Source organism: Micromonospora sp. CNZ280, from assembly GCF_011759515.1.
The window spans coordinates 625,309-682,631 of sequence record NZ_JAAOYP010000002.1 but is presented as its reverse complement, the minus strand read 5'-3'; the positions used below and the strand labels follow the sequence as shown (position 1 = coordinate 682,631).

Here is a 57,323-nt window from a genome sequence, read left to right as displayed (position 1 = left end):
GACCAGGCCCACCCGCCCGGCGCCGTAGCTGGTGACGACGGCGGCGGCCGCGCCGGTGTCGTAGGTGGCGAGCACGCTGCCCGGCGCACCGGGACGCAGCTGGAACGTCGGCCCGTCCTGGAAGTACATGTGCCGGGCGCGTCCGCGCCAGCGCACCTCGACCACCGTGTCGTCGGTGCTGTCGACGCTCGCGCCGGCGGTGTCGATGTAGCGGCCCACCTTCCCGTCGAGCAGGCCGAAGCCGGGATCGGCGGCGGCCAGGTACGCACCCAGGCAGAAGCCGAGGTAGTGCCCACCGTCGCCGACGAAGCCGCGGATTTCCTGGGCGTAGTCGCGCATCCGCCGCCAGGCCGGGCCGACGTTCCCGCCGCCGGGTTGCGCGTACACCGCCGCCTCGGCCAGCGCGCTCCGCGACACCGGCCGCTTCTCGTCCGGGCCGCAGTACTCGGTGCGGAACCCGGCCGGTGCGCCCCGCAGCAGGGCCGCCACCGCCTCCGCGCAGCCGGAGCACGCGGCGGGACCCCGGTAGACCAGCGCCAGCGGCCCGTCTCCGGAGACCGCCGACACCCCGACCCAGCCGAGTGCCGCCAGGGTGCCGGCGGCACCGACACCGACCAGGAGACGCCGCCGACCGACCGTCCGCGCCCTGGCCCGCAGCGGCTCCCATCCGGGCTGCCTCATCTCGCCGTCCGCCCGCTCAGCCAGGGCGCCATCCCGTCGCCGGCGGCTCGACCCGGTAGGCCCGCGGCTCGGGCGCGTACCGTGACATTCCGGTGCCGGGTCGACGACCGTCGCGAACCGCCAGCCGGCGAGCGCCGCCGGAGATCGCCGTCACCAGGCCCTCCAGCGGGCCTCGGCCGGCCGTGGCCCACCAGGCGAAGGCGAACAACACGAACGCCACCACCTGCGCGAGGTATCCGGGCACGGGCGCGAAGGAGTCGAGGTCCGAGTTGATGAACATGACGTGCGCGGTGTAGAGCGTCAGGACCATGCCACCGGCCGCGGCCAGCGGCAGCAGCAGCACGGAGATCGCCCGCCGCGGCAGGCTCCGGGTCACCCGGCTGGCGAGCAGCATGACGGCGAGCAGGGCCAGCGCGCTCCCGGTGGTGGCGAGCAGGTCGAGCGGCGTGCCGGTGTGCGGCGCGTCGACCGCGAGCCACCACCACGTCGAGGTGGGCGTGCTGCCGTCCCCGCCGAACGCGAGCAACTCGGCGATCTGCGCCGCGTCCAGCCCGCTCGTCGGCTGGGTGACCGAGATCTGCTGCAAGCCCCCGTACCGGTGCTGCAGGACCCACGACGCCACCGGCGCCGCGACGGCGAGCGCGACTCCGGTGCCGAGCATCCCGAGGATGGCTCTCGTCCGGGTCAGCGCCAGCCGCCCGACGACCAGGCCGGCACACAGGTACGCCAGCCACGTCACGGCCGGGAACTCTCCGGTGACCGTCAGCTCGGTGAGCAGCGCGACCGGGTCGCCGACAAGGTGGGCGAAGCCCGGGTTGTCGTAGGTCGGCTCCGGCAACCGCGGCAGCAGGAGGTGCTGGAGGACGGGAGCGCCGGCGGCGACGAGCACGCCGGTGACCGCCACCAACCAGGTCGGCAGGAACACCAGCGGGACGGCCAGCAGGAACATCACGGCGTAGAAGGGCAGGATCACCGACGCCAGGGACGCGTCGGTGTAGCCCAGGGCCAGCCCGATCGCGCCGATGGCCAGGGCCCGCACGACCAGTGCCGCCACCGGACCGGAGCCGGCGGTCATCCGGACCCGCTGTCGAGCCGTCAGGAACGCGATACCGACCCCGGCCAGTACCGCGAACGCGGCCGCCGCGCGCCCGGCGAAGGCGGTGAACCACCAGGTGGGTTGCCCGGCGGCGTCGGATTCGGGCAACGAGTGTACGGCGATCATGGCGAGCAACGCGGCGCCCCGGGCGGCGTCCACGCCGAGCAGCCGGGATCGCCCGGCCGGCAGGTCGCTGGTCGAGGGTTGACCGTTGGTGCGCCGGGCGGCGGTGGCGAGCCGGTTCGCCTCGGCGGCCCGGTCGAGGTCCTCCCACGTGAGGTTCGCGGTCTGGGTCATGGCCTCATCACGGTGTCAATCAGGTCGTGGCCGAGGTCGGCGCCGAGCCGGTCGGCGGGCCGCAGCCCGGCGTCCAGGTACCAGTCGTCGGTGGCCTCGGGGTGCGGGCCGACGACGCCGACCCGGCCGGCGCCGTGTCGGGTGACCATCGCGGCGATCGTCCCGTTCGGATACGTCGCGAGGATGTCGGCTTCGGCACCGGGCCGTAGCCAGAAGTACGGGCCGTCCTGGAAGAACAGCCGCCGCCGCCGGCCGCGCCAGGAGACGTCCACGACGGTGTCCCGCGCCGATCTCACGGTCGCGGCGGCGGAGGCGATGTACTGGTCCGTGTCACCCGGCAGCAGGGCGAAGCCGGGGGTGGCCCCGGCGAGGTAGCCGCCGAGGCAGATCCCCAGGTACCTCCCGCCGGAGTGGACGAACTGCCGGATCTCGTCGCGGTGGTGCCTCAGTTGCCGGTAGCCGCGCTTGAGGGTGCCGCCGCCGGGCTGGGCGTAGAGCGCGGCCCCGGCCAGCGCCCGGTGGCTCAGCGGCAGGTCCGCGTCCGGGCCCACGTAGCGGACGTCGAACCCCCAGCGGCTGGACTTGAGCAGCGCCGCCGTCGCCTCGGGGCAGCCGGGCAGCGTGGCCGGACCCCGGTAGACCAGCGCCACCGGCGGTTCCGTCCGCCTGGGTAGGGGCGAGCGCACGGTCAACGCGCGGCCGGTGAGTGCCCGCTCGCCGGCGGCGAGCCAGCGACCGAAGGTGCCCGGCGCCATCACGGCCTGGCCGGCAGGGGGTTGTCGAGGGTCAGCGCCGTGCAGCGCACGCCACCGCCACCCTTGGCGAGTTCGGTGGTGTCGAGTTCGACGACCTCCAGGCCGCGGGCGCGCAGTTCGGCGGCGAGCCGCGGCGCTCCCTTGGTCATGGTCACGGTGGTGCCGTCGCTGATCAGGTTGAGCGCGAACCGGGTCGCCTCCTCGACGGCCACCTCGATCAGGTCCATGCCGAGTCCGCGCAGCCGGCGGCGGCTCTGCTCGTCGAGGGCCTCGGGGCAGTAGGCGAGGGTCCGCCCGGGCTCGACGACCGCCACCGCCAGGTCGAGGTCGTACCAGCGGGGACTCACCGTCCGCAGCGGCACCACCTCGTAGTCCAGCGCCCGAGCGAGGATGTCGTGCATCCGCCGGTCGGTACGCTGCCCGTAGCCGGCGAGCAGCAGGTCGCCGCAGGCCAGGGCGTCACCCTGGCCGCTGAACGGGTAGGGCGCCTCCACGATGTCGTAGTCGTGCTCGATCAGCCACTCCTGGAAGTACGGCAGCTCGGCCTTGCGCTCGGGTGGGGGTGCGCCGAGGACGGCCCGGTCGCCCCGTACCACCGCGGCGTTCGCGGTGAACACCATGTCCGGGCACTCCGGGGCCGACGCCACGTACTCGATGCGGCGGCCCGCCGCCCGGTGCGCGACGACGATGTTCAGGTGTTCGACGACCGCTGCCGCGTGGTCGGGCTGCACCTCGGTGTGCATGTACGGGTTGATCTCGTAGTCGATCCGGAAGTAGGCGGCGTCGGACACCAGGAGCACCCTGTTCATGGAGTGGTTCTTCCTCTCGTGGATGGAGAATGGACGGATCCGGTCGCGGCCGCGTGGTGGCGGCGGCAGCCGTACGGCGCGGCGTCAGGCCGCCCGTTGTTCGGCGGGTTCGCGGGTGAGCACGCCCTGGGCGGGGATCCCGCGCCATCGGGTGCCCGGCGTGAGGTGCTCGCCCTTCATCAGCAGGGAGAGCGAGTCCAGGCTGACGTCGGCGCCGACGACGGCGTCGTAGAGCACGATCGCCCGGGTGCCGATGGTCGCGCCGGCGCCGACGGTAACCACCGACATCTTCATCACCCGGTCCTCGAACAGGTGGGTCTGCAGCGACACCTCGGTGCCCACGGTCGCGTCGTCGCCGATCTGGACCAGGTCGAACTCGGTCAGGTAGGTGGTCCCGATCCAGGTGCGCCGGCCGACCCGGACCCCGAACCAGCGCAGCACCGGCGGCAGGAACGGCGTGCCGACCAGCAGCCCGACGCCGACCGGGACCGCCGCGGCCTCGAAGAGGCCGGTGACGAACTCGGTGCGCCGGACGAAGGGGCTCCAGAGCGGTTCCACCCGGGGCCGGTAGGTGCCGATGATGTTGCGTTTGGTCGCCGCGCAGAACAGGATCACCGCGACGCACGACGCCATCGCGACGAACGGCGACACCAGCGCGGGCACGAGCAGGTCCCGGCCGTTGGCCAGCCAGGAGAGCGCCAGCAGGTAGAGGTAGAAGCTGGCGCCGAGCACCGAGGCCGGCAGGGTGGCGCGGAAGAACTCGACGAACAGCCGATGCGCCACCACCCGGCGCGGCGGGCGGAAGGTCTGCTCCTCGGAGAAGGATCCGCTGCTCTGGCGTACCGGCAGGTGGATCGCCGGTGACCCCAACCAGGACGTGCCCTCCGGGACACTGTCGTGGGGCGGCAGCGTGCTGACGCCGAGCAGCGAGCCGTCACCCATGACCGTGCCGGCCGGCACGAACGCAGCGTTCCCGACGAACGCCCGGCTGCCGACCCGGGTGGGCAGGAACGCCACGCGGCCGTTGCCGAACGTCGCGGCGCCGAGGCTGGCCATGTCGGCGACGAAGCTCTCCGCGCCCAGGGTGAGCAGGTCGGGGTCCAGGTGGGCGGCGGTGGACACCTCGGCGCCCGGCCCCACCCGGGCACCGAGCAGGCGCAGCCAGGGGCCCGTGTAGAGGGTCGCGTAGAGCGAGTTGGTGAACGTCAGGCTGAACTCGAGCAGCTTGTCGACGATCCACTTGCGCACACCGAGCATCGAGTGCACCCGGTGGTGGAAGCCGACCGGCACCCGCGGCAGCACGAGCCGCTTGCCGACGGCGACCACCGCGCAGACGGTGAGGACGTAGACGACGCCGGCCGGAATGGTCGCGACGAGCCCGGCGAGCAGACCCTGGGACAGCAGCACCCACCAGACCAGCGCCACGCTGGGCAGCACCATCGCGATCGCACCGAGTTCCAGGCCGATCAGGCCGACCAGGGCGGCGGCGAGGTGGTGCGGGCGCCAGCCCTTGTCCAGGGGGTGGGAGCTGAGCAGGGCTTCGACGGTGGGTGCGAGCCGGCGGGTCGGGGCCGGTGGCGAACCCGCCCAGCGCGCTCCGGGCGGCACCGTCTCGCCGTGGACGAGGACGGTCTGCTCGCCGACGCCGGCGTGTTCCCCGACCGAGGCGCCCGGCTCGAGCACCGCGTTCGCGCCGACGAAGGCGTGCGCTCCGATGGTGATCGGCCCGACGACCACCCAGCCGTCCTCCGCCCGCCAGGGGCGCAGCGAGACGCCGTACCCGATGGAGGTGTTCCGCCCGACGGAGAGCAGGGTCGGCAGGCCGATCGCGCTGGTCGCGATCATGGTCCGGCGGCCGATCCGGGCGCCGAGCAGCCGCAGGTACGTCGCCATCAGCGGGGAGCCGCTGAGCACGGCGAGCGGCCCGATAGCCAGCAGCGTGTTCAACGCCCAGAGCCGCACGTAGGTGAATCCCCACAGGCGGTACCGGCCGGGCCGGACGCCGGCGGCCAGCGGGCGGGCCAGCAGCACCGGCAGCACCCACCGCACGCCGAGGTAGCTGAGCAGGATCGCGACCATCAGTTCCGCGAGGACGCGCATGGAGACGAAGCCGTCGTTGCGCGTGTAGACGTAGGAGACGGGCAGCGTGACGGCCAGCAGCAGCAGGTAGATCACCGCGCCCTGACCGAACCCGGCCAGCGCGATCCGGCGGCTGCTGTGCCGCAGCGGAGCGGGGCGGGCGGGTGCGCTCGGCCCGGCGACCCGCTCGGCGGCGCCGAGTTGGGCGGCCATGTCACGGACGGTCGGGTGGGCGTACAGGTCGCGGACCGCGGGGTTCACGCCGACGCTGCGGGCCCGCAGCAGCGACACCACCCGCGCCGCGAGCAGCGAGTGTCCACCGAGGTCGGTGAAGAAGTCCGCCTCGACCGAGAGCGCCGCCGGCTCGATGCCGAACGCCTCCGCCCACGCGGCGCGGATCTGTTCCTCCAGCTCGCTCGCGGCGGCCACCAGCGGGCCGGCGGTACGGGTGAGCCGACGGATCGGCGTGGGCAGCCGTTTCCGGTCCACCTTTCCGCTGGGCATGGTCGGCAGCGTGGTGACCACGTCCAGGAAGGAGGGCACCATGTAGGCCGGCAGCCGCGTCTGGAGGGTCTGGCAGAGCCGGGCGGTCAGCTCCGCCCACCCGTCCGCGGTGGCGGCACCGTGGGGGACCAGGTAGCCGGCCAGCTCGCGGGGGGCGTCCGGGCCGTCGGCGACCGGGACGAGCGCCACCACGGCCTCGGCCACCTCGTCGTCCTCCAGCAGCACGCTCTCGATTTCGCCGAGGTCCACCCGATGGCCACGGATCTTGACCTCGGAGTCCGCGCGGCCGAGATACTCGATCTCGCCGTCGGCGGTGAGTCGCCCGAGGTCACCGGTGCGGTACAGCCGGCTGCCGGGCGGCGCCAACGGGTGCTCGATGAACCGGTCGGCGGTGAGTTCGGGGCGTCCGACGTAGCCGCGCGCCACCCCGGGGCCGCCGATGCAGATCTCGCCGATCTCGCCGGCGGGGACCGGCTGGCGCTGCTCGTCGAGCAGCACCACCGAGTAGGTCGGCATCGGCCGTCCGATGGTGACCGGCCGCCCCGGGAGCAGTTCGCCCCAGGTCGCGGTGACGGTCGCCTCGGTCGGCCCGTAGGTGTTCAGGATCCGCCGGCCGGGCCGGCTCCACCGTTCCACGAGCTGGCCGGGGCACGCCTCGCCGCCGACGAGCAGGTTCCGGATCCGGGGCAGGTCGCGCGGGATCGTGGCCAGCAGGGTGGGCACGCAGTAGAAGACGGTGATGCGGGCCTCGTCGAGGAAGTCCGCCAGCTCCGCGCCGAGGCGACGGGAGTCGGTCGGGCCGGCCACCAAGGTCGCGCCGACCGCCCAGGTCGGCCAGATCTCCTCGATCGCGAAGTCGAACGCGATCGTCATGCCCTGGTAGACCCGGTCGGTCGGGCGTACGTCGTACACGCCGGGCACCACGTCGAGGAAGTTGCAGATGCTCGACTGGGCGACCTCGACCCCCTTGGGCCGGCCGCTGGACCCGGAGGTGTAGATCACGTAGGCGCTGGGGTCCGGGTCGGCGTCGAGCTCCGGCCGGTGGCTGGGGGCCGCGGCGAGGTCGGCGGCGCTGTCGTCGATGACGAGCGCGCGGTGGTCGCCCACCCGGTCGGCGAGGGCCGAGGAGGTCAACACCAGGTCGACGGCGGAGTCCTCGGCGATGTACGCGACCCGGTCGGCCGGGGACTCGGGGTCGATCGGCACGAACGCGGCCCCGGCCTTCCCGACGCCGAGCAGCGCCACGTACGTCTCGACCGAACGCTGCAGCAGGACGGCCACCCGGGCGCCGCCCGCGACGCCGAGGGCGCGCAGGTGATGGGCCAGCCGGTTGGCGCGTTCGTCCAGCTCACGGTAGGTCAGCCGGGCGTCGCCGCACTCCAGCGCGACGGCCGACGGGTCCCGGTCGCAGGCGGACTCGAACACGTGGTGCAGACGCCGGTGGACCGGAACGCGGCCGTCGCCGGGTGGCCCGTCCACCGGATCGGCGACCATCTGGCCGGCGACCGTCGCCTCCGGACGCCCCGCTGATGTGGACGCGCTGATGTACCGGACCTGCTCCACGGAAACGCGAACCTCCTGCGCGACACGCTCGAACCCCCGGCTGCCATGCGGCGACCACCCGTGCGGGCCCGGTCGGTCGCCGGGGGAGGGCGCCGACAGGTCCGGAAGGAGGTCGTGGCATATGTCGACAGAAGCTCACAAATAGGGCTAATACCGACGAGGCCTCACGAAGCTAGCAAAGGCCTGGGACCGGCATGACCCGAAACGCCAAGATGTGGGCCGAATCTGCTGATTGAGGCGGCAGTCAGACGACTGACCACCCAGCCAGCTGACTGACGCCGCAGTCAGACGACAACCCACGGGCCGCACCGTCGTTGTAGGGACGGCGGGCCGGGCCCGGCCCGCCCCTGATCTTGGGCAACCCTCCACTGTGGGATCATGGCGGCTCACGTGCGCGATCTTGGCGCCGGAGCTCTTGGAGGAAGTGTGCGCGGATTAGCGCGACGACTGGCCATCTCGATTCTCTCCGCGACCGTCGCCGCGGTGACGCTCGCGTCGCCGGCGCAGGCCGCGGCGAACCCGTTCACCGCGGCGCAGGCCTGCAACAACGACTTCGGTGGCTCGTGGGCGTACGCCAGTGACGGCCACCGGTCGATCTACGCCTCGGACGGCACCAGGGTGGGCGACGTCTACCTGATGTACAACAGCGCCAGCGGGTACAACTGTGTCGCCACCCTCAAGCGGGTCGCCGTCGGCTCGACGACCGGCGTGTCCGCGGGCATCCGGGTGGAGGGCGGCTCCTGGGTCCGTGACCCCGGAAACTACAAGTACTACGCCGCCATCCAGCGCTCCGCCCGGGACAAGTGCGTGATGTACGAGGGTGAGGTGCTCTACTTCACGAGCTGGCAGGGCGCCGGCCGGTACAGCTGGGGCAACTGCGGCTGAGCCACCCTCCGCCCGGGTCCACCGCGAAGGTCGGGAACCTGTCGGGCGTGCGATGCCCCCCGGCCGGCGAGGGACGGTCAGGTAGCCTCCGTCGACCGGTCGGGAGGGCAGTCGCCGGGGCCGACCGGCCCGTAACCCGGCGGGCGAGGACAGGAGCACCATGAGCCAGCTGAGCCGCCGGGCGCGCGACCTGGGGGTCGTCGTCGGACCGCTGTCCATCGGGCCGCACAACGCGATCACCGATGTCGCCGGAATCCTGGTCGGGCACACCACCATCGACGACGGCGCAGACCTGCACACCGGCGTCACCGCCGTCGTACCGAGTCAGCTCGGCCCGGGTCGGTGGACCCTGCCGGCCGCGGTGTACGCCGGCAACGGCCACGGGAAGCTCGTCGGCTCCACCCAGGTGGACGAGCTCGGCGTACTGGAGTCGCCGATCGTCCTGACCGGGACGCTGTCCGTGTTCCGCGCCGCGGACGCCCTGCTCGGCTACCTGATGGACCAGCGGCCGGACGGCCTGTCGTTCAACCCGCTGGTCGGCGAGACCAACGACGGGCACCTGTCGGACATCCGCCGCCGTCCGGTCGGTGCGGAACACGTGCTGGCCGCCATCACCTCGGCGTCCGCCGGGCCCCCCGCCGAGGGCTGCGTCGGGGCCGGCACCGGCACCACCGCGCTGGGCTTCAAGGCCGGCATCGGCACCTCGTCCAGGACGGTACGGGTGGGCGACCGCCCGGCGACCGTCGGCGCCCTCGTCCAGTCCAACTTCGGCGGAGTGCTGACCGTGCTCGGCGTCCCGCTGCCGGTCGAGGAGCTGGTCGCGGACGCCGACCGGACCGAAGCACCGGGCAACTCGTGCATGATCGTGGTGGCCACCGACGTGCCCCTGGACGCCCGGCAACTCGGCCGGGTCGCCCGGCGGGCGGTCTTCGCGATGGGCCGGGTCGGCGCGTCGTACAGCAACGGCAGCGGCGACTACGCGATCGCGGTCAGCACGGCCTCGCCCGAGCGGCCACCGATCCCGGACGGGGAGATCAACCCGGTCTTCGCCGCCGTCCTGGACTCGGTCGAGGAGGCGCTGCTCAACTCGCTGTTCACCGCCGTCACCACCACCGGTGTCGGCGGCCGTACCAGCCACGCCGTGCCCCATGCGGCGGTGATCCGCCGACTGTCGGCGGCCGGCCGGCTGGCCACGCCCGCCTGATCGGGCGGCGAACGCGGCGCCGCGTCGCGCGGCAGCGGATGGCGTTCACGGTCGTCAGGCGTCGCGCCAATCTGCGTCGGCGGTAGGGCGCCGTTTGCAATTGCCGATTTGGCCACCGCGGTCGGGCGCGACGGGTGCCCGGTCACCGCGGCGAATACCGCGAATGCGGCTCGGGGCGACGGTCGCCCGGCTTTGTCGCCGGTTCTCGGTGGATGTTCGCCGAGCCGGCTGCCGCCGATCGGCCGGACGCCGGCGCATTGCCGGCGTATTGCCGGCTCCGGCGGCGAGGCGGTCCGATCAGGGCCGGGATCCGCTGCTCCACGCCGCCGCGCAAGCCGTCCACGCAGGACGGACGCACCGGTCCGGCGGCAGGGTAAAAGCTAAGCTATTTATGTGTCATATCCGGTTATGTGCGCGCCACCACCCGCGCGCCGGATCCGGCCAGTCTCACTAGCTGGACCGCATTAGGAATTGTTGGACATCAACCCTACCATCGCGCGAGAATCGCCCCGAACCGGTGATCGACCGGGAGGGGGCGGGCGCTGGTGAGACGGGCCGACATCGACGTCATTGAACTTCCAGCACTCTCCGTGCCGCGGTTCGTCGGGCGTGACCGGGAGGTCGCCGTGCTCGGCGAGGCGCTCGGCCGAGCGCCGGCGGTGGTCCTGCTCGACGGGGAAGCCGGCATCGGCAAGACCCGGCTGCTGCGGGAGTTCCTGGCCTCCTCGGCCGAGCGGGGGCCGCGTGCCCTGGTCGGAGCCTGCCCGCCGCTGCGCGAGCCGTACACCCTCGGCGCGGTGGTGGACGCGGTGCGCGAGGGTGTCGGCAGCGTGTCCGACCTGCGGCTCAGCGGCCTGGCCGGTGCGCTGCGGCCACTGTTTCCCGAGTGGGCGGCCGACCTGCCGCCGGCGCCGGAGCCGCTGGAGGACGCGACCGCGGCCCGGCACCGGCTGTTCCGCGCCTTCGTCGAACTGCTCAGCCGGCTCGGCGTGGCGGTGCTGGCCCTCGAGGACGTGCACTGGGCGGACGAGGCGACCCTGGAGTTCCTGCTGTTCCTGGTCTCCCGCCGGCCCCAGCCGGTGAGCGTGGTGCTGACCTACCGGCCGGAGGAACTGCCCCCGGATTCGCTGCTGTTGCGGCTCTCCTCCCGGCTGCCGGCCGACGCGCACCTGGTCAGGCTGACCCTCAAGCCGCTGGGGGTCGACGAGACCGCCGCGATCGTCTCCTCGATGCTCGCCGACGAGCACGTCTCGGCCGAGTTCGCGGCCTTCCTGCACAGCCGGACGGAGGGCGTGCCGCTGGCGGTGGAGGAATCGGTGCGGCTGATGCACGACCGGGCCGACCTGATCCGCCAGGACGGCGCGTGGGCGCGCCGCCGACTGGACCACATCGAGGTGCCACCCACCATCCGCGATGCCGTGCTGGAACGCGTCGGGCGGCTCCGGCCCGACACGCGCACGGTCCTGCACGCCGCCGCGGTGCTCTCCGATCCGGCCGACTACCCGATCCTCAACGCGGTGACCGGGCTTGCCGAGGACCGGGCCGGTGCGCGGGTGGCCGAGGCACTGGGCTGCGGCCTGCTCCGGGAGGACGGGCGCGGGCAGTGGTCGTTCCGGCACTCACTGGCCTGCCGCGCCGTCTACGAGGCCATCCCCGTCCAGGAGCGCCGGGCCATGCACCTGCGCGCGGGCCGGGCGCTGGCGGAATCGGCGCTGCCGCCGGTGGCGCAACTGGCCCGGCACTTCCGGGAGGCCGGCGAGGTCGAGGCGGCGTGCCGGTACACCGAAGAGGCGGCCGACCTCTCCACACAGTCCGGCGACGTGGCCACCTCGGCCCTGCTGCTGCACAACCTGGTCACCACGGTGGCCCTGCCGGCGGAGCCACTGGTGCGGCTGGTGACGAAGATCCAGTTTCAGTCGCTGCCCGGCTCCGATCCGTACTCGAAGGTCGTCGAATCGCTGCGGACCGCTCTCCGGGCTCCGGCGTTGACGGCGGAACAGGAGGCCCTGGTCCGCTTCCAGCTCGGCCGGGTGCTCATGGTGGCCGGCGCCATGGAGGCGGGCCGACTCGAAATCGCGGAGGCGGTGCCGCGCCTCACGCCGGACTCGCTGGAGGCGGCGCGCGCGCGGATCTTCCTCGCCATCCCGCTCGGCGACGCGCGCCCGGCCGCCGAGCACCTGCGGTGGCTGTACGAGGCGCCCGCCGTGGCGCCGTCGATCGCACCGCACGAGCGGTTGCGGCTGTTCCTGGAACGCGCCTTCGCGCTGCTCATGCTCGGCGAGGAGGCCGGGTGGGCCGAGGCGCGGCAGATCCCGGACGACACCGCCAGCCCGCGGGAGGCGGCGCTGCTCGCGATCGGCCAGACGAACGTCGCCGAGGCGGCCATGCGGTGGGGCCGGTACGAGGAGGCCAGGACGAGACTGGCCAGGGCGCTCGCCCTCGCCGACAGCCACCAGTTCCTCGGTCACCTCGGCAGCATCGCCTCGACCCGGGCCCACCTGGACTGGTTCACCGGCGCCTGGGACGGGCTCGCGGACCGGGCGACGGCGCTGGTCGGCGATGACGACGGGGTACGGCTCAAGGACCGGTGCGAGGCGGCCCTCGTGGCGGGCCTGATGCAGCTCGCCGCCGGCGACCGGGCGGCGGCCGAGGAACGGCTGCGCTTCGCCGGCCGGGACGACCAGCAACGCATCGAGGCCGCGGCCGCGCTGGCGCAGTTGCACCTGCGCGACGGCGACGCCGACGAGGCACTCCGGATCACCGACGAGCCGGCCGAGATCACCGTCCGCAGCGGAGTCTGGCCCCGCGCCACCGAGCTCGCCCCGGTACGGGTCGCCGCGCTGGTGGCCGCCGGCCAACTCGACCGCGCCACCGACCTGGTGACCGCGTTCGCCCGGGACCTCGGTGACAAGGACGCGCCGGCGCCGCAGGCGTCCCTGGTGGGGTGCCGTGCGATCCTGGCCGAAGCCGAGGGGCAGCCGGCGCGCGCCGCGGCGCTGTTCGCCCAGGTGTCCGCCGCGTGGCAGGCGATGCCACGCCCGTACGACGCCCTGCTGGCCCGGGAGCACCAGGCCCGCTGCCTGCTCGCCGCCGGCCGGCACGAGTCGGGCCTGACGATGCTGTCCGAGGTCTCGCGGGCGTTGTCGAAGCTCGGCGCGCACAACGACGCCGACCGGGTGGCGCGGTTCCTGCACGGGCACGGATGGGGCGGTCCGGTGGCCCGGGGCCGCGGTCGGCCGAGCTACGGCAACCAGCTTTCCCCACGCGAGCTGGAGGTGGCTCGCCTGCTGGTCGGCGGCCGGACGAACCGGCAGATCGCCGACGCCCTGGTGGTGTCGACGCAGACGGTGGCCAGCCAGCTGAAGTCCGCCATGCGGAAGCTGCGCGTGACGTCACGGACGGCGCTCGCGATCCGGGTCGTGGAGCTGGGGCTGGTCGGCGAGCAGGGGCATCTGCCGGCGGGCGACGAATAAATTCGCGCGACCTCGGCGGCGACGAAGAAACAACCCCCGAGCCAGCGACGAGTTTAAATACCGCGTTTGACCAATCGAGCCGGCAGCGGGCTTGATCGCACACTTCTCACCATGCTGCCCACCGATCCGCCGACGCCCGAACCGGCCGGCGTCCCCGCCGAGCCGGCCCGTCGTGCGAAGGACGACCAGGCACCGGCAGGACCGCCGGAGAGCCCGGCAGACGCACCGACCGCCGAGGGCGCGGCCGGTGCCGACGTGGCTGGCGAGTACGAACCGCTCTAGCGAGGAGTCCCGATGACCAGACCCTGATCGCCCCCGACCGGCGTCGTCCCACCCCGGACCGCGCCCGACCCGACCCGGCTCGCACGGCCACAAGCCTTCGCGGGCATCGAGGCGCCGGACCACGTCCCGCGCCCACGCACACCCGCACATCTGTAACCGCAGAATGGCAGGAGCTGAGAGATGAGGCGAAGCCCGGCAACAAGGCGTCTCGGGCGACGCTTGGGCGCGGTGACCGCCGGTCTGGCCATCTTCGCGATGGTCGTGTCGACCACGGCGGCACACGCGTCCGAGCCGATCCGGCAGGCGCCGATACCCGAGGTCCCGCAGAAGCGGACCGTGACCGTGACCGCCAACGACGACCTGTTGCGGGTCGTCGCCGCGTCCGGCGCGACCCTCCCGCTGACGCTGGTCACCGGCGACAAGGTGTACGTCGGCGTCGACGCCGACGGCAAGCCGGTCGTCCGGGACATCGAGAGCGCCCCCCGGCCCGACGGATCCGACGTCGTGTTCCACACCCTCACCCGGACGGGCGCCGTGCACGTCGTGCCGAACGACGCCCTCTCGTTGCTCGGCAACGGGGTGCTCGACTGGGGGCTGTTCGACCTGACCAAGCTGGCGACGCTCGTCGCGTCGGGCCAGGTCGGCGAGGTACCGGTGCTGGTCACGTACACCGGGAAGGCCGCGGCCGACAAGGCGCCCAGGGTCGCCGGCGCGGCCGGCGGCAAGGCGCTCCCGAGCATCAACGGCCGCTCGATGGCCATCGCCGGGGACGGTCGGTGGTGGCAGGACGTGCGGGGCAAGACGACGCCCGGCGCCGCTGCCGCCCGTTCCGCCGGTTCGCTGGCCGGGGTCAAGAAGGTGTGGCTGAACGAACTGGCCCGGATCAGCCTGGACTCCTCCGTACCGCAGATCGGCGCGAACATCGCCTGGAGCCGCGGCTACGACGGCACCGGCGTGTCGGTGGCGGTGCTGGACAGCGGCATCGACCCCAACCACCCGGACGTGGCCGGCCGGATCGTCGAGCAGGTCGACTTCAGCGGCAACGCCCAGGGCCCCCGGGACGGGCACGGACACGGCACCCACGTGGCGGCCACCATCCTGGGCACCGGAGCCGCGTCCAACGGACTGCGCAAGGGCGTCGCGCCCGGCGCTCAGCTGCGGGTCGGCAAGATCTGCAACGACGGCGGTTCCTGCGCCCTCGACGCGATCATCGCCGGTATGGAGTGGGCCGCCCACTCCGGCGCCAAGGTCGTCAACATGAGCATCGGTGGCAGCGCCACCGACGGGACCGACCCGATGAGCGAGTCGCTCAACCAGCTCAGCCGCGACACCGGAACCCTGTTCGTGGTCGCGGCCGGCAACAGCGGCCCGCAGGGCGAGACGGTCAGCGCCCCGGGCGCCGCCGACGAGGCACTGACCGTGGCCGCGGTCGACAAGGAAGACGCCATGGCCGACTTCTCCAGCCGGGGACCCCGGGTCGGGGACGGCGCCGCCAAGCCGGACATCGCGGCTCCGGGCGTGGACATCGTCGCGGCCCGTGCCGCCGGCACGGCGATGGGCACGGTGGTGGACGAGCACTACACCACCGCCAGCGGCACCTCGATGGCCACCCCGCACGTGGCCGGCGCCGCGGCCATCATCGCCCAGCAGCACCCGGACCTGACCGGCCAGGAGATCAAGGCGCTGCTGATGGGCACCGCCACCGACCTCGGGCACGACGTGTACGCCCAGGGCGTCGGCCGGGTCAACGTCGGAACCGCGGTCGACCCGACGATCATCGCGAACGGGAACCTGAGCTTCGGCCGGCTGGCCTACCCGCACTCGCCGCAGGTTAAGAAGGTCACCTACACCAACCACACCGACCAGCCGATCACCCTGAAGCTCGCCACGTCGATCTCCTCCGGCGACCAGCCCGCTCCGGCCGGCCTGTTCACCGTCAGCAGCGACGAGGTGGTCGTGCCCGGCAACGGATCGGCCGAGGTGTCGGTGACCGTCGACGGCCGGGTGCTGGACACCGGTGGGGTCTTCGGGCGCTACACCGGTCTGCTGAACGCCCACGACCCGACGGGCACGCTGCGGGCCACCACCCGGGTCAGCACCTTCCTGGAGCCCGAGCGGTTCGCGCTGACCATGAACGTCGTCCCGCCGACCGGCGCCAGCACCGTCCGCTACGGCAACGCCGTCTTCCTGCCGGTCGACGACCAAGTGCTGCTGCACGACGGCCCGGTCGGCATGGACGGCGCGGACTCGATGACCGCGCCGCTCTTCGGCGGCGTCTACTCGGCCGCCGTCGCGGTGGAGTGGCAGGACGAGGCCGGCGAGTGGCACACCGCCGTCCCGGCGGTGGCGGAGGTGCGACTCACCAAGGCCACCACGGTCACCCTGGACCTGCGCAAGGCCAGGCCGGTGCGGGTGCAGACGCCCGTGCCGACCGAGACGTACGACGCGGTCAACTCCTTCGAGCGGGTCTCGGCGACCGGAGCGTGGGCGATGACTGCGGAGCTCAGGGCCGGATACGGCGCCGACGAGCCGAACTGGTGGGCACTGCCGACCGGCAGGGTGCGCACCGGCACCCTCACCCACGACACCCACACCGTGCTCGCCACGCCGACGGTCACCATGCGGGTGCTCGGCGCCGGCCACACCTTCGGGCTGCCCGCCCGGTACCACACCCCGGACGCCACGATCGCGGTCGGCGCGCAGCAGTGGCGCGAGGGCGAGACGACGATCAGCCGGGACATCACCGTCGCGGTTCCCCGGCTGCCGATCCGCGGAACGGTGCCCGTGGTCCACGCGGGCACCGGGTCCGCCGCCGACCTCGCCAAGGTCGACGCCCGGGGCAGGCTGGTGCTGCTGACGCCCGCCGACATCTGCGACACGACCTGCGACTTCCTGCGGCTGCGGGACGAGCGGGTGGCGGCGGCCGCCGCCGCGGGCGCCGTCGGTGTACTGGTCGCGGCACCGGGGCTCACCTCGCTGGGCGCCGTCCCCGCGCAGAGCACCGAATGCGCGGACGGGCCGCAGAGCTGCCCGGCGGTCCAGCCGTACGCCGCGCTGCCGATCGTGTCCGTGGCGTACGCCGAGGCGGACCGCCTGATCAGGCGGCTCACCGCCACGCGGAACGTCCAGGTCATGCTCGGCGGCAGCACCACTCCGACGGTCTACGGCGCCGCGTTCGGCACGGACGGCCAGATCCCGCGGGACCTGCCGTACCGGGCCAGGACGAAGGACTTCGACCGGGTCGACCACTACTTCCACGCTGACCGGCCCGGCGAGGTCACCGGCCTCACCTGGCAGCAGGAGTCGAAGTCCGGGCCGGTCGGGGTCTCCCTGAAGCTGCCGCGCACCACCACCCAGCAGACCCTGACCATGTTGGTCAAGCGGCAGGGTGAGGCCGTCAACCGGTACGGCACCACCTGGGCCGAGTACGCCGGACCTGCCGTCCTCGGCCGGGACGGCGGCGAGACGCAGGACGTGGTCCTCGGCGGCCGGCAGAAGCTGCACTGGAACACGGGACCGACCGTCCCGGGGGCGGTGCCGCAGGTGCGGACCAGGTCCGGCTTCACGGTCCCGACCGGGATGCTCTGCTCGGGCTGCCGGCAGGGCGACACCTTCTACCCGACCTTCTACCTGACCGGCAGCGGCGGGGCCCGCCAGGCGATGATCGGCATCGTCAACGACACCGGTATCGCCGAGGTCTACTTCGGATCCCCGGCCTGCGAGGCGCCCGCGTGTGACTTCACGCTGTTCAACCAGTCCGGCGAGGAGGTCGAACGTCGCCTGCAGCGGATCACGTTCGGCTTCGGCAGCGCCGGCGAAACGCCGGACTCCATCCTCGGGGGCCGGCGATGACGGTCGACACTGGTAAGGAGACCAACGCGATGAACACGAGTGTGCCGTCGTCGCGGCGCCGGAAGGGGACCGTCGCGGCGCTGGTGACCGCGGCCGTGTTCGCCCTCGGCTGCTCCGTCGGCGGGGATGTCGTCGGCTACGACCTGCCGGCGGAGTCGGCCCGGTACACGTTCGAGGCGGAGACCAACGGGGTCAGGACGGTGTGGGAGTACACCTCCGACAAGCCGACCGAGGGGGACGCCCCGGAGCTGCAGCCGTGCATGGGTGACGTGCTCGGCGACCAGGCCGCCTGCCGGCCGGAGCCGCTGATCTTCCTGCGGTACGACCTCGGGCTGGCCCTGGACAACACCGCCCGGGCCGGGCGCGCTCACCAGATCACGGTGGTCGGCTACTACCAGGAGCGGCTCACCGCCCCGCCGGCGGTGACCGTGCTCCGGGTCGAGGCCAGCTTCGACGGTGGCCGGACCTGGCACCCGGCGACCACCCGGACCGCCGGTAGGAACACCTTCACCGCGGAGATCAGGCACCCGAACCGGGAGCAGGCCGCCGAGGGGGTCGGGCTGCGGGTCAGCGCGACCGACAGCGGGGGCAACACGGTGAAGCAGACCCTTCCCACCGCGTACCGGCTGCGCTGACAGGGCCGCCGCACGGGTGATCCCGGGATCACCGGCTGGCCGTGGCGCCGGCAGCGGCCAGCGCCGGAGGGAGCGTCCCGATCACGGACGCTCCCTCCGGCACGTGCGCTCAGGGGTGCAGATCGGTTCTCGCCACGCCGCTGGCCGGGTCGTACGGGTAGGACAGGTGCTGGTGGACCATCAGCCAGTCGCCGTCGCGGCGGGCGAAGATCCGGGTTCCGCGTGACCAACTCTCGACCGGCGGGCCGTCGGCCGGCCGCAGCTGCACGTGGTTGAGGCCCCAGGCGACGGCGAGGTCACCGTCGACCATGATCGTCAGGTCGGGCACGTCCCACCGGACGGCACCGTCGCCGGCGGCGTCGAGGCCGGCCGCACAGATTTCGCGTACCGCCTGGCCGCCGACGTACCGCAGGGGCCGCTCGTGCTCGTACGAGACGACGTCGTCGGCGATGGCCGCCATCAGGTCGTCGAGGTCCTTCGCGGCGGTGCCGGCGAACCACCGCTCATGGAGCTGACGCACCTCCTGCTCGGCAGCGACGGCGTCGCCGGTGCCGGCCGGGTCGGCGGTCGAGTCGACGCTCGGGAAGGAGTGGTGTTCGTGGGTGACGACCCACCGGCCCGCCCGCTTGCGCAGCCCGAGCGTCAGCCGCAGCCGGTTGCCCGGAGCGGCGGCGAGGTCGGCCGGGGTGCCGCAGCGCAGCAGGGCGTACGCGAAGGCGACCTCGTCGCCGGCGGTGATCTCCAGCTCCTCGATCTCGAAGGAGGCGCCCTGGGCCTGCCAGCGGAAGAACGGCGGCCAGGTCTGCTGGTACGCGTCGAGGCCGCGCACGCCGTCGTACGGCGGGGGCACGTCGAACATCACGATGTCCTCGTGGTGGTCGGCGAGGACCGTGGCGAGGTCGCCGCGGTGGACCGCCCCGGCCCACCGCTCGATCAGGGTGCGGATCTGTTCCTCGTTCGTCGTCATCGTCGGCTCGGCCCTTCCGGTTGGTGTGTCCGTCAGGACTACAACCCCGGCCTGGGCGGAAATTCATCGCGCGCCGACGAGGCCCTCGCCGGGCAGCTCGGCGGGGAGGCCGTACGTGGGTAGGTGGGCGTCCAGGAACGAGACCACCTCGGCCACCCGCCGGCCCCGCAGGACGAGCAGGTCCAGGCCGCCCGGGAGGTACGCCGACCGGTCGTCGTCCCACCGGTAGGTACCGAACGCGAGCTGCCCGTTCGCCCGGGCGGGCAGGAAACGCCAGCGGTGCCGGCGTGCCGCGTCGAGCAGGAAGCCGCGGATCCCGTCGTGCCCCTGGTACCAGGTCCGCAGCGGCGGCATCGAGTACCGCGCGTCCTCGGTCAGCAGGGCCACGATGGCGTCGACGTCACCGGCCTCCCACGCGGTGACGTACCGCTGGACCAGCTCCCGCCGCGCCGTGTCGCCGAGCGCGTCGAGGGTGCGCTGCTGGCTGGTCTCCGGCAGCAGCTCGGCCAGCACCCCGCGGGCGCGCTGCAGCGCGCTGTTGACCGCGGCGACCGTGGTCTCCAGCAGCTCGGCGGCCTCCCTGGCCGGGTAGCCGAGGACGTCGCGCAGCAGCAGGGCGGCGCGCTGCCGGGCCGACAGGTGCTGCAGGGCGGCGACGAACGCCAGCTCGACGCTCTCCCGCGCGACCACCTGGGCCTCCGGGGTCAGCCGGTCGCTCCAGCCCAGCAGCCGATCCGGGTACGGTTCGAGCCACGCCGCCTCCGCCAGGGGCGCGCCGTCCGGGCTCAGGTCGGTGGGCAGTTCGCGCCGCCCCCGGCGCTCGATCAGGGTGAGCGACCGGTTCGTCGCGATCTTGTACAGCCACGGCCGGATCGACCCCCGGCCGGCGAACCGATCGAGGCTGCGCCAGGCCCGGTCCAGGGTGTCCTGGACGGCGTCCTCGGCGTCGTGCACGGATCCCAGCATCCGGTAGCAGTGTGCCCGCAGTTCGTCGCGCAGCGGCCCGACCAGCCGGCCGAAGGCGGCACCGTCACCGGCCCGGGCCGCGGCCAGCAACTCCGCTGCCGCGGACCCGTCCGCCGGACCGGTACCGCGCCCGCGCTCCTCGACCTGACCCACCACCGCACGCTAGCGCGGCCGGACCTGTCGCGGAACGGGGGAGCAGCCGACCCACCTCTGGTCCGGAACGTTTCCAAAACTTCCGGTGGCTCGGCTCCCGTTCCGATCCTCCCGGATGGCCCTGCCATTCACGTCCTCGTGAGCCGGCACCTCATGCCATCGGATTTACCTGGGCGAATGCCTCCTGATGGTTCTCTGGTCCGCTGCGCCAACTCCGAAATATTTCCGAGAAATATTGACACCTTTATGGAGTCGAGTCGATACTTTCGGCATCGACAGACCTCGACATCTGTCGATCCGGGTCACCCACCGCGACCCGGCCCGCCGGTCACCGCCCGCACGGCGACCGGTCAACCCCACCACGTCGTACGACGCCGACGCGCGGTGGCCGCCACCCCGACCGCCGGCCGCCGCGCCCGGGGTCGTACCAGGCTGCCTGGCCTCCCCGCCAGCCATCACGAGGAGGAAGCACGCTCATGAACGACGTCTCCGTCCGACCGCCGCAACACCGCCGGGGCCGCCTCAGACTGCTCGTCGGCGGCGCCTGCGCCCTGGCGCTCGTCGTGGCCAGCACGATGCTGCCCGGTGTCGCCAGCGCGGCCGTGACCTCGAACCAGACCGGCACCCACAACGGCTACTTCTACTCGTTCTGGACCGACAGCGCCGGAACGGTCTCCATGGAACTGGGCTCCGGTGGCAACTACAGCACCTCGTGGCGCAACACCGGGAACTTCGTCGCCGGCAAGGGCTGGAGCACCGGAGGGCGCCGGAGCGTGAGCTACTCGGGCAGCTTCAACCCGTCCGGCAACGCCTACCTGACGCTCTACGGGTGGACCCGGAACCCGCTGGTGGAGTACTACATCGTGGACAACTGGGGCACCTACCGGCCCACCGGCACCTACAAGGGCACCGTGACCAGCGACGGCGGCACGTACGACATCTACCAGACGACGCGGTACAACGCCCCGTCCATCGAGGGCACCAGGACCTTCAACCAGTACTGGAGCGTGCGGCAGTCGAAGCGCACCGGCGGCACCATCACCTCCGGCAACCACTTCGACGCCTGGGCCAGCAAGGGCATGAACCTGGGCAGCCACGATTACATGATCATGGCCACCGAGGGATACCAGAGCAGCGGCAACTCCAACATCACCGTGGGCGGCTCCGGCGGCGGCGGTGGCGGTGGCGGCGGGGGTGGCTGCACCGCGACCCTGTCGGCCGGTCAGCAGTGGAGCGACCGCTACAACCTCAACGTCTCGGTCTCCGGCTCCAGCACCTGGACCGTGACGATGAACGTTCCGTCCCCCGCCAGGATCATCGCCACCTGGAACATCAACGCCAGCTACCCGACCGCCCAGCAACTGGTCGCCACGCCCAACGGCAGTGGCAACAACTGGGGCGTGACCATCCAGCACAACGGCAACTACACCTGGCCGACGGTCTCCTGCAGCACGGGCTGACCCCGCTGTCGCACCACCGCCCGGTGGCGCGCCGACCGCGATCCGGCGCGCCACCGGCGTTGCGGCCGCCGTCGATGGTGAGCGCCGTCAGGTCCCCGACGTGAGCATGGCGACCTCCATGATCAGCACTCCGGCCGCGGGACCCGCCCCGTTCGGGGTCGGCCCGGTCGACGGTCACGTCACGGGTGAGCCGGCCGTAGCTCCAGCGCCCAGGTCTGGCCGACGAGGTCACGGCCGAAGCTGTGGTGCCGGTGCTCGTCCACCAGTTGGAAGCCGGCGGCCTGGTAGATGCGCCGTGCCGCGACCAGGACGTCGTTGGTCCACAGCAGCAGCCGGCGGTAGCCGGCGGCCCGGGCGAAGTCGACGCAGGTGTCCACCAGCCGGGTACCCAGCCGCTGCCCGCGAGCGGCGGGGTCGACCAGCAGGACGCGCAGCTTCGCCGTGTTCTCCGGCGCGCCCGGTCCGTCGGCCGCGACGCAGAAGACGCACCCGACCCGTTCCCCGCCGAGCTCGGCGATCCAGGCGGCCTCGCGTACCGGATCGTGGCTGTCGGCGTAGTCGGCGACGATGCGGGCGACCAGCGCCTCGAACGAGACGTCCCAGCCGAACTCCCGCGCGTAGAGCTCGCCGTGGGCCATCACCACCCAGCCCAGGTCGCCCGGCTGGTCCGCGCGGCGAATGCGGAGCTGATCCCGGGTGTCACCCGACCGGCCGTCCGGGGACGCCGCGGGAACCGGCTGGACCGGCACCGACATGGCTGCCTCCTCGACGTCGGCCGCCCGACCGTGGGCGGCACTGACACGACTGTTTCAGTATGGCAGCATGCGGAACCATGTCCACCGCCGATGAGTCGGAGCGGGCCGCCGAGGGCGGGACGGCCCCGTCCGCGCGACACGTCGAACTACGGGAGGCCGCCTACCGGTACGTCCTCGAACACGGCCTGGGGGACATGTCGTTGCGTCCGCTGGCCACGGCGATCGGCTCCAGTCCCCGGGTGCTGCTGTACCTCTTCGGCAGCAAGGACGGTCTGGTACGCACCCTGCTCGCCCGGGCCCGCACCGACGAACTGCGCCTGCTGCGCGGCCTCGACGAACCCGGCGAGGGTCCTGCCGACCTGCGGGCGGTCGCCGGACGACTGTGGGCCTGGCTGGCCGCCCCACAGCACCGGTCCCTGCTGGTGCTCTGGGTCGAGGCGTACGCCCGGTCCCTGGTCGAACCCGACGGCGCCTGGGCCGACTTCGCCCGGGCCACGGTGCACGACTGGCTCGACGTGCTCGCCCGTGCGCAGCCCGCCGCGCAACGGGACACCGCGGCGGGCGTGGCGGAGCGCAGCGCGGTCCTCGCCGTCCTGCGCGGAGCGCTGCTCGACCTGCTCGCCACCGGCGACGTCGAACGCACCACGGCTGCCGTGCGGCACGCGCTGGACCAGCGCTGACGCCTCCGGGGCGGTCAGAACAGCGTCGACGGGCCGACCGGGGCCGGCTCGGGCAGCGGCGCCAACTCGGGCAGGCGGACCCGGACCTGGTCGTGGAAGCCGCGGGCCAGCTCCGGCGCGGCGGCGTTGTCCGGGGTGTGCACGAACACCGTCGGCGAGCGGCCCTCGCGCAGCCAGCCGGTCACCACGTCCAGCCACGGCTGCCAGCCCTCGACCGTCCGGGCGGGATCGTCCCGGCCCAGGTACCGGACGATCGGCCGGTCGGTCAGCGCGCGGGTGCGCAGCGCGGTACGCGGCTTCCTGGTCCACGCCTCCCGTTCCGCGTCACTGGTCGGCGGGGCACGGAAGAACGCGGTGGTGTCGAAGGGGATCCACTCCGCGCCGACCGTGGCGAGCGCCGCCTCGAGCGTCCGGGCCGCCCCGGCGTCGTCGAAGAACGCGGGGTGGCGGACCTCCACGGCGTACCGGTGGGCGGTGGGCAGCCCGCGCAGGAATCGGGCGAGCGAGGGTACGTCGGCCGGGCCGAACGAGCCGGGCAGTTGGATCCAGAGCGCGTGCGTCCGAGGCCCGAGCGGTTCGATCGCGTGCAGGAAGGCGCGGAGTTCCTCGTCGGCGCCGGCGAGCCGGCGTTCGTGTGTCACCGCCTTCGGCAGTTTGAGTACGAACCGGAAGTCGGGGTCGGTCTGTCGCGCCCACGACGCCACCGTCTCCCGGGCCGGGGTCGCGTAGAACGTGGTGTTCCCCTCGACCGCCGTGCACCATCCGGCGTAGGCGCGCAGCCGCTCGTGGGCCGGCAGCGGGTGCGGCAGGAACCGCCCCGGCCAGGACCTGTGCGTCCACATCGCGCACCCCACGTGCAGCCGCATCCGACCTCCCCTCCGCGTGTCCGGTGCGGGGCGGGCCCCCGCCGACCGCACGGTATCCGGCCGCCCGGCGGACCCACCCGCCGGCTCCGCGCCACCGGCCCGGGCGACGCCACCGGCGCGGCCGCGCCCCGGCCCGGCGTCGGCGGCGGATCGGTCTTGTGGTGGCGTCGATGGACGCGGATACTCTGAGGCCACCACGTGCCGTACCCACGGGGGAGGTGGTGGCGTGGCAGCCGCCGAGGCCTCTGTCACACACCGCGCGATGGACGGCCGGCGATTCCTGCTCACCGGTCCGCTCGACCTCAGCGCGCCGTTCACCTCCGTGGTCGAGCTGACCGTCGCCGGCCGGCTGCACGAGTTCACCGCCGGCCCGGTCGGCCTCGCCGACGACCTGGCCGCCGAGCTCGGCGTGACCGATTTCGACGAGGAACTCGCCTATCAGGGCGGCATCCTGCTGACCGCGCGGGTGCGGTCGCACGACCCGCAGATCCGGCTCGACGAGGAGCGCCTGGTGGCGGCCTGGCGCGGGCACCGGTACTGCTTCCTCACCCAGCTGTACGGCGGCTCCACCGGGAGCCTGCTCGCGGTGCTGCGGACCCTGCGGATCACCGAGTACGACGACGGTCTGGCGGTGCGCCCGCAGGCCCGGGCGGGCAGCCGGTACGCGGCGCCGGCAACCGTGCTCAAGCAGGTACCCGGGCTCGGCCTGCTGGACATGACGCCGCTCACCGCGGAGCGGACGCGACAGCTGCCGTCCTGGCGGGGGCTGTCGACCCGCGCGGGCGAACTCTTCCGGGACACGCTGTCGGACGGCCGGCCCTACTTCGTGCTCGCCGCCACGGACACCTGGGTGACCGTGCTGCCCCTCGCCGACACCGTGGTCGACCGGGTACCGGACCTGGTCAGCCGGTTACGCGTGCAGTTGGGCGGGTGAGCCGCCGTGTCAGCCCTGGTCGCCGGCGTCGGGGCGTACACCGTGCTGCTCACCCTGCTGCTCGCCGCCGGTGAGCACCTCTCGAAGCCGGCGGCGCTGTCGGCGGCGCTGACCGCCCAGCGGGTGGTCCCCGCGCCGTCCGTCGTCGCGGCGGCGGTCGTCGCGACCGAGGGCCTGCTCGGCGTGACCGGAGTCGTCGCCCTGTTCCGCGACGACGGCGGCCGGCTGCTCGGCCCGGTCCTGGCCGGCGGCGCCGCGCTCCTCGCCACGTACGCCGGCTACGGCTGGTACGTACGGTCGACCGGGCGGACCGTCCCCTGCGGCTGCTCCCGGGTGGAGCAGCCGATGACCGGCTGGGTGGTGGCACGCGCGGCGATCCTCGCCGGCCTGGCCCTGACCGGGTCGCTGCTGTCCGGCGCGGTCGTGCCGCTGGGGCGCCCCGGCACGGAGCTGCTGATCGTGCTGCTCGCCGCGGCCACGTTCACCGCGCTGCTGGCGCACCTGCCCGCCGCCATGCACGACCCGACCCCGGATCAGCCGCCCGCTCGGGTGGGACGAGGAGGCGTACCCGGATGAGTTTCCAGACCAGCGCGCTGATCCTGAGCTGGATCGCGATCCTGCTGCTGGCCCTCGTGGTGTCCGGCCTGGTCCGGCAGGTGCACGCGCTGACCAGCGGCACCGCCGGCCGTCCCGGGTCGGTCGGCCTGCGGCCCGGCTCGCCGGCGCCCGGGTTCCGCGACCTGGCGCCGCCGGCCCCGGCCACCCTGGTCCTGCTCTTCCTGGACAGCGGCTGCGCCACCTGCGGACAGTTGCTCGACGAGGTCGCCGAACGGGTGCCGCGCGGCCACGCCGTGCTCCGGGTGCTCTACCGGCACGCCGCCCCGGCCGGCGCGGCCGACGCGCCGGTCGCCGTCCTCGGCGAGCAGGCGGAGCTGTTCGACCGGTACGACGCGATCGCCACCCCGTTCGCGGTCGTGGTGGACGCGACCGGGCGCGTCCGGCGATCCGAGCCGGTCGGCTCCCGGGCGGCCCTGCGGCACCTGCTCGACCAGGTCGACCAGCCGTCCGGCGGCGCCCCGGGGCCGGCCGTCCACCAGATCCAGCGGGGCGGTGCGCGGTGATCACCCTCGACGCCGTGCCCGCGCTGCGCGGCACCGACCCGGGCACCGGCGCCGCACCGCGGCGACGTCCGGCGGCGAGCCGGACCAGAAGTCGCCTCGGCACGTCCTGGGCGCTGTCCCGCCGTACGCTGCTGCAGGCCGGCACGGCGGTGGGGATGGCCGCGCTCAGCGTCTTCCCGGCCGCCCGCCGCGCCTACGCCGACGGGTACGACATCTACGGCAGCTGCCCGTCGTACGCCAGCGACCAGAACTGCTCACCCGGCTGCGGGCCGAGCCCGATCTTCGCCGCGGCCTGCAACACCAGCGGAACGTACGCGGGCTTGCACCGCAACGACGGCACCACCTGGAAACTGCGACCGAACCAGTGCTACGCCGGCACGTACGACGGCTGGCTGTGGCGCTACCAGGGCGCCTGCGGCGCCTGTGCCTGCTCGGTGGAGCGCCGCTGCCACGACGGGTACCGGAAGACCAGTTCGGGCTGGGTCAGGTCGATCTGCCGGTGGAACACCGACTGCGGGTGCCTCACCACGGTCGGCTGGCCCAGCACCCGGCGCGGCCAGTCCGGCCCGAACGTCTACACGGTGCAACACCTGCTGAAGGCGCGCGGCCACGCCGTCACCGTGGACGGGGTGTTCGGCAGCGGCACCGAGAGCAGGGTGAAGCAGTTCCAGACGGCCAACGGCGTCCCGGCGAGCGGCGTGGTCGACGCCGGGACCTGGCCGCTGCTGGTGTTCACCGTGTCGAGCCGGGGGATCACGGTACGCAAGACGGTGGGCACCGGCGGCCGGCCCGGCTCGGTGGTCGTCGTGCACTACCCGTACAGCGGCGACGTGGTCCGCGCGGTGCAGCGGCAACTGAACAGGCACGCCCACGGGCTGACGGTCGACGGGGTCTTCGGGTCGGCGACCGACGCCGCGGTGCGCGACTTCCAGCGGCAGAACGGGCTCACCGTCGACGGCGTCGTCGGCCAGAGCACCTGGCGCACGCTGACCGGTGGGGCCGTGTGACCGGCCCGCCGCCCGTACGCCCGGTACCCGCGCTGCGGCGCTGGGCCACCGACCCGCTGGTGCCCGTGCCGCTGCTCGCCGCCGGCGCGACCGTCGCCGCCGCGTACGGGCACGTGCTCACCTGGGCGGTGCTCGGCGGGCTGGCCGGCTACACGCTCTCCGGCTCGGTGTGAACCCGCAACAGCGCATACGCGCTGGGCTCGCCCGGGCGGCGGGATCGGAATCCACAGGGCATGCTGCTCGCCCTGTTCGTGGTGGGGCTGCTCGGCGGCGGCCTGCTCAGCGGGGTGGCCCTCGGGCTGCTCTCCGGGCTGTCGAGCCCACTGCCGACGCCCTGGCGGCACGCGGCCATCGTGGCGGTGGCGCTGCTGGGCCTGCTCCGGGAGACCCGGGTGCTGACCGTCCCGCTGCCACAGAACGCCCGCCAGGTGCCGCAGGACGTGCTGCGGCGCAACCCGCGGCGCGGAGCGCTGCGGTTCGGCTTCGAACTCGGCACCGGGGTGCGGACCTACCTCTCGGCCACCGCCCCGTACGTGCTCGCGGCCGCGGTCCTGCTCGGCGGCCAGCGGCTGCTGGTCGCCGTGCTCGCCGGGTTGGGTTTCGGCGCCGGGCGCGCCGCCACCCCGCTGCTGCGCCGCGCCTCCGGGGCGGTGGAGGGCTGGGACGCCGCCCTGCGGACCCGACTTCGCCTCGTCACCGTCACCGGATGTGCCGCGTTCGTCGTCGCCTTCGGCCTGCTTCTCTTGCACCAGGTGTAGCCGCCGGCCGGCACCACCGCGGGTCGGCGGCGGCCCGGCGGCGCGGGCCGCCGCCGGTGTCGCACGCCCACCGCCGGCAGGTCCGCGAACCTGCCGGCGGTCGGCGCGGCCGTTCCCGCGCGGGTCAGACCCGGGTGATCCGGACCGCGTCGGCGATGACGTAGCCGGTGCCGCTGGTCCACCGGCTCACGCCCACCTTGTCGCCGTCGCCCGCGGCCAGGGTGAACACGCCGAGCGACACCCACTGGCCGCCGCCCTGCCGCTGGTTCACCCGCACTGTCTGGTTGCCGGTGGTGGTGGACACGATGTACGGGGTGGAGTCGTTGTAGCCGGCGTCGGCCGGATACCAGACCGAGACCTGGTAGCTGCCGGTCTCCGGCAGGTTCGCCCGGTACCAGGCGACGTCGCTGGCCGGGGTCGGCGCGGCGAACCGGTAGTCGGTGCCGAACCGCTGGCTGGAGTACGCCGAGGTGCCCCAGTTCGCGCTCGCGGTGAACCGGCCCGTGGTGGTGTTGTCGAGCGTGACGCTGAAGTCCGGCGGTGGCGGGGTGGTCCCGGTCGACACGTCGAGGTAGTCCCGGTCGATGTAGATCCGTACGCCGCCCCAGGTCTCGTAGCTGTCTCCGGTGTACTGGTGGATGCGCTGGTGGTTGGCGTAGTACCCGTCCGGGCAGTAGTCGCCGGCGTCGGTGTCCGCCACGCCGTTCCACCACCCGAAGAAGAGGTGGTCGACCCGGGTGTACCGGGTGTCGTGGTAGGCGCCGCACAGGTCGCGGACGCCGGAGGAGCCGCTGGAGTACATGCCCGAGAGGTAGCCGAGCGTGTGGAGCCGCTCGGTCCAGCCGGACAGGTACGACAGCACGGCCGCCTTGCACGCCTCGCTCGACGGGTAGTGCTCGATGTCGTTGTAGATCACGCTGCCGGCGGGGATGCCCAACGCCTGCGCCGCGCTCACCGCGCTCGTCGCCCGGCTCGCCCCCTCGGACCGGGCCGTGGCCGGGTCGTACGACATCTTCGGCGTACGGGTGCCGCACGGCGCCTGCTTGTCGAGTTCGATGGGGATGAGGTGCCAGCCGTTGTTGGTCTGGTTGGTCACCCAGGAGGCGGTCAGGTTGGGCTGGGCGCAGGAGCGGCTCGAGCCGCTGATGTAGATGCCGACCGCGCGGTACGGCGAGGCGTTGCGCCAGGTGTTCATCGTCGACTGTGACGGCGCGGTGCAGGTGTCGAAGCCCTTGCCGAGGTAGGTGCCCGGCTGCGGGCCGGCGGCCGCCGACGGCGCCGCCGTGGCGGCGCGGACGGCGTCCAGGGACACCGGCGTGGCGTCCGGGCCGAGGCTGGCGGCGGCCAGGATCCGGCGGACCGCCGGCTCGGTCTCCGGCGTGTGGAAGGCGGTGACGAGTACGCCGGCGTCGCGTACCGCGATCCGGATGGATCCGTCGCGGGACACCAGGGGAGCCACGGTCGCCCGGCCGCTGGTCGTGACGGCGGTCTCGGCGGTGAGCTGTTCGGTCGTGACCGTGTCGATCGGCTCGACGAGCAGCCCCGCCGTACGGCCGGCCGGTTCGTCGGGACACCAGGGCTCGGCGCCCGGATGACCGAGGTAGACCGTGGGTCGGTCGAACCGGACGCACGCGTGGGGGTCGGTGGACAGGTCGACGACCCGCCAGTCGGCGGGTACCGCCACGCGGTACCCGCGGTAGCTGACGGTCCGGTCGTCGGTGGGGGTCGCCCAGGTCGGTGTGGCCGCCACCGTCAGGCCGACGACGGCGGCGGTGAGGCTGGCCATGATCCTGCTAGTTCTCATCGGAGCCTCTCTGCGGGAAAATCCTTCGCACGCGTTGGCGGTTGTGGAGAATTCCTACCATCCCGGGAGGGGTGGCGCTAGAGATAGGCTTCGATGGAATCGGGCATCGTGGCCCGGCGGCGTCAGGGTCCTGCCGCGCGGCCGCCACGGCGAATGGAGATCCGGAGCGTGTTGCACACGTCGAAGACGCCGGGCACGTCCCAGGCCAGCTCGCCGGCGACCTGACGGACGTCGGGATCGGCCACGCTTCCGCTGAGGATCACCACCCGGTTCTGCACGGCCACCACGATCTGCTGCCGGCGGGTGGTCCAGTCGATACTCAGCCGCTGCGCCACGAGGGCGGCGAGCCGCAGATCCTCGGTCTGCTCCTCCGGCTCGCCGGCGTGGAACGAGGGGTCGTCGGGAATCGGCCAGGGCAGCACCATCGATCCTCCGGTGGCTCGGCGGGTGGACTGTTCGGTGACGGCTGACCGGGTCCGGCACCACCGGCCGGACCGGCCGGTGGTGCGGGCTCGCTCGTACCGCGTCGCGCTCGCCCACCACCGTCAGCCAGGATCGTGGAGGCGATCACGCGGTTGCACGACAGTTGTGTGACAAACCGGAGCGCGAGGTCGCGTCGCCGCCGCAGCGGGACGTCACGGCCGGCCCGCCCGCGACGTTGCGGGCAGGTCGGCGATCTGATCGAATGGGCGCGGCGGGCGTGATGGGCGGGTGACGATGCGGGTCGCGCTGATGGTGACGTGCCTGGCAGACACACTGTTCCCCGCCGCGGCCACGGCGACCGTGCGGCTGCTGGAACGGCTCGGCCACGAGGTGGTCTTCCCGCCGGAGCAGACCTGTTGCGGGCAGATGCATATCAACACCGGCTACCTGGCCGACGCGCTGCCGTTGGTGCGGCGCCACGTGCGCACCTTCGACCCGTACGACGTGGTGGTGGCGCCCTCGGGCTCGTGCGTGGGATCGGTGCGGCACCAGCACACCATGGTGGCCCGGCGGGCCGGCGACGAGCGGCTGGCCGGCCGGGCGGAGTCGGTGGCGCGGCGTACCCACGAACTGTCGGAGTTCCTGGTCGACGTGCTCGGGGTGACCGACGTGGGCGCGTACTACCCGCACCGGGTGACGTACCACCCGACGTGCCACTCGCTGCGCATGCTGGGGGTGGGGGACCGGCCGCTGCGGCTGCTGCGGCAGGTGCGGGGGCTGGACCTGGTGGAGCTGCCGCAGGCGGAGCAGTGCTGCGGCTTCGGCGGCACCTTCGCGGTGAAGAACGCGGACACCTCGACCGCGATGCTCGCGGACAAGCTGCGCCACGTCCTCGCCACCGGGGCCGAGGTCTGCACCGCCGGGGACTCCTCGTGCCTGATGCACATCGGCGGCGGGCTGTCCCGGCTGCGGGCCGGGGTCCGCACGGTGCACCTGGCCGAGATCCTCGCCGCGACCGAGGAAACCGGCGCCGCCGGCGACCCGACGCGGACGGCGGTGCGGGCGTGAGCCGCACCTTCCTCGGCATGCCGGCGACCGCCCCGCGGGGCGTCGGGCACCTGCGCGGCGACGAGCCGTTCCCGGCCGCGGCCCGACGCGCGCTCGCCGACGCGCAGCTGCGCCGCAACCTCGGCCACGCCACCACCACCATCCGCGCCAAGTCCGGCGCGGTCATCCGCGAGCTGCCCGACTGGGAGCAGCTGCGCGCGGCCGGCTCGGCGATCAAGGCCGACGTGCTGGCCCGCCTGCCGGAACTGCTCGAGCAACTGGAGGCGGCGGTCACCGACGCCGGCGGGACGGTGCACTGGGCGGCCGACGCGGTGGACGCCAACCGCATCGTCACCGGACTGGTGGCGGCGACCGGCAGCGACCGGGTCATCAAGGTCAAGTCGATGGCCACCCAGGAGATCGGGCTGAACGAGGCGCTGGCCGCCGCCGGGATCACCGCGGTGGAGACCGACCTCGCCGAGCTGATCGTGCAGCTGGGGGAGGACCGCCCGAGCCACATCCTGGTGCCGGCCATCCACCGCAACCGGGCCGAGATCCGGGAGATCTTCCTGCGCGCGATGCCCGGCGTCGACCCGGCGCTGACCGACGAGCCGGCGGCGCTGGCCGCCGCCGCCCGCCGCTACCTGCGCCAGACCTTCCTGACCACCCGGGTCGCCGTCTCCGGCGCCAACTTCGCCGTCGCCGAGACCGGCACTCTCGCCGTCGTGGAGTCCGAGGGCAACGGGCGGATGTGCCTCACCCTGCCGGAGACCCTGATCACCGTGATGGGCATCGAGAAGGTCGTCCCCACCTGGCGGGACCTGGAGGTCTTCCTGCAACTGCTGCCCCGGGCGTCCACCGGGGAACGGATGAACCCGTACACCTCGATGTGGACCGGGGTCACCCCCGGGGACGGCCCGCAGGCGTTCCACCTCGTGCTGCTCGACAACGGCCGCAGCGGGGTGCTCGCCGACGAGGTGGGCCGGCAGGCGCTGCACTGCATCCGCTGCTCCGCGTGCCTCAACGTCTGCCCGGTCTACCAGCGCACCGGCGGGCACGCCTACGGGTCGGTCTACCCGGGCCCGATCGGGGCGGTGCTGTCGCCCCAGCTCACCGGCGTCGAGGACAACGCCTCCCTGCCGTACGCGTCGTCGCTCTGCGGCGCCTGCTACGACGCCTGCCCGGTGAAGATCAACATTCCGGAACTGCTGGTCCATCTGCGCGCCGAACACGTCGCCGCCCAGCGTCGGCCGACCGCCGAGTCGGTCGCGATGGCCGCCGCCGCGTACGCGATGGACCACCCGGCGCTGTACGCGGCCGCGCAGCGCGCCGCGCGGCTCACCCGGCTGGCCGGCCGCCGCGGTCGCGGGCTGCCCCCGCCGCTGTCCGGCTGGACCATCGGCCGCGACCTGCCGGAACCGCCCGCGGAGTCGTTCCGGGACTGGTGGGCGCGACGATGAGCGCGCGCGATCTGGTCCTCGGCCGGCTCCGGGCCGCCCTCGGCCCCGAACCCGCCGGCCCCGCCGACGTGCCACGGGAGTACCGGCCGGCCGGCCGGCCCGCCGACGTCGACCTGCTGGCGCGCCGGCTGATTGACTACCGGGCCACCGTGCACCGGTGCGCCGACGGCGAGGTGGCGGGGGTCGTCGACGACATCCTCGGCGGCCGGCGGGTGGTGGTCCCACCCGGGCTGCCCCGGCGATGGCTGCCGGCCACGGTCGAGGCGGTGACCGACGACCGGCTCGGCGCCGAGCTGCTCGCCGTCGTCGACGGGGTGGTCACCGCGGCCGCCGTGGCCGTCGCCGAGACCGGCACCATCGTCCTCGACGGCGCGCCCGACCAGGGCCGGCGGATCATCACGCTCCTGCCCGACGTGCACGTCTGCGTGCTGCGCGCCGACCAGGTGGTCGCCGGGTTGCCGGACGCCGTCGGCCGGCTCGACCCGCGCCGGCCGCTGACCTGGATCAGCGGACCCTCCGCCACCAGCGACATCGAACTCGACCGGGTGGAGGGCGTGCACGGTCCGCGCAACCTGCACGTGGTCATCCTGCCGCCGCCGCCGAACCCGCCGCCGCACCCCGCGACGCAGCCAGCGGCGGACCCGGCGGCGGCGCCCTGACCACCACGCCCGGCCGGCGGCTACGATCTCGCGCATGGCGTTGCTGCACCGGGCGACACTGCGCCCCTCGAAGCTGGAACTGCTGGCGCTATGGCTGCCGGGACGCGACTGGTTCCAGGGGGACGCCGGCGCGGACCTGGAACGCGTGGCCGGCTACCGGTTCGACGACCCGGCCGGTGCGGTCGGCATCGAGACGATGCTGGTGCGGGCGGGGAACGGCCCGGTCCACCAGGTGCCGCTCACCTACCGCGGGGCGCCGCTGGACGGCGCCGAGCGCTGGCTCGTCGGCACCGCCGACCACTCGGTGCTCGGCCCGCGCTGGGTGTACGACGCGGCCGGCGACCCGGTCTACGCCGCGGCGCTGGCCGACGCCGTCCTCGCCGGCACCGGTCAGGCCGAGGAGTACTTCGAGGTCGACGGCCGCCGGGAGCCGCGCGAGGCGAGCATGGCGATCGGCACGAGCGGCGCCCGACCGGCCGCGGTGCCCGCCGTCGGGACGGTGCGGGACGTCGTGCCCGGCGACCCGACCGTCATCCTCACCGACACCGTCGAACTCGCCGTCCTCCGCCGCCTCGGCGGGGGCACGGCACCGGGCGGCGCCGCGCTGACCGGTACCTGGAGCGGCCAACCCACCCCGCTGCCGCTCGCGTACGCCTCGCTGCGCTGACGCCGCGAGCGGTCCGCCGCCCCGCGGTGGGGGACCGCTTGCGCGGGGTTGCGCCGGTCCCGGTCGGAGCGGCGTCCACCGGCCTGCCGTGACCTTGGTCACCGGCCGGTCGGCGGCGCCGCGCCCGGCCCGCGCCGCCGAGTGAACGTCGTGGGTCGGCGTCGCGTCGCTGCTCAGCCGCCGACCAGGCGGGTCAGCGGGGTCGGCGGGCCGCGCGGGCCGGTTGGTGGTCGTCCTGCCCTCGGCCGTTCGGTGGGCCGGGGCGGGAGTGACGTCGGCCTCGACCGCCGGAAACTCGGAAGCCGTTTGTCGGTGCCGCTCGTTAGTCTGCCTGCCGGACATCGCTCCGTACGTCACAGCGCTCGCGCCGCACCGGCCCGGCGCTCGGCCGGCCGCCGCCGGCCTCAACGGGGATTCAGGAGACTTCGTGACACAGCAACCCATGGCGACCTCGGACAAGCTCGACGCCGCGGTTCTCAAGGTGGCCGGCGTGGTCGTGCTCGGCGCGATCATGTCGATCCTCGACGTGACGGTCGTCAGCGTCGCCCTGCCGACCTTCCAGCGCGAGTTCGACGCGACCTACGCCCAGGTCGCCTGGACGATGACCGCCTACACCCTCGCGCTGGCCACGGTGATCCCGCTCAGCGGCTGGGCGGCCGACCGCTTCGGCACCAAACGGCTCTACATGATCGCGTTGGCGCTGTTCACGATCGGGTCGGGGATGTGCGCCACCGCCGACACGATCGGCGAGCTGATCGGCTACCGCGTGCTCCAGGGCCTCGGTGGCGGCATGTTGATGCCGCTGGGCATGACGATCATGACCCGGGCGGCCGGACCGCACCGGATCGGCCGGCTGATGGCCGTCCTCGGCATCCCGATGCTGCTCGGCCCGATCGGCGGCCCGATCCTCGGCGGCTGGCTCATCGACACGGCGAGCTGGCACTGGATCTTCCTGATCAACCTGCCGATCGGCGTCATCGGCCTGATCTACGCCCAGCTGGCGCTGCCGAAGGACGCCCCCGAGCCGTCCGAGTCCTTCGACTTCGTCGGCATGCTGATGCTCTCGCCGGGTCTCGCGCTGTTCCTCTACGGCGTCTCCACGCTGCCCGAGGCCGGCACCTTCGCCGACACCGAGGTGTGGGCGCCCATGCTTGTCGGCGGCGCGCTCGTGATCGCGTTCGTGCGCTACTCGTTCAAGCCCGAGCACCCGCTGCTCGACCTGCGGCTGTTCGCCAACCGCAACCTGACCGTCGCGACGGTGGCGCTGTTCGTCTTCATCATCGCGTTCATGGGCGCCGGCCTGCTGTTCCCGAGCTACTTCCTGCAGATCCGCGGCGAGTCGACCCTGGCCGCCGGCCTGTTGATGGCGCCGCAGGGCATCGGCGCGATGGTGACGATGCCCATCGCCGGCACGCTGGCCGACCGGGTGCCCGTCGGGCGTACGGTGCCGTTCGCGCTGGCGCTCATCGCCGCCGGGTTCTTCACCTTCACCCAGGTCGACCCGCACACCTCGTACTGGCTGCTCTGCGGGTCGCTGTTCGTGATGGGCCTGGGCATGGGCGGCACGATGATGCCGATCATGACCTCGGCGCTGAAGACCCTGCACGCCAGCGAGGTGGCCCGCGGCTCCACGCTGGTCAACATCCTGCAGCAGATCGGCGGGTCGGTCGGCGCGGCGGTGATGTCCGTGATCCTCACCAACGAGCTGAACGGCTCCCGGGTGATTCCGGGGGCCACCGGCCCGGACGGCAAACCGCTGACCGAGGCGGGCCTCGCCATCGGTGTCCAGCAGCAGCCGGAGCTGGCCCAGCAGTCCCCGGTCGACCCGTCGCTGATCGAGCGCGGCCTCGACTTCGCGGCCAGTTCCTTCGCCACCACCTTCACCGTCGCGTTCGTGCTGGTGCTGCTCACGTTCGGCGCGGTGGCGTTCCTGCCGCGCCGGCGGGAGCCGTCGCAGCCGCTCGACGGGGGGCCGGGCGACGAGGCGAAGACGCCGGTCGTCATCCACTGACCCACGGTCGGGCCGTCGGGGCGCGCCCCCGGCGGCCCGACCGCGTCGGCGGGCGGCGGGCGTGGGTGGTCGACCGCGAGCGCGCGGCGACGAGCCGGGCCGGCGCGGCCGGCCGCCGACGGCCACCACGTCGAACGCCCGCCCCGGCCGGCCGTGGTTGGATGGCAGCATGCGGTTCACCGTGACAGACGTGCCGGAGCAGGAGCGTTTCGAGGCCCGGGACGAGACCGGGGCGCTGGCCGGCGTGGTCACCTACCAGTTGACCGGCTCCATCATCGCCTATACCCACACCGAGGTCGACGCGGCGCTCGAGGGCCAGGGGGTCGGATCGACCCTGGCCCGCGCGGTGATGGACGACGCCCGGGCCAAGGGCCGGACCGTGGTGCCCATCTGTCCGTTCCTCAGCGGATGGCTGGGCAAGCATCCCGAGTACGACAGCATCGTGGCCCGGTCGACCCGCAAGGTGAAGTAGCCCGGCGGCCGGGCCCGCCGGGTGGCTCCGGGCTCAGAGCACCGAGAAGCCCGCCGGCAGGCCCCGCCGGCCGGTGGTGGCGAGCAGCAGCGGCCCGGCGACGCCGTCGGTGACGGCGAGGTCGACGACCACCCGCAGCGCCTGCGTCGCGGCGGTCGCCGGGACGTCCACCGGTAGCCCGAGCGCGGTGGCGAGGTCGGCGGTGTGCACGGCGAGTTCGAACGCCCGGGTGGGCAGGTAGTCGGCGAGCCGCATGCCACCCGCGATCGTCGTGACGAGCGCGTCGCCGTCCTGCGCGTCGACGGTCGCGAGCACCCGCGCGGCGATCTCCGCCACGGCGGTCGCGGGATCGGCGCCCAACGCCACCCCGGCGGCCCGTCCGCGCTCGACGACCCCCGGACCGGCGGCCACGGCTCGTATCGCCCGGTAGTAGTCGGCGGCGGAGCCGACCTCGACGGCGGCGGCGGGACGGGCCAGGTACTCCTCGACCGTCAGCAGCGAACGGCTGGTGTGGCCGACCAGAGCGCGTACGTCCCATTCACCCAGGCCGGGCCCCTCCCACCGGTCGCCGACGAGGGCGGCGGTGCGGACGAACCACCCGGCGGCGTCGGCGAAGGCCCGACGCGAGTCGTCCCACGAGCGCATGACCGCAGCCTAGCTGTACGAGGGCAGGGCGTTCACCACGCCAGCGCGGTCGCCGGACTTGGCGGTTGACCTCCTGCCGCACGCGGGGTCGGTGGTGGACCATGCGGCCGACCTTCCGGGGGGACAGCGGGGCGTCGTGGTGAGCCAGGGTTCCTAGCGCCAGGGGTCGAGGGCGTGCTTGCCGCGGGTCTGACCGGCTTCGAGTCGCTGCAGCACCGCCGGCCCCTCGGCCAGCGGATGAACCTGAGGGGTACCTGGCGGGTACACGCCTTGGGCGATGAGTGCCTCGATCTCGGCGAGCAATCCCCGGTAGATGGACGGGGCCACGGCCGCCAGGGCGCCGATGTGCAGACCCTTGACCTGGACCTGGTGGGTGAACACCAGGTCGTGCGTGCTGAGGCTGGCGTCGCCGGAAGCGGCACCGAACACGACGACGCGTCCGGTGAAGGGTCTGGTGACCGACAGGCTGGCTTTGAACGTGGCGCGTCCCACCGACTCCAGGACCAGGTCCACACCGCCGGTCCGGCGGGTGATCTCCTCGGCCAGATCGGGGCGGCGGCTGTCCAGGACCTCGTCGGCGCCGAGCGCCTTGACAGTGGCGTGCTTGTCCGGTGACGCCGTGGCGATCACCCGCGCGCCGTAGTGGCGGGCGAGGCGGACAGCGGCCTGTCCCACGCCTCCGGCTGCGGCATGAACGAGCACCACGTCACCCGTCTTGATCTCGCCGAGCGGCTTCAGTGCCGCCAGTGCGGTTGCCCAGTTCAGCACCAGGCCGAGAGCCTCGGCGTCGGTCCAGCCGGAAGGGACAGGGAGTACCCCTGCGGCCGGCATCGTCATGTACTGCGCGAAGGCACCGGGTCCGGTGCCGACGACGCGCGTGCCGAGTCGGAGCGGGCTCCTGATGTCCGGGCCGACACCCACGATCTCGCCGGCGGCTTCGAAGCCCGCCACGTAGGGTGCCTGGGGGCCTCCTCCGTAGGTGCCACAGCTCTGCATGACGTCCGCGAAGTTGACGCCGGCGACGCCCACTCGGATCAGGTACTCGCCGGGTCCGGGGACGGGACGACGCTGATCGGTCGTGAGGATCAGGTCCTTCGGCCCCCGGCGGGATCGCTGTACCAGTGCCCGTACCGACTGCCCGTCGGCGTTCCGCTGCTCGTCGATCTCCATGCGTCCGACCGTAGAAGCCTCACACTGACGTCAAGGTCAAGTCGCGGTCATCGGCCAGCCCGGCCAGCGTCGCGCAGGTAACTGTCGAGAGCCGCCTGCTGATCGCTCAGACTGGCGATGCGTGCGGCAAGCCGATCGCGATACCTCCGCACCTCCTGCAGGAACTCCGCACCCATCGCACCCACGGCGGCGTCGGGTTCGGCAGCGAGACCGGGCAGGACATCCCTGATCAACCGCACCGGCAGCCCAGACTCCAGCAGTGAGCGGATGACCAGGACCCGGTCGATGGTGGACCGGCAATAGTCACGGTACCCGTTGCCGCACCGACCAGGGACGATCAGGCCCTCGTCCTCGTAGTACCGCAACGACCTGGCACTCGCCCCGCTGGCTCGGGAGGCTTCGCTGATCCTCATACCCGGAACCAACGTCCGGGCGGTCCGCGGGCTTCCAGTCTCGGCGCCGCGACGAAGCGAGGATCCCGCTCAGACGTCCATGACCTCCTGACCCGCAACATTTGACCACCGGGTGGCTCGCGACCGGCCGCACACCCGGCCGTACGCCGAGGGCCCGCTCCGCGCAGAGCACCGGGTCGATGTTCGCCAGGCACCGCAGCTGACGCGCCCTGATCGCCTGCTGGTAGCACTTGCCGATCTGTCGCCGTCGGCCCGCCGCCCGATCGCACCACGGCGGTGCCGGGCGTGGTGGTTCGGCCGCCGTGGTCGTCGTCGCGCGACGATCACGGCGGCCCGCGTCCGTTGGCGGTGCCCCGGCGGGACTACTTCGCGGCGCGCCGGGGGACGACCATCCTGCCGGTGTCGACCAGGGCGAGGCCGACCAGACCGACCGCCGGCAGCACGGTCAGCTGCCACAGCCCGGCGCCGGACCAGCCGAGTCCGGCGACCAGCCGGGCGAAGAGCAGCCCGGAGAAGGCGGCGGCCACGTAGTAGGAGAGCATGAACAGGCCCGCGCCCCGCCCGACGTGTACGGGACGTACCGCGCGCTGCATGGCGGTGGTGCAGTTGGTGAAGAGGAAGCCGCTGGCGAACGTGCCCATCAGGAAGGCGAGCGCGTACTGGGCCGGCGTCGAGGTCGCCACCTGGTAGGTGAAGAACGCGACGACCGACGTGGCGACGAAGGCGACGGCGAGCAGGTTGCGCTGGCTGACCCGGTCGCCCAGCCAGCCGGCGGGCAGGGCCATCATCGCCCCGAAGCCGGAGAAGGACACGGCCAGCGCGGCCTGGCCGGCGCTGAACCCGAGCTCTTCGCGCAGGAACGTGGGGTAGAGGCCGAGGAAGCCGTAGAACACCAGCCCGGACACCGCGCAGGCGATGCCGAGCCCCAGGGTGTTCCGGTTGTACGGGCTTGCCGGCACGTGGTCGAAGCTGCCCACCGTCCCGGCCTCGGCGCCGGTGACGGCCTCGGTCATCCGCTTGTCGACGGTCGCCGCGATGAGCAGGCACATCAGCAGGCCGGCCGCCGCGAAGACGAAGAACGGCCCGCGCCAGTCACCCCACGCGGTGGCGATCTGCGTGCCGAGCAGCGGGCCGAGGAAGATGCCGGCGCCGAAGGCGACCCCGACGACGCCGGCGGCGACGGCGCGGCGGTGGAAGAAGAAGGCGCCGATCACGGCGTAGAGCGCCGTGGCCTGCACCCCCTCGCCGATGCCGGAGACCAGCCGGTACGCGCTCATGTCGGCGAAGCCGGCGGCGAGCGGGATCGCCAGCGTGCCGAGCGAGTACACCAGCACGCTGATCAGGATGATCGTCTTGCGGGACAACCGGTCGACCAGGTAGCCGGCCGGCAGCCCGGCCAGGGCCAGCCCGAGGGTGAAGCCGGTCGCCAGCAGGCCACCCTGTTCCAGGGAGAACCCGAACTCCTGCCGGATCTCCGGCAGCAGCGGGTAGAAGATCTGCCGGTCCATCGCGTTGAGCATGTACGAGGCGCAGAGCACCGCGAAGCCGAGGGCGACCGCGACCGGGGTCAGCGTGGCGGTGGGTCGGGCGACCGGGGGCTCGGTCGGCTCCTGGAGTGTCTCAGTCATGTCTCCCCTTCCGGGTCGCGGGGACTGCGCGTCGTCCCGCGGTGAGGGTTCCGGGTGGGCGTGGCCGGTGGTCCCGGTGGGCGGGTGCTCCGGGACGACCGGCCGGACCGGCGGCCCGCGGGGGCGGGCTGCCGGACGCCGGGTCGTGCGGTGCCGGGTGCATCGGGTCGGCGATCCCCGACCTACGCGTGACGGACGAGTGTCCGTACAGCGGTCGGGCGGTCGCTGGCGTAACGATGGGCCCTGGCCGGTGCAGTGTCAAGAGTCGAATTTTGATCGTCTGGTAACGCGGATTTGACCGATGGTCCGTCCTGCGGACACGGGTCCGCCCGGCTACGCTCAGGGCGACGCGACGCCGCTCCGGCGGGCGCCGCGCCGCACCCTCGCCGTGTCCGCCGAGCAGCAGGAGCCGCAGATGCCCCGTCGTGACGACGACCCCAACTTCATCGAGGCGGTCGCCCGCGGGTTCGACGTCATCAAGGCGTTCCAGCCGCCCAAGCCGGTGATGACGCTGAGCGAGGTGGCGGCCGCGACCGGCCTGGCCCGCCCGACCGCGCGCCGGATCCTGCTGACCCTGGAGGCGTTGGGGTACGTCCGCGCGCTCACCGGCGGCTTCGCGCTGACCACCCGGGTGCTCGAACTCGGCCTGACCTACGTGCAGGCGATGGGGCTGTGGGACGTGGCCCGCCCGCACATGGAACGGCTGGTCGCCCGTACCGGCGAGTCGTCCTCGATCGCCCAGCTGGACGGCTCCGACATCGTCTACGTCGCCCGGGTCGCGGTGCCCAAGATCATCGCCCTGGCGGTGAGCATCGGCACCCGTTTCCCCGCCCCGCAGACGTCACTGGGCAAGGTGCTGCTGGCCGGGTTGGAGCCGGACGACCTCGACCGGCGGCTGGCCGAGCCGAGCCGGTCCGGAGTGGAGCCCCGCCGGACGTTCGACCGCGCGGAACTGGACCGGACGCTGCGGGATGTGCGGGCGAAGGGCTGGTCGCTGACCGACCAGGAACTCGCCGCCGGCATCCGCTCGGTGGCCGCACCGCTGCGCGACGGCGCTGGCAAGGTGATCGCCGCCCTGAACGTCACGGTGCACGCCGCCGAGACCCCGGTGGAGACGCTGGCCGAGGAGTACCTGCCGCTGCTCCTGCAGACCGCGAGCGACATCAGCGCGGACTTCGCGCTCTATGACGCGATCCCGCGCGTCCCGGCGCTCTCCGCGTCCTGAAGACGGCGGGCCGCCGCGCCGGCCGGAACCCGAGGGTCGGCCCGGCCGGCGCCCGCCGATCGGTTGCGGCCCGTCTGGCGGACGTACGTCCGGAGACCGACTAGGGAGTCGTGACGGCGGGCCAACGGCCCCGGCCCGTCAGTGCTTCCACCGTGCCGCGCCGGCGTCCCACTCGGTGTACGTGTAGGGGTTGTCCTGGATCTTGGTCTCCGGGATGTCCGGGTTCATGCCCTTGAGCCACGCCTCCTCGCCCAACTCGCCGATCAGGTACTCGACCGTCCGCTCCACGCTGTGCCGGGCCTTGGCGAGGTCGACGCCGACCAGGCGGTGGTCGTGCTTGACCACGCGCCCGTTCACCACGACGGTGTGCACGTCACCCCGTTGCGCCTGGAACGCGACGTGACCGTAGGGGTTGAGGATCGGGAACATCACCGGCGACCGGTCGTTCTTGATCAGGACGAGGTCGGCCTTCTTGCCCGGCTCGAGGCTGCCCACCACGCCGTCCAGGCCGAGCGCCCGGCTGCCGCCTCGGGTGGCCCAGTCCACCACCTGCTCGGCGCGGAGCCGGCAGTGGGTGACGGTGTCCTGGCGGGTGTGCGCCTCCAGGTGCTCGCGGGAGCGGTCGGCGCCGAGCGTGGTGCGCATCGCGGAGAACAGGTCGCCGCTCCACCAGACGCTGGTGTCCATCGACAGCGACACCGGGATGTCGTGGTGGCACAGCTGCCAGGTGGGCGGATACCCCTGGCCGGCGCTCTGCTCGCTCTCGGTGGACACCGACACCGAGCCGCCGGTGGCGGCGATGCGGTGGTACGAGTCGGCGGTCAACGTCGCGGCGTGCACGTACACGGTGGACGGGGTCATGAAACCGTGCTCGTGCATCAGCCGGATGCCGTCGTCGTCGGTGGCGCCCCAGACCCCGGCGTGGGTGGTGACCGGGACGTCGAGTTCGCGGGCGACCTCGAACGCCGCCTTCTCCGGGAAGTTCGGGTCGCCGGTGACGTCGAAGGCCATCTGGAAGCCGAGCATGTCGTCGCGGCTGTGGAACCGGCGGTCGACGAAGTCGCGGAACTCCGGACTGGTCGCCCACTCCCACGGGCCCTGCTGGATGTTGCCGTAGGCCAGCACGAACCGGCCGGGCACCTCTCGCAGGGCGTCCACCGCGGCGTCGGCGTGCTGGGTGGTCTGCAGGCCGTGCGACCAGTCCACCGTCGTGGTGACCCCGGCGTCGATGGCCTCGATGGCGGCGAGCAGGTTGCCGGCGTAGACGTCCTCGGGCCGGAAGAGCCGGCCGGACTCCAGGTAGTACCAGACGAAGTACTGGGTGAGCGTCCAGTCCGCGCCGTAGCCGCGCATCGCGGTCTGCCACATGTGCCGGTGCGTGTCGATCATGCCCGGCATGAGGATGCCGCCGGACGCGTCGATCTCGACGGCGCCCTCGGGGGCGGTCAGCCCGACGCCGATCTCGGCGATGCGTTCGCCCACCACCAGGACATCGGCGCCGGGCAGCACCCGGTGCGCGTCGTCCATGGTGAGGACCAGTGCGTCGCGGAACAGGACCGGACGGCCATGCTCCGGGCTCGGGCCCGCCGAGCCGGGTTCGCTTGCGCTCATTGCAGTCAACTCCCCACGTCTCCGGGGCGGCGGACAGTAGTCCGTATAACGGACAGCCCCTAGGTTGGCGCAAGTCTCTGGCGCGGCCAGGTGGGTGTCAAGACGTCTCCGGGGAGTTCGTGCACCATCCGTACGCCTCCCGCACGACCCGGCGTGTTACCGGGCTGTTCCGGCGGACATCCGGTTGACAGCGGCTCGACGCGGCTCCGATACTCGGTCCTGCGGACGGATGTCCGCATGACGGTCAGGAGTGCATGTGGCAACGCCGGAGCGGAACGACGGCAGGAATCCGAGCCGAGCGAGCGGCCCGTTGGCCGGCCTACTGGTCGCCGACTTCTCGCGCATCCTGGCCGGGCCGTACGCCACCATGCTCCTCGCCGATCTCGGTGCCGAGGTGGTCAAGGTGGAAAGCCCGGCCGGCGACGACACCCGCACCTGGATGCCGCCGGTACGCGACGACGTCTCGACGTACTACCTCGGCATCAACCGCAACAAGCGGTCGATCGCCCTGGACCTGCGCGCCCCGGACGACCTGGCGGTGGCCCAGCGGCTCGCCGCCCGGGCCGACGTGCTCATCGAGAACTTCAAGCCGGGCGGGCTGCGCCGGTTCGAGCTGGACTACGCGTCCGTGGCGGCCGGCAACCCGGGCGTCGTCTACGCCTCGATCAGCGGCTTCGGCACCGGCCCGGGTGCCGCGCTACCCGGCTACGACCTGATGGTGCAGGCCATCTCGGGCCTGATGAGCCTGACCGGGGACCCGGACGGCTCGCCCTACCGGGCCGGCATCTCGGTGTTCGACGTGATGACCGGGATGCACGCCACCATCGGCATCCTCGCCGCGCTGCACCACCGCGGCGCCTCCGGCCGGGGGCAGCACGTCGAGGTGAACCTGCTGTCGTCGGCACTGTCCGGCCTGGTCAACCACAGCAGCGCGTACGTGGCCGGGGGAGTGGTGCCCTACCGGATGGGCAACGCCCACCCGAGTCTGTTCCCGTACGAGCCGCTGCCCACCGCCGACGGCGAACTCATCGTCATCGCCGGCAACGACAGCCAGTTCGCCAAGCTGTGCGCGGTGCTCGACGTTCCCGAACTGGTCGACGACCCCCGGTTCGGGCGCAACCAGGACCGCACCGCCAACCGCGAACAGTTGCGCCCGCTGCTGGTCGAGCGGCTGCGCACCCGGTCGAAGGACGACTGGTTCCGGGCGCTGATCGCCGCCGGGGTGCCGTGCGCCCCGATCAACACGATCGACGGCGGCGTGGCGCTGGCCGACGAACTCGGCCTGGAACCGGTGGTCAGCGTCGGCGACGGCGACCGCGCCGTGCCGAGCGTGCGCCACCCGATCAGCTTCTCGGCGACCCCGCCGCGCTACCAGCTACCGCCGCCGGGCCTCGACGAACACGGCGCCGAGATCCGCAAGTGGCTGTCCGAGGAGCAGGAGGACCAGTGACCACCTTCCCGACGTCGATCGGCACCTCCGACGCGGACCGCATCCGCCTGCTCGGCCAGGACCTCGCCGCCGACCTGATGGGTCGGGTCGGCTTCGGCGAGCTCGCGTTCTGGCTCGTCGCGCGGCGCCGCCCCACCCCGTCCGAGGTACGGGTCTTCGAGGCGGTGCTGGTCGCGCTGGCCGACCACGGCTTCACCCCGACCGCCATCGCCGCCCGGCTGACCTACCTCAGCGCCCCGGAATCCCTGCAGGGGGCACTGGCCGCCGGGCTGCTCGGCGGCGGCTCCCGCTTCCTGGGCGTCACCGAGGACTGCGGGCGCTTCCTCGCCGACACCCTGGCCGGCGTGGACGGGCCGCTGCCCACCGACGACGCCGGCTGGGACGCCCTGGCGCTGACCGCCGTCGGCGCGGCGCGCGCCGAGCGCCGGTTCGTGCCCGGCCTGGGTCACCCGGTGCACAAGGTCCAGGACCCGCGTACGCCGGTGCTCATCCGCATCGCCGACGAGGAGAAGCTGCGCGGGCCGCACCTGCGGCTGTTCGAGGCCATCGGCCGGGTCCACCCGCGGGTGCTGGGCCGTACCCTACCGCTCAACGGCGCCGGGGTCTGCGGCGCCGCGCTCGCCGACCTGGGGCTGCCGGTAGACCTGCTGCGTGGGTTCGCGCTGCTGGCCCGCGCCGCCGGCCTGCTCGGGCACCTGGCCGAGGAACGCCGCAACCCGATCGGCATGGACGTCTACCTGACCGTCGACCGCAACGCCACCTACACCCCCGATCCCGCCTGAGAGGAGCCGTCATGGCCGAACTGGCCGCGGTCATCGCCTCGACCCACCACCCCTTCTACTACCGGGCCAGCACCGCGCAGGGCGAGGACCGGCCCGCCTTCGCGGACGAGTGGGTACGCAAGATCACCGCCTTCCGCGAGACGCTGACCCGGGCCAAGCCGGACGTGCTCGTCATGGTCGGCTCCGACCACTTCCACCAGCTCTGGCTGGACAACATGCCGCAGTTCCTGATCGGCAAGGCGCCGTTCTACGACGCGAACTGGTACAACGAGGAACGCGAGTTCGGCCTGCCCCGGATGCTGCTCAAGGGCCAGGAGGACCTGTCCGGCTACCTGCTGCGGGAGGGCCTGGACGCCGGCTTCGACCTGGCGTTCAGCAACGAGCTGCGGATCGACCACAGCATCACCTGCCCGATCATCACCCTGCGGCCGGAGGCCGACCTGCCGATCGTGCCGGTCTACACCAACATCTTCGCCCCGCCGCTGCCGCAGCCGAAGCGCTTCGTGCAGCTGGGCAGGACCATCCGGGAGCTGATCGAGTCCTGGCCGAGCGACCAGCGGGTCGCGGTCATCGGCACCGGGCACCTGTCACTGGAACTGGGCGGGCCGCGTCAGTTCGGCGAGCACGGCCCGGACCCGGAGTTCGACCGCAGGGCGGTGGAGTGGATCGCCAGCGGCGACCTGGAAGGCTGCCTCTCCGAGGTCACCCTGGACAGCCTGCACGCCCCCGGCAACGCCACCCACGGCTTCATGGACTTCATGCTGATGATGGGCGTCGCCGGCGAGGGCGCGAAGGCCGACTACGTGGACACCCTCGACCTGTTCCACACCATGGAGGCCTACTTCACCTGGTACCCGAAGGGAGCGCCGGCGGCATGAGCAAGTACCTGCTGAACAAGTTCCTCTACACCGTCGACCGCGACCCCGAACTGGTGGAGCGCTACCGCGACGACCCGCACGGCACGGTGACCTGGTGGGAGGCCGAGCGGGCCAACCAGATCCTCAACTGCCACGTCCCGGAGGCCAGCACCTGGTTGCGCTTCACCGACGAGGAACGCGAGGCGCTCGCCGGGCACGACTACGTGCGGCTGTTCGCCCTGGGCGCGCACCCGTTCCTGACGCTGACACTGTTCATCGCTCTGTTCGAACGCGACCACACCGAGCCGCTGGGCTTCCAGAAGGAGTACGCGCGCCGGCTCGCGCACTTCTCGCTGCCCTACCCGGACATCGCCACCTGATGCGCGCCGCGGTCATCACCGAGTGCGGCCGACCGCCCGTCGTGGTACGCCGGGAGCCGCCTCGGCCCGCCGACGGTCAGCTGCGGGTGGCGGTCGCCGCCGCCCCCATCACCCCGCTCGACGTGCTGTGCGGGACCGGCACCTCGTACTTCGGGGCGCCGGCCGTGCCGTACGTGCCCGGCGTGCAGGGGGTGGGCCGGCTGGACGACGGCACCCCGGTCTGGTTCGCCACCACTGCCGGGATGAGTCCCGGCGATGGCAGCATGGCCGACTACTGCGTCGTCCCGGCGGCCGACGTGGTGCCGCTGCCCGACGACGTCGACCACACCCTCGTCGCCGCCCTCGGCCTCTCGGCCGTCGCCGCCTGGATGGCGCTGACCTGGCGTGCTGAGCTGCGCCCGGGCGAGCAGGTGCTGGTGCTCGGCGCCGGCGGCGTGGTCGGGCAGGTCGCGATACAGGTAGCGCGGCTGCACGGCGCCCGCCGCGTCGTCGCCGCCTGCCGCTCCGCCGCCGCCCAGGAACGGGCCCGCCGGCTGGGCGCCGACGCCGTGGTCGCGCTCGGCGAGGGCGACGACGTGGCGTCGCTCGCGGCGCGGCTCACCGAGGCGTGCGACGGGCCGGTGGACGTCGCGCTCGACCCCCTGTTCGGGGTGCCGGCCGCCGCGGCGCTGCGTACCCTCGCCGCCCACGGCCGGCTGGTCAACCTGGGCGGTTCGGCGGGGGAGCAGGCCCCGTTCGACTCGGCGACCCTGCGCAGCCGGTCGCTGCGGATCCTCGGCTACACCAACAACGAGCTGACCAGCGAGCAGAAGGCGCGGGCGCTGCGGACGGTCGCCGACCACGCCGCCGCCGGCCGACTGGTCCTCGACTACACCAGCACACCGCTCGCCGAGGCGGCCGAGGCCTGGACGCGGCAGGCCGACGGCCGCGCCACCCGCCGCATCGTGCTGACCGCTGACGGTGCGCCGGGCCGCGACACCTGACGTCCGCGCCAGGCCGGCGCACCGTCACGGATCGGCGTGCTGCCCGGAAAGCGTGCTGCCTCGGCGTCACTACGATGACGCCGAGGCAGCGCACTGCCTTCCCGTCCGGTGGTCGGCCAGCGGCCCGGTGGGCGACGCCACCCCGCCCGGAGGGTTGAGCTGAAGTTCGGTTCAGGTTCCATGATCAGCGGGTGATCTGCCGTGCTCCGGCTCGCCCCCCGGCCTACCCGTCGACGCGGTCTGGCCGCAGCCCGTCGGGGAGGCGCGCGACGACGCGGCGGGGTCAGGCGTCCAGGTCGGCGGCGGCCGGCCGGCTCGCCGGTAGCACCAGCTCCCAGCCGTCGACCCGCTCGATGTCGACGAGGCCGGCCTGCCGGTAGCCGGCCAGCACGGCGGGCTCGTCGCCCCACGACTCCAGCTCCGCCGGCCCGGGGCCGAGCAGGGCGCAGGCCGCGGGCCGGCAGGCGGACGTAGTGCCGCGGGTCGCGGTGGCCCGGGACGACGCCGGGGCCGTCGACGTGCCGCCGGTGGGGGTCGACCCGGCACAGGCCGATCCACCGATCATGACCGGCGTCGCCCGGCAACCGCGCATCGGGTGCCCGGGAGCGTCGCGCCGCTGCCCGGCCGCCTCGCCCGGCTAGCCGGCGGGATGTGCGGTGGTGGGGGAGGAGCCGGGCCGGACCCCGGCCAGTGGATCGGCCAGCAGCGCGGCGAAGGCCAGCTCCGCCGCGCCGACCAGCGTCGCGTCGTCGCCCAGGGCCGAGACGGAGAGCCGCACCCGCTCCCGGGAGACCGGCAGCACGTTCTCCCCGATCCGCGCGCGGACCTGGGCGGCCGACCCGCGGTACACGTCGCGCAGCATGCCGCCGAAGACGACCAGGCCGGGATTGAACAGGTTGATCAGGTTCGCCACGCCGATGCCCAGCCAGTCGCCGATCCGCCGCAGCGCGTCCCGCGCCGCCGGATCGCCGTGGTCGGCGGCGTCGACCACCGCCCGTACCGCGTCGCGGCCGATCGACTCCACCGGCCGGCCGGACGCGTCGAGCAGGGCACGTTCGCCGACCTCGGCCTCCAGGCAGCCGCGCGAGCCGCACCCGCAGGGCCGCCCGTCGTACGGGTTCACCATCATGTGCCCGAGTTCGGCACCGTACCCGGCGTCGCCGTCGAGCAGTTCACCGTCGACGATGATCCCGCCCCCGACGCCGACGTCCCCGTGCAGGTAGATCAGGTTGCGGATGCCGACCCCGGCCCCGCGCTGGTGTTCCGCCATGGCGCCCAGGTGGGCCTCGTTACCGACCAGCACGGGCAGGTCGAGGCCGAGGCGGCGGCCGAGTTCGGTGCCGAAGGCCTGATCCACCCAGCCCATGTCCGGTCCGAACCGGACCATCCCGTCGGAGGGCCGGATCATCCCGCAGTAGGACGCCCCGACCCCGACGCACGCCGAGTCCGGCGGTGTTTCGTCGCGCAACTCGCGGCCGAGTTCGGCCAGCACCCCGACGACGACGTCCAGGTCGGCCCCGGCCCGGGCGCGGACGGCGTCGCGCCGCTCGATGATGGTGCCGCCCAACCCCACCCGCGCCGCGGTCAACCGGTCCACCGCCACGTCGAAGGCGAGGACGTGGACCCGGTCGGACGCCGGCCGGACCACCACCGACGGCCGGCCGGCCCGACCGGTCGACGACAACCCGGACTCGTGGACCAGACCCGCCGCCGCCAGGTCCGCGGTGAGCGCCATGATCGTGCTGCGGTTCAGCCCGGTCCGCGTGCCGAGCGTGGCGCGGGACAGCGGGCCGTGCAGGTGCACGTGGCGGAGCAGTGCACCGAGGTTGCGCCGACGGATCTCCTCTGGAGCGCGTCCGTCGTGCCGCGTCATCCGGCTCTTGAGCATCACGAGAACCCTGGTCGGCTGGTGGAAACCTACCCGCAAAGATACGCGTCACGTAAAGCGTTGACGACGGCCTGACCCGGGCGGGCGACCCGCGAGCGGCCCGCTACCGGCGGGTACGAGGGACCTGGTGCCCCACGTCATCGCCCGGCGCGCCGGTGGATCGGCGGCGGAGCCGGGCACCCGGTTCCCGGATCGGCTGTCCGCCCCGGCGGCCCTTGGCAGAGTGAGGGGGTGACGGACAAGCGGCCGAAGGTGGCGGCCGGCCGGATCCAGCTGGTGGGTGAGTCCAGCGCGGTCAGCCGGCTGGAACTCTTCCTCGACCTGATCTTCGTCTTCGCGTTCATCACCGTGACGGCCATGGCCGCCGCGGACCTGACCGTGGTGAACCTGCTGCACGCCGGGTTGCTGCTGGTCCTCCTCTGGACCTGCTGGATCTCGTACGCCTGGCTCGGCAACGCGGTGCGGGTGGACCGGGGCGTCATGCCGGTGGTCATTTTCGGCCTGGCGGCGGTCGTCCTGGTGATGGGCGCGGACCTTCCGGAGGCGTTCGCCGACAAGCCGGGCGGCCTGCTTGGGCCGCTGGTCCTGGTGGTCTGTTATCTGATTATCCGGGCGGGCACGCTGCTGGTCCTGACCATCGTCGCCTGGTCTGATCCCACCGAACGGCGCGGGCACCTGCGGCTGTGGCTGCCCCTGCTCGCCGGGGCGCCGGTGCTGCTGGCCGCCGCGCTGCTGCCCCGGCCACTCGGGGAGGGCAGCGCGTCGGGGGAGTGGGTCCGGTTCGGGTTGCTGCTGATCGCCCTCCTGATCGACCACGGCGGGGCGATGGCGATGCGCCTGACCCGGTGGTCGATCTCCTCGGTCAAGCACTGGACGGAGCGGTTCCACCTGATCATCCTGGTGGCGTTCGGCGAGGTCATCATCTCGGCCGGCATGGGGCAGGGCGTCGGCACGGCCACCCCGGTCAGCTGGGGGGTGGTCGGCGGCGCGGCGCTCAGCATGCTGCTGGTGGGCGTGCTCTGGTGGACGTACTTCGACATCGCCCGGTTCGGCGCGGAGGACGCGCTGGAGCGCGCGTCGGGCCAGACTCGCGCGCTGCTCGCCCGGGACGCGTACACCCTCCTGCACCTGCCGATGATCGCCGGACTGATCCTGCTCTCCCTCGGACTCAAGCACACCTTCAACGGCCTCGCGTTCGAGTCGGTGCGGCACGAGTCCGGGCTCGGCCTGTTCGCCCTGTACGGCGGGGTGACGCTGTACCTGGTCGGCCTGATCGCGTTCGAGCGCCGGGCGATGGGCCTGCTCGGCCGTGGGCCGATCACCGGCGTCGTGCTCGTGCTCGTGCTGGCCCCGGTGGCGGCGCAGCTGCCGGTGGTGTTCGGTCTGGGGCTGCTGGCCGCGGCCGTGATGAGCCTGGTGCTGCTCGACCGCACCGTCTTCCGGGTCCGGCACCGGGCACTGCACGGGGCGATCGAACCGGTCACCGAGCGGTTCAGCGGCGTCACCCCGAAGGAACTCTTCCTCGACCTGGTCTACGTCTTCGCCTTCATCCAGGTCACCGAACTGATGACCGCGGTACCCAACGCGCGCGGGCTGTTCGAGGGGGTGGTGGTGCTGGCGCTGCTCTGGTGGTCGTGGTCCTGCTACGCCTGGTTGGGCAGCGCGTTCCGGGCGGAGAACGCGATCGCCCGGATGATGCTGCTCGGGGCCGCGGCGAGCATCCTGGTCATCGCCATCACTGTGCCGGTGGTCTTCGCCGACGTGCCCGGCGGGCTGTCCGGACCGGTGGTCTTCGTGACCGCGTACGGCGTCTTGCGGGCGCTGAACCTCGGCGGCTTCTGGATGATCACCCGGCACGACCGGGTCTTCCGGGGTCAGTTGGTGCGGCTGGCGGTGCCGGCCGCCGTGGTGCTCGCGCTGCTCTACGCCGCCGCCGCGGTGCCGCCGGCGTCCGCCGACCCGGCGGCGTTCCAGCCCGTCCGCACGACGCTCTGGGTGGTCGCCATCGTGATCGACTTCGGCAGCGGCTATCTGCTGGACGCCCGGCACTGGCTGGTCCGCTCGGCGGAACACTGGGCCGACCGGTTCGGGCTGATCATCCTCGTCGCGCTGGGTAGCGCGATCGTCTCGACCGGGCTGTCGGTCACCAACCGGGCGGTCTCCACGATGACGATCCTCGCCACGGTGCTCGGACTGGTGCTGATCGCGGCGTTGTGGTGGGCGTACTTCGACGTCGACGCCACCGTGGGGCAGCGCCGGGTGCAGAGCCTCAGCGACGGTCGGCGCAGCCGGCTGGCGCTCGAGGCGTACACCTACGCGCACCTGGTGATGATCACCGGAATCGTGCTGGTCGCGCTCGGGCTGCGCAAGACGGTGGCGGAGGTCGAGCGGTTCCACGGACCGGTCGGCTGGGACATGCCCCTGCTCACCCTCTACGGCGGGGTGATCCTCTTCCTGCTCGGCGACAAGCTCTTCTGGTGGCGCATCACGCAGCGGCTCCGCTCCCTGCGGGTGACCGCGATCTTCACGCTGGCCGCCCTGGCGGCGGCGTGCACCCAGATCTCGCGGCTGGCGGGGCTGGCCGTCCTCGCCGCCGCGGTGACCGCCTTCGCGCTGGCCGAGGCGATCACCACCCGCCAGGTGCGCCGGGCCGTACGCGAGCCGCTGGTGCCCGAGTCGGCCGCACCGCCGCCCCGAAGCAAGCACTGACCCGTGGCGAGCGGCCTGCGCCGGTCGCGGGGACCGGTCAGGGTGTGCGGGGCACCGGTTGGGCGAGGGCCCGCAGGTCGGCCGGCAGCTGCGCCAGCGCCTCCTCGAACTCCACGTGCCCGACCACCCGGTGCAGCGTCTGCAGGACGGCCCGCACGCCGGCCTCCGCGACGTCGGGCGCCACGTCGGCGCGCTCCGCCACCCGCCGCAGGAACTCGTCGTGCCCGAACGCCTCCGGATCCTCGGTGCCCTTGATGAGCAGCGGACGCAGCTCGGCCGCCACATGGTCGGCCAGGTCCGCCGCCTCGCCACCGCTGATCCGCTCGGTGAGGGTGCGCAGCGTGGCCTCGGTCAGGGATCGCGCCGTCTCCGGCGGGACGTTCGCCCGCGCGGCCACCTTGTCGACGAACTTCAGCTCAGCCATGCGCCGTCCTTCCCGTGCCGGAGACCGTGGCTACCCGCGCGGACCGGCGGCAAACGACCCCCGCTCGTACGGCCGTACGCCCGGGGCTCAGTCGCCGAGCCGCTGCCGGGCCAGGAACTTCGGCACCACCATCCGCCACGCCTCGCTCACCAGCTCGGTCATCTGGTCGTGGTCGAGCCGTTCCAGGTGGCAGCACACCCAGTTGAACCGCAGGTCGGACGCGCCGGGCAGGAAGAACACCGCCGGCTCGGCGGTGATCAGGCCGTCCCGCTGCTCCTTCGGGTAGCCGAAGCCCATGGTCCGCTCGTCACGGGAGAAGGCGACGTAGACGATCGCGCCCACCCGGAACTTGATCCGGTCGCGGATCACGTGCTCGGTGGTGCGGGGCAGCGTCCGGGCCAGCGCGCGGACATCGGCGACGGTCACCATGGGGTCACCGTAGCGATGCCCCCCGACAGTCGGCCGCCGTCGCGACGCGGCGTCCGCCCGCGGTCAGGACCCGCCCAGGCGGGGGAGGACCGGGCGGATCTCCACCGGCGCGCCCGGTCGACCACCGGCGCGGGAGCGGTACTCGGGGACGCCGACGCAGGTGAAGAGCAGGGCCGCGAGCTCGTCCGGCTCGGCCAGCAGGCCGGGTACCTCCGAGTCGATGAAGGTCATCCCGGACGCGCCCGCGCCGAGGGCGTACGCGGCCAGGTGCAGCCGGCCCTCGACCAGCCCGGCGGCCAGTTGGGCGTCCCGGTAGCCGCGGTCGTCCAGCGCCGCCAGTGGTGTGGCCGCGATGACCACGTACGCCGCGTCGCCGGCGAGCGACTGGTCCAGGCAGATCCGCAGCAGTTCGTCACGCAGGTCGCCGGCGAGCAGCGGGCGGGACAGGTCGGGCCACCGGTACAGGCCGGGTGCCACGTCGTCGACACCGTGCACGGCGACCCAGTGCGGCACCGGCACCCCGCGCAGGGCCGCGGCGAGCGGCCACTCCAGCGCGGCGCGCGGCAGCGTGCGGGAGCGGTCCATCCGCCGCTGCGAGCCGCGCCGGCGTACCACCTCGTCCAGGGAGTCCGACGGCGGGAAATCCGGCAGCGGGTCCGCCTGCGGCCACGGCTGTCCGAGGTCGTCCCGGTCGCCCGCGCGCTGCGCGGCGGTGCAGAGCGGCAGCTCGACCGGCGGCAGGTCGCCCGGAGTGGCCGGGCCGGTGGGTCCGAGCGCCGGCTCGCCGTCGCCGAGGGACAGCAGGGCGAGTGGGTACTCGTGCACCCCGTCCGCGCCGACGAGGGCCCGTACCGCGGTGTCCGGGAAGCGGGACCGCAGCCGCGTCGGGAGGCCGGCGCTCGCGGCGGCCGCCGACAGCTGGGACAGCAGCGTGCCGGCGTCCCAGTAGAGGTGCCGCCAGCCCCGCTCGGCGTAGCGCCATCCGGTCCGCCACGGCACCCCGGTCACGACCAGCGTGGTCACCGCCCCCGCGGCGGCGGGGGCGACCTGGACCAGCGCGTGCCGGGCCGGGTCGTACCAGTGCACGCCGTCCGGGACCCCGGCGACGCCACGGGTGCTCGCGTACACCTCCAGGGGGAAGCGGGCGCCCGCCGAGCCGGCGGCCCGGTAGAAGATCGGCCGGCCGTCGCGCCGGGCGGTGCGGACCACCCCGGCGCCCAGGAAGAGCACCCGCCCGAGCTGCGCCGCGTCGAGCGGCCGCGCCGGGCCGGTGACGCCGGCGAGGACGGCCGTCGCGGGTACGCCGGGGTCGGGCAGGTCGCGCGGCAGCGCCACGACGGGGAGCCCGTCCGGGTAGCCCTTCATCGGCGGCGGCAGGGTCGCGGGGTCGTTCGGGACGAGATCCTGGCGCACCCGTGTGTCGTCCACCGGCACGTTCCACTCGCGGCTCGGCAGATACGAGGTCAGCCGGTGCAGCAGCCCGGCGCCGGAGTCGAGATTCACCCGGCCATCCTGCCAGCCCGGGCGGACGGCGTGGCCGGCTCGGTGCGGCCGGCTCGGTGCGGCCGGCTCGGTGCGGGCGTGGAGGTGGACGCCGCTTTCGCATTGCAGTCGCATCGTGAAACGGGTAGCGTCTTTTGCAATGCAACTGCATCGCAAAAGAGGTGTTGTCATGTGCGTGATCCCGCTCTCCGAGGTGACCGGCGACCTGGTCGACCTGGTCGGTGGCAAGGCGGCCGGGCTCGGCGAGCTGATCCACGCCGGTGAGCGGGTGCCCGCCGGCTTCTGCGTCACCACCGCCGCCCACGACCAGGGGATCGTCCCGGAGGCCGAGGTCGCCCGGGCGTACGAGCTGCTCGGCGGGGGCCCGGTCGCGGTGCGCTCCAGCGCCACCGCGGAGGACCTGCCGGACGCCAGCTTCGCCGGCCAGCAGGACACCCGGCTCGGCGTCACCGGGCTGCCCGACCTGCTGGCCGCGATCCGCGCCTGCTGGGACTCGCTGCACCACCCGCGCGCCGTCGCCTACCGCGACGCCCACCAGATCGACCACCGGCCGGTGCGGATGGCCGTCGTCGTGCAGCGGATGGTCGATCCGGCCGTCGCCGGAGTGCTGTTCACCGCCAACCCGCTCACCGGCTGCCGCACCGAGACGGTGGTGGAGGCCGCCCCGGGCCTCGGCACCGCCGTGGTGGACGGCACCACCGAGGTCGACCGGTACGTCCTCGACGACGCGCCGCCCGCCGCCAGGGGGCCGCTGACCGCCGCGCAGCTGGCCGAGCTGCGCGCCGCCGGCGGCCGGCTCCAGCGGCACTTCGGCGCTCCGCAGGACATCGAGTGGGCGTACGACCACGACGGCGTGCTCTGGCTGCTGCAGTCACGCCCGATCACCACGCTGTTCCCGCTCCCGCCGGACACCGGCAAGCCCACCCCCCGCGTCTACCTGGAGTTCGGCCACGTCCAGGGCATGCTCCAGCCGGCCACCCCGATGGGCATGTCCAGCCTGAAGACGCTGGTCGCCGGGATGCTGGCCGCGTTCGGGCTGACCGTCGAGGTCACCGACATCGGCGGGCGCCTCTACGGCGACCTCACCGACCTGGCCCGCGACCGGGCCGCCCGCAAGCGGCTGGTCAAGCTGATGGCGGTGGACTTCGGCCCGCGGGCGCAGGCGGTGATGGAGCACGTGCTCGCCGACCCGCGGTTCGCCCCGGAGCCGGGCGCCGCCGCCCGCCGGGCCCGCCCCGTACCGGCCCTGCGTACCGGCCTGCGCGCCGTCGCGGGGGTGACCCGCTCGCTGGCCCGGCCGGACGCCGCCCGGGAACGGCTGTTCCGGGCGGTCGAGCAGCTCAAGCTCCGCTCGGCAGCGCCCGCCGGGCTGGGTACCGCCGAGCGGCTGGAGTTCGTCCGGGCCGAGGACCCGTCGGCCGGTGCCGACGACATCGTCTGGCCGATTGTCGCCGGGATGCTCGCCGCGGCGCTGCCGCCCACCCTGCTCGACGGGGTGGCCAGCCCGGACGAGATCAACACGGTGCTCGCCGGCATGCCGCACAACGTCACCCTCGACATGGATCTGGCGCTGTGGCGGCTGAGCCAACGCGTCGGTGACCACCGCGACCTGCTGCTCACCACGCCGCCGCCGGAGCTGGCCGCCCGCTACGCGCAGGGGGCGCTGCCCGACCTCGGGCTCGCCGACTTCCTGGACCGCTACGGCCACCGTGCGGTCGCCGAGGTGGACCTCGGGGTGCCCCGCTGGGACGAGGACCCGACACCGGTCTTCGCCATGATCGCCAACTACCTGCGGGTCACCGACCCCGAGCAGGCACCCGACCGGCGCTACGCCCGCGCCGCGGCGACCGCCGAGGCGACCCTGGCGGACCTCCTCGCGCGGGCCCGCCGGCGTCGGCCGGTCCGCGGCCGGCTCGCCGGGTTCCTGCTGCGCCGGGCGCGGTCGCTGGCCGGGCTCCGCGAGGCCGGCAAGTTCGCCGGCCTGTACCGGCTGCGCGAGATGCGCCGGCAACTGCTGCTGATCGGCGCCGACCTGGCCGGCCGCGGACTGCTGGCGCAGCCGGGCGACGTCATGTTCCTGACCCTGGACGAGACGCACGCGGCCGTGCACGACGGGGCCGACCACCGGTCGACGGTGGCCGCGCGGCAGGTGGTGCACCGGCGGGAACTGCGCCGGCGCAGGGTTCCGGTGGCCGTGCTCTCCGACGGCACCGACGTCGAGGCCGTCCTGCTCGCCCGGCCCGCCCCGGACGGCGCGCTGCGCGGCGTGGGTGCCGCCGCCGGCCGGGCCACCGGACCGGCCCGGGTTGTCCACGACCCGGCCACCGCGCGCCTCGAACCCGGCGAGGTCCTGGTCGCGCCGACCACCGACCCCGGCTGGACACCGCTGTTCCTCACCGCCGCCGCGCTCGTCACCGAGACCGGCGCGGTGATGGCGCACGGCCCGACGGTGGCCCGCGAGTACGGCATCCCCGCCGTCATCTGCGTGCCCCACGCCACCCGCCGGATCCGCACCGGGCAGATCGTCACGGTGGACGCCGCTGCCGGGACGGTGACCGTCGAGGGACCCGGCGCCGCGCCGACGGCCGGTCACTGGTCCGACCGTGCCGTGACAGCATGACGCCATGCCGAAGAGGGTCGACCGTCACGAGCGGCGCACGCTCATCGCCGACGCGTTGATGCGGGTCGCCGCCCGCCAGGGGCTGGAGGCGGTGAGCCTGCGCCACGTGGCCACCGAGGCCGGCGTCTCGCCCGGCCTGGTGCAGCACTACTTTCGCACCAAGGACGAGATGATGGCCTTCGCGATGGGCGTCGTCCGGGATCGCAGCCAGGCGCGGATCACCGACGCGGTCGCCCGGCTGGGCGATGATCCGTCGCCCCGGCAACTGCTCCGGACCATGC

At 73.4% G+C, this 57,323-nt stretch carries 50 protein-coding genes (2 of these 50 only partly in view); 29 read left to right on the top strand and 21 right to left on the bottom strand.

Annotation, left to right across the window (positions count from 1 at the left end; all coding sequences use genetic code 11):
• The 5 genes from FHX32_RS18125 to FHX32_RS18105 all read right to left on the bottom strand — a co-directional run.
• Positions 1-681, bottom strand: partial view of a BPL-N domain-containing protein gene (locus FHX32_RS18125; protein WP_486481166.1) — the 5' portion only. 138 nt of this gene lie to the left of the window's left edge; only the first 681 of its 819 coding nucleotides appear in the window; the start codon lies at positions 679-681; the stop codon falls past the left edge of the window.
• Between the two features lie 16 nt (positions 682-697).
• Positions 698-2,074 carry a heparan-alpha-glucosaminide N-acetyltransferase domain-containing protein gene (locus FHX32_RS18120; RefSeq protein WP_167184312.1) on the bottom strand — a complete coding sequence of 459 codons (1,377 nt, stop codon included), beginning with the start codon at positions 2,072-2,074 and terminating at the stop codon, positions 698-700.
• The gene (locus FHX32_RS18115; protein ID WP_167184309.1) at positions 2,071-2,829 is read right to left on the bottom strand and encodes a BPL-N domain-containing protein; all 759 of its coding nucleotides are present in this window, start codon (positions 2,827-2,829) and stop codon (positions 2,071-2,073) included. The genes FHX32_RS18120 and FHX32_RS18115 overlap by 4 nt, the downstream gene beginning before the upstream one ends.
• The gene (locus tag FHX32_RS18110) at positions 2,829-3,638 is read right to left on the bottom strand and encodes an arginine deiminase-related protein (RefSeq protein ID WP_167184306.1); all 810 of its coding nucleotides are present in this window, start codon (positions 3,636-3,638) and stop codon (positions 2,829-2,831) included. Before FHX32_RS18110 ends, FHX32_RS18115 begins: the two co-directional genes overlap by 1 nt.
• A gap of 84 nt (positions 3,639-3,722) precedes the next feature.
• The gene (locus FHX32_RS18105) at positions 3,723-7,784 is read right to left on the bottom strand and encodes a Pls/PosA family non-ribosomal peptide synthetase (RefSeq protein ID WP_486481165.1); all 4,062 of its coding nucleotides are present in this window, start codon (positions 7,782-7,784) and stop codon (positions 3,723-3,725) included.
• A gap of 483 nt (positions 7,785-8,267) precedes the next feature.
• Here FHX32_RS18105 and FHX32_RS18100 point away from each other — a divergent pair, with 483 nt between their 5' ends.
• The 6 genes from FHX32_RS18100 to FHX32_RS18075 all read left to right on the top strand — a co-directional run bounded on the left by FHX32_RS18100 (position 8,268) and on the right by FHX32_RS18075 (position 18,115).
• A complete protein-coding gene (locus tag FHX32_RS18100) occupies positions 8,268-8,669 on the top strand; it encodes a hypothetical protein (RefSeq protein WP_167184303.1) in 402 nt (133 codons plus the stop codon).
• A 160-nt stretch (positions 8,670-8,829) separates the two neighbouring features.
• Positions 8,830-9,873, top strand: coding sequence for a P1 family peptidase (locus FHX32_RS18095; protein ID WP_167184300.1), 1,044 nt, complete (start codon positions 8,830-8,832; stop codon positions 9,871-9,873).
• A gap of 545 nt (positions 9,874-10,418) precedes the next feature.
• Positions 10,419-13,346 carry an AAA family ATPase gene (locus tag FHX32_RS18090; RefSeq protein WP_167184297.1) on the top strand — a complete coding sequence of 976 codons (2,928 nt, stop codon included), beginning with the start codon at positions 10,419-10,421 and terminating at the stop codon, positions 13,344-13,346.
• 111 nt (positions 13,347-13,457) lie between these two features.
• On the top strand, positions 13,458-13,628 hold the full coding sequence (locus FHX32_RS18085; RefSeq protein ID WP_167184294.1) for a hypothetical protein: 171 nt from the start codon (positions 13,458-13,460) through the stop codon (positions 13,626-13,628).
• Positions 13,629-13,856: 228 nt separating this feature from the next.
• The gene (locus FHX32_RS18080) at positions 13,857-17,480 is read left to right on the top strand and encodes a S8 family serine peptidase (protein ID WP_167184290.1); all 3,624 of its coding nucleotides are present in this window, start codon (positions 13,857-13,859) and stop codon (positions 17,478-17,480) included.
• Between the two features lie 29 nt (positions 17,481-17,509).
• Positions 17,510-18,115, top strand: coding sequence for a molybdopterin-binding protein (locus FHX32_RS18075; protein WP_167184287.1), 606 nt, complete (start codon positions 17,510-17,512; stop codon positions 18,113-18,115).
• Positions 18,116-18,224: 109 nt separating this feature from the next.
• Here FHX32_RS18075 and FHX32_RS18070 read toward each other — a convergent pair whose 3' ends face one another.
• Positions 18,225-19,082 (bottom strand): nuclear transport factor 2 family protein, encoded by an 858-nt coding sequence (locus FHX32_RS18070; protein ID WP_167184285.1) that lies wholly within the window; start codon positions 19,080-19,082, stop codon positions 18,225-18,227.
• 63 nt (positions 19,083-19,145) lie between these two features.
• Positions 19,146-20,201, bottom strand: coding sequence for a sigma-70 family RNA polymerase sigma factor (locus FHX32_RS18065; RefSeq protein WP_167184282.1), 1,056 nt, complete (start codon positions 20,199-20,201; stop codon positions 19,146-19,148).
• A gap of 476 nt (positions 20,202-20,677) precedes the next feature.
• Between FHX32_RS18065 and FHX32_RS18060 the strand changes: the two genes are divergently transcribed.
• Positions 20,678-21,661, top strand: coding sequence for a glycoside hydrolase family 11 protein (locus FHX32_RS18060; protein WP_167184279.1), 984 nt, complete (start codon positions 20,678-20,680; stop codon positions 21,659-21,661).
• A gap of 179 nt (positions 21,662-21,840) precedes the next feature.
• Here the strand turns inward: FHX32_RS18060 and FHX32_RS18055 are convergent, their stop codons facing one another.
• Positions 21,841-22,416 carry a GNAT family N-acetyltransferase gene (locus tag FHX32_RS18055; protein ID WP_167184276.1) on the bottom strand — a complete coding sequence of 192 codons (576 nt, stop codon included), beginning with the start codon at positions 22,414-22,416 and terminating at the stop codon, positions 21,841-21,843.
• 77 nt (positions 22,417-22,493) lie between these two features.
• On the opposite strand from FHX32_RS18055, the gene FHX32_RS18050 reads away from it, so the two are divergent.
• Positions 22,494-23,096 (top strand): TetR/AcrR family transcriptional regulator, encoded by a 603-nt coding sequence (locus FHX32_RS18050; protein ID WP_167184273.1) that lies wholly within the window; start codon positions 22,494-22,496, stop codon positions 23,094-23,096.
• Between the two features lie 14 nt (positions 23,097-23,110).
• Here the strand turns inward: FHX32_RS18050 and FHX32_RS18045 are convergent, their stop codons facing one another.
• Entirely contained in the window at positions 23,111-23,938 is an 828-nt protein-coding gene (locus FHX32_RS18045; RefSeq protein WP_208419038.1) for a DUF72 domain-containing protein, read from the bottom strand.
• A gap of 286 nt (positions 23,939-24,224) precedes the next feature.
• Here FHX32_RS18045 and FHX32_RS18040 point away from each other — a divergent pair, with 286 nt between their 5' ends.
• From FHX32_RS18040 to FHX32_RS18015, 6 genes are read left to right on the top strand one after another with little or no spacing between them, the layout of a single operon-like run.
• Positions 24,225-24,896, top strand: a complete 672-nt coding sequence (locus FHX32_RS18040; protein ID WP_167184266.1) for a hypothetical protein — start codon at positions 24,225-24,227, stop codon at positions 24,894-24,896.
• A 6-nt stretch (positions 24,897-24,902) separates the two neighbouring features.
• Positions 24,903-25,472 (top strand): MauE/DoxX family redox-associated membrane protein, encoded by a 570-nt coding sequence (locus tag FHX32_RS18035; protein ID WP_167184264.1) that lies wholly within the window; start codon positions 24,903-24,905, stop codon positions 25,470-25,472.
• Positions 25,469-26,017 carry a hypothetical protein gene (locus tag FHX32_RS18030; RefSeq protein WP_208418847.1) on the top strand — a complete coding sequence of 183 codons (549 nt, stop codon included), beginning with the start codon at positions 25,469-25,471 and terminating at the stop codon, positions 26,015-26,017. Before FHX32_RS18035 ends, FHX32_RS18030 begins: the two co-directional genes overlap by 4 nt.
• Positions 26,014-27,024 carry a peptidoglycan-binding domain-containing protein gene (locus tag FHX32_RS18025; protein WP_167184262.1) on the top strand — a complete coding sequence of 337 codons (1,011 nt, stop codon included), beginning with the start codon at positions 26,014-26,016 and terminating at the stop codon, positions 27,022-27,024. The genes FHX32_RS18030 and FHX32_RS18025 overlap by 4 nt, the downstream gene beginning before the upstream one ends.
• Positions 27,021-27,197 (top strand): hypothetical protein, encoded by a 177-nt coding sequence (locus FHX32_RS18020; RefSeq protein WP_167182769.1) that lies wholly within the window; start codon positions 27,021-27,023, stop codon positions 27,195-27,197. The genes FHX32_RS18025 and FHX32_RS18020 overlap by 4 nt, the downstream gene beginning before the upstream one ends.
• 60 nt (positions 27,198-27,257) lie before the next feature.
• Positions 27,258-27,782: a hypothetical protein gene (locus FHX32_RS18015; protein ID WP_208418846.1), complete on the top strand. Its 525-nt coding sequence runs from the start codon at positions 27,258-27,260 to the stop codon at positions 27,780-27,782.
• A 124-nt stretch (positions 27,783-27,906) separates the two neighbouring features.
• Here FHX32_RS18015 and FHX32_RS18010 read toward each other — a convergent pair whose 3' ends face one another.
• Positions 27,907-29,586, bottom strand: a complete 1,680-nt coding sequence (locus tag FHX32_RS18010) for a glycoside hydrolase domain-containing protein (RefSeq protein WP_486481164.1) — start codon at positions 29,584-29,586, stop codon at positions 27,907-27,909.
• 122 nt (positions 29,587-29,708) lie between these two features.
• Positions 29,709-30,011, bottom strand: coding sequence for a BON domain-containing protein (locus FHX32_RS18005; protein WP_167184259.1), 303 nt, complete (start codon positions 30,009-30,011; stop codon positions 29,709-29,711).
• A 292-nt stretch (positions 30,012-30,303) separates the two neighbouring features.
• Here FHX32_RS18005 and FHX32_RS18000 point away from each other — a divergent pair, with 292 nt between their 5' ends.
• The 6 genes from FHX32_RS18000 to FHX32_RS17975 all read left to right on the top strand — a co-directional run bounded on the left by FHX32_RS18000 (position 30,304) and on the right by FHX32_RS17975 (position 36,325).
• Positions 30,304-31,077 carry a (Fe-S)-binding protein gene (locus FHX32_RS18000; protein WP_167186109.1) on the top strand — a complete coding sequence of 258 codons (774 nt, stop codon included), beginning with the start codon at positions 30,304-30,306 and terminating at the stop codon, positions 31,075-31,077.
• Positions 31,078-31,094: 17 nt separating this feature from the next.
• A complete protein-coding gene (locus FHX32_RS17995; RefSeq protein WP_167186106.1) occupies positions 31,095-32,516 on the top strand; it encodes a LutB/LldF family L-lactate oxidation iron-sulfur protein in 1,422 nt (473 codons plus the stop codon).
• Entirely contained in the window at positions 32,513-33,175 is a 663-nt protein-coding gene (locus FHX32_RS17990; protein ID WP_167184256.1) for an LUD domain-containing protein, read from the top strand. The genes FHX32_RS17995 and FHX32_RS17990 overlap by 4 nt, the downstream gene beginning before the upstream one ends.
• Before the next feature lie 34 nt (positions 33,176-33,209).
• Entirely contained in the window at positions 33,210-33,842 is a 633-nt protein-coding gene (locus FHX32_RS17985) for a CG0192-related protein (RefSeq protein ID WP_167184253.1), read from the top strand.
• Between the two features lie 442 nt (positions 33,843-34,284).
• Complete coding sequence (locus tag FHX32_RS17980; protein WP_167186103.1) at positions 34,285-35,853, top strand: DHA2 family efflux MFS transporter permease subunit; 1,569 nt, start codon at positions 34,285-34,287, stop codon at positions 35,851-35,853.
• A 169-nt stretch (positions 35,854-36,022) separates the two neighbouring features.
• Positions 36,023-36,325 carry a GNAT family N-acetyltransferase gene (locus FHX32_RS17975; RefSeq protein ID WP_167184250.1) on the top strand — a complete coding sequence of 101 codons (303 nt, stop codon included), beginning with the start codon at positions 36,023-36,025 and terminating at the stop codon, positions 36,323-36,325.
• A gap of 33 nt (positions 36,326-36,358) precedes the next feature.
• Here FHX32_RS17975 and FHX32_RS17970 read toward each other — a convergent pair whose 3' ends face one another.
• The 4 genes from FHX32_RS17970 to FHX32_RS17955 form a co-directional block, all read right to left on the bottom strand.
• Entirely contained in the window at positions 36,359-36,970 is a 612-nt protein-coding gene (locus FHX32_RS17970; RefSeq protein WP_167184247.1) for a maleylpyruvate isomerase N-terminal domain-containing protein, read from the bottom strand.
• Positions 36,971-37,123: 153 nt separating this feature from the next.
• Positions 37,124-38,140, bottom strand: a complete 1,017-nt coding sequence (locus FHX32_RS17965) for an NADPH:quinone oxidoreductase family protein (protein WP_167184244.1) — start codon at positions 38,138-38,140, stop codon at positions 37,124-37,126.
• A 47-nt stretch (positions 38,141-38,187) separates the two neighbouring features.
• Positions 38,188-38,553, bottom strand: coding sequence for a MerR family transcriptional regulator (locus FHX32_RS17960; RefSeq protein ID WP_167184211.1), 366 nt, complete (start codon positions 38,551-38,553; stop codon positions 38,188-38,190).
• Positions 38,554-38,915: 362 nt separating this feature from the next.
• Positions 38,916-40,181, bottom strand: a complete 1,266-nt coding sequence (locus tag FHX32_RS17955; protein WP_167184208.1) for an MFS transporter — start codon at positions 40,179-40,181, stop codon at positions 38,916-38,918.
• 415 nt (positions 40,182-40,596) lie between these two features.
• Here FHX32_RS17955 and FHX32_RS17950 point away from each other — a divergent pair, with 415 nt between their 5' ends.
• Positions 40,597-41,406, top strand: a complete 810-nt coding sequence (locus FHX32_RS17950) for an IclR family transcriptional regulator domain-containing protein (protein ID WP_167184205.1) — start codon at positions 40,597-40,599, stop codon at positions 41,404-41,406.
• A gap of 138 nt (positions 41,407-41,544) precedes the next feature.
• Here FHX32_RS17950 and FHX32_RS17945 read toward each other — a convergent pair whose 3' ends face one another.
• The gene (locus FHX32_RS17945; RefSeq protein ID WP_167184201.1) at positions 41,545-43,017 is read right to left on the bottom strand and encodes an amidohydrolase family protein; all 1,473 of its coding nucleotides are present in this window, start codon (positions 43,015-43,017) and stop codon (positions 41,545-41,547) included.
• A gap of 310 nt (positions 43,018-43,327) precedes the next feature.
• Here FHX32_RS17945 and FHX32_RS17940 point away from each other — a divergent pair, with 310 nt between their 5' ends.
• From FHX32_RS17940 to FHX32_RS17920, 5 genes are read left to right on the top strand one after another with little or no spacing between them, the layout of a single operon-like run.
• Entirely contained in the window at positions 43,328-44,467 is a 1,140-nt protein-coding gene (locus tag FHX32_RS17940) for a CaiB/BaiF CoA transferase family protein (protein ID WP_208418845.1), read from the top strand.
• The gene (locus FHX32_RS17935; RefSeq protein ID WP_167184195.1) at positions 44,464-45,249 is read left to right on the top strand and encodes a citryl-CoA lyase; all 786 of its coding nucleotides are present in this window, start codon (positions 44,464-44,466) and stop codon (positions 45,247-45,249) included. Before FHX32_RS17940 ends, FHX32_RS17935 begins: the two co-directional genes overlap by 4 nt.
• 11 nt (positions 45,250-45,260) lie before the next feature.
• The gene (locus FHX32_RS17930; protein ID WP_167184192.1) at positions 45,261-46,127 is read left to right on the top strand and encodes a DODA-type extradiol aromatic ring-opening family dioxygenase; all 867 of its coding nucleotides are present in this window, start codon (positions 45,261-45,263) and stop codon (positions 46,125-46,127) included.
• The gene (locus FHX32_RS17925; RefSeq protein ID WP_167184189.1) at positions 46,124-46,486 is read left to right on the top strand and encodes a hypothetical protein; all 363 of its coding nucleotides are present in this window, start codon (positions 46,124-46,126) and stop codon (positions 46,484-46,486) included. Before FHX32_RS17930 ends, FHX32_RS17925 begins: the two co-directional genes overlap by 4 nt.
• On the top strand, positions 46,486-47,469 hold the full coding sequence (locus tag FHX32_RS17920; RefSeq protein ID WP_167184187.1) for a zinc-binding dehydrogenase: 984 nt from the start codon (positions 46,486-46,488) through the stop codon (positions 47,467-47,469). The genes FHX32_RS17925 and FHX32_RS17920 overlap by 1 nt, the downstream gene beginning before the upstream one ends.
• A 283-nt stretch (positions 47,470-47,752) precedes the next feature.
• Here FHX32_RS17920 and FHX32_RS17915 read toward each other — a convergent pair whose 3' ends face one another.
• Together FHX32_RS17915 and FHX32_RS17910 are read right to left on the bottom strand one after the other, a co-directional pair.
• Positions 47,753-48,034, bottom strand: coding sequence for a hypothetical protein (locus FHX32_RS17915; RefSeq protein WP_167184185.1), 282 nt, complete (start codon positions 48,032-48,034; stop codon positions 47,753-47,755).
• A gap of 72 nt (positions 48,035-48,106) precedes the next feature.
• The gene (locus FHX32_RS17910; RefSeq protein ID WP_167184183.1) at positions 48,107-49,357 is read right to left on the bottom strand and encodes an ROK family protein; all 1,251 of its coding nucleotides are present in this window, start codon (positions 49,355-49,357) and stop codon (positions 48,107-48,109) included.
• Between the two features lie 231 nt (positions 49,358-49,588).
• On the opposite strand from FHX32_RS17910, the gene FHX32_RS17905 reads away from it, so the two are divergent.
• Positions 49,589-52,066 carry a low temperature requirement protein A gene (locus tag FHX32_RS17905; protein WP_167184181.1) on the top strand — a complete coding sequence of 826 codons (2,478 nt, stop codon included), beginning with the start codon at positions 49,589-49,591 and terminating at the stop codon, positions 52,064-52,066.
• 37 nt (positions 52,067-52,103) lie between these two features.
• On the opposite strand, the gene FHX32_RS17900 is transcribed toward FHX32_RS17905, so the two are convergent.
• From FHX32_RS17900 to FHX32_RS17890, 3 genes are all read right to left on the bottom strand, one after another.
• A complete protein-coding gene (locus FHX32_RS17900) occupies positions 52,104-52,490 on the bottom strand; it encodes a DUF2267 domain-containing protein (protein ID WP_167184179.1) in 387 nt (128 codons plus the stop codon).
• A gap of 87 nt (positions 52,491-52,577) precedes the next feature.
• On the bottom strand, positions 52,578-52,919 hold the full coding sequence (locus FHX32_RS17895; RefSeq protein ID WP_167184177.1) for an MmcQ/YjbR family DNA-binding protein: 342 nt from the start codon (positions 52,917-52,919) through the stop codon (positions 52,578-52,580).
• A 63-nt stretch (positions 52,920-52,982) separates the two neighbouring features.
• Entirely contained in the window at positions 52,983-54,422 is a 1,440-nt protein-coding gene (locus FHX32_RS17890) for a hypothetical protein (protein WP_486481163.1), read from the bottom strand.
• A 169-nt stretch (positions 54,423-54,591) separates the two neighbouring features.
• Here FHX32_RS17890 and FHX32_RS17885 point away from each other — a divergent pair, with 169 nt between their 5' ends.
• Both FHX32_RS17885 and FHX32_RS17880 read left to right on the top strand, forming a co-directional pair.
• Complete coding sequence (locus tag FHX32_RS17885; protein WP_167184174.1) at positions 54,592-57,042, top strand: PEP/pyruvate-binding domain-containing protein; 2,451 nt, start codon at positions 54,592-54,594, stop codon at positions 57,040-57,042.
• 4 nt (positions 57,043-57,046) lie between these two features.
• Positions 57,047-57,323, top strand: the start of a protein-coding gene (locus FHX32_RS17880; RefSeq protein ID WP_167184171.1) for a TetR/AcrR family transcriptional regulator. It continues 311 nt past the right edge of the window; 277 of the gene's 588 nt are visible here — the first part of the coding sequence; its start codon is at positions 57,047-57,049; its stop codon lies off the right edge, out of view.

Coding starts and splice junctions, on each gene's coding strand:
- FHX32_RS18030 (WP_208418847.1), top strand. CDS start 25,469: ATGAGTTTCCAGACCAGCGCGCTGATCCTGAGCTGGATCGCGATCCTG.
- FHX32_RS18045 (WP_208419038.1), bottom strand. CDS start 23,938: ATGTGGACGCACAGGTCCTGGCCGGGGCGGTTCCTGCCGCACCCGCTG.
- FHX32_RS17985 (WP_167184253.1), top strand. CDS start 33,210: ATGGCGTTGCTGCACCGGGCGACACTGCGCCCCTCGAAGCTGGAACTG.
- FHX32_RS18115 (WP_167184309.1), bottom strand. CDS start 2,829: ATGGCGCCGGGCACCTTCGGTCGCTGGCTCGCCGCCGGCGAGCGGGCA.
- FHX32_RS17990 (WP_167184256.1), top strand. CDS start 32,513: ATGAGCGCGCGCGATCTGGTCCTCGGCCGGCTCCGGGCCGCCCTCGGC.
- FHX32_RS17925 (WP_167184189.1), top strand. CDS start 46,124: ATGAGCAAGTACCTGCTGAACAAGTTCCTCTACACCGTCGACCGCGAC.
- FHX32_RS17995 (WP_167186106.1), top strand. CDS start 31,095: ATGCCGGCGACCGCCCCGCGGGGCGTCGGGCACCTGCGCGGCGACGAG.
- FHX32_RS17895 (WP_167184177.1), bottom strand. CDS start 52,919: ATGGTGACCGTCGCCGATGTCCGCGCGCTGGCCCGGACGCTGCCCCGC.
- FHX32_RS17975 (WP_167184250.1), top strand. CDS start 36,023: ATGCGGTTCACCGTGACAGACGTGCCGGAGCAGGAGCGTTTCGAGGCC.
- FHX32_RS18040 (WP_167184266.1), top strand. CDS start 24,225: ATGGACGGCCGGCGATTCCTGCTCACCGGTCCGCTCGACCTCAGCGCG.
- FHX32_RS17885 (WP_167184174.1), top strand. CDS start 54,592: ATGTGCGTGATCCCGCTCTCCGAGGTGACCGGCGACCTGGTCGACCTG.
- FHX32_RS17920 (WP_167184187.1), top strand. CDS start 46,486: ATGCGCGCCGCGGTCATCACCGAGTGCGGCCGACCGCCCGTCGTGGTA.
- FHX32_RS17965 (WP_167184244.1), bottom strand. CDS start 38,140: ATGGAGATCGACGAGCAGCGGAACGCCGACGGGCAGTCGGTACGGGCA.
- FHX32_RS18120 (WP_167184312.1), bottom strand. CDS start 2,074: ATGACCCAGACCGCGAACCTCACGTGGGAGGACCTCGACCGGGCCGCC.
- FHX32_RS17950 (WP_167184205.1), top strand. CDS start 40,597: ATGCCCCGTCGTGACGACGACCCCAACTTCATCGAGGCGGTCGCCCGC.
- FHX32_RS18070 (WP_167184285.1), bottom strand. CDS start 19,082: ATGACGACGAACGAGGAACAGATCCGCACCCTGATCGAGCGGTGGGCC.
- FHX32_RS17900 (WP_167184179.1), bottom strand. CDS start 52,490: ATGGCTGAGCTGAAGTTCGTCGACAAGGTGGCCGCGCGGGCGAACGTC.
- FHX32_RS17945 (WP_167184201.1), bottom strand. CDS start 43,017: ATGAGCGCAAGCGAACCCGGCTCGGCGGGCCCGAGCCCGGAGCATGGC.
- FHX32_RS18075 (WP_167184287.1), top strand. CDS start 17,510: ATGAACACGAGTGTGCCGTCGTCGCGGCGCCGGAAGGGGACCGTCGCG.
- FHX32_RS18095 (WP_167184300.1), top strand. CDS start 8,830: ATGAGCCAGCTGAGCCGCCGGGCGCGCGACCTGGGGGTCGTCGTCGGA.
- FHX32_RS18110 (WP_167184306.1), bottom strand. CDS start 3,638: ATGAACAGGGTGCTCCTGGTGTCCGACGCCGCCTACTTCCGGATCGAC.
- FHX32_RS18010 (WP_486481164.1), bottom strand. CDS start 29,586: ATGAGAACTAGCAGGATCATGGCCAGCCTCACCGCCGCCGTCGTCGGC.
- FHX32_RS18055 (WP_167184276.1), bottom strand. CDS start 22,416: ATGTCGGTGCCGGTCCAGCCGGTTCCCGCGGCGTCCCCGGACGGCCGG.
- FHX32_RS18085 (WP_167184294.1), top strand. CDS start 13,458: ATGCTGCCCACCGATCCGCCGACGCCCGAACCGGCCGGCGTCCCCGCC.
- FHX32_RS17970 (WP_167184247.1), bottom strand. CDS start 36,970: ATGCGCTCGTGGGACGACTCGCGTCGGGCCTTCGCCGACGCCGCCGGG.
- FHX32_RS17955 (WP_167184208.1), bottom strand. CDS start 40,181: ATGACTGAGACACTCCAGGAGCCGACCGAGCCCCCGGTCGCCCGACCC.
- FHX32_RS17980 (WP_167186103.1), top strand. CDS start 34,285: ATGGCGACCTCGGACAAGCTCGACGCCGCGGTTCTCAAGGTGGCCGGC.
- FHX32_RS17910 (WP_167184183.1), bottom strand. CDS start 49,357: ATGCTCAAGAGCCGGATGACGCGGCACGACGGACGCGCTCCAGAGGAG.
- FHX32_RS18060 (WP_167184279.1), top strand. CDS start 20,678: ATGAACGACGTCTCCGTCCGACCGCCGCAACACCGCCGGGGCCGCCTC.
- FHX32_RS18015 (WP_208418846.1), top strand. CDS start 27,258: ATGCTGCTCGCCCTGTTCGTGGTGGGGCTGCTCGGCGGCGGCCTGCTC.
- FHX32_RS17930 (WP_167184192.1), top strand. CDS start 45,261: ATGGCCGAACTGGCCGCGGTCATCGCCTCGACCCACCACCCCTTCTAC.
- FHX32_RS17960 (WP_167184211.1), bottom strand. CDS start 38,553: ATGAGGATCAGCGAAGCCTCCCGAGCCAGCGGGGCGAGTGCCAGGTCG.
- FHX32_RS18000 (WP_167186109.1), top strand. CDS start 30,304: ATGCGGGTCGCGCTGATGGTGACGTGCCTGGCAGACACACTGTTCCCC.
- FHX32_RS18005 (WP_167184259.1), bottom strand. CDS start 30,011: ATGGTGCTGCCCTGGCCGATTCCCGACGACCCCTCGTTCCACGCCGGC.
- FHX32_RS17915 (WP_167184185.1), bottom strand. CDS start 48,034: ATGATCGGTGGATCGGCCTGTGCCGGGTCGACCCCCACCGGCGGCACG.
- FHX32_RS18050 (WP_167184273.1), top strand. CDS start 22,494: ATGTCCACCGCCGATGAGTCGGAGCGGGCCGCCGAGGGCGGGACGGCC.